The 55,903-nt window shown below is 57.4% G+C and carries 52 protein-coding genes; 26 read left to right on the top strand and 26 right to left on the bottom strand.

The window, feature by feature from the left end:
- Positions 1-100: 100 nt before the first annotated feature.
- Positions 101-2,122, bottom strand: a complete 2,022-nt coding sequence (gene fusA, locus Q0796_RS11185; RefSeq protein WP_298443047.1) for an elongation factor G — start codon at positions 2,120-2,122, stop codon at positions 101-103.
- Between the two features lie 290 nt (positions 2,123-2,412).
- Here fusA and Q0796_RS11180 point away from each other — a divergent pair, with 290 nt between their 5' ends.
- From Q0796_RS11180 to Q0796_RS11170, 3 genes are all read left to right on the top strand, one after another.
- On the top strand, positions 2,413-2,862 hold the full coding sequence (locus tag Q0796_RS11180; protein ID WP_298443044.1) for a hypothetical protein: 450 nt from the start codon (positions 2,413-2,415) through the stop codon (positions 2,860-2,862).
- A gap of 73 nt (positions 2,863-2,935) precedes the next feature.
- Positions 2,936-3,907, top strand: a complete 972-nt coding sequence (locus Q0796_RS11175; RefSeq protein ID WP_298443041.1) for a S41 family peptidase — start codon at positions 2,936-2,938, stop codon at positions 3,905-3,907.
- Positions 3,908-3,984: 77 nt separating this feature from the next.
- Positions 3,985-4,353, top strand: a complete 369-nt coding sequence (locus Q0796_RS11170; RefSeq protein WP_298443038.1) for a YbaY family lipoprotein — start codon at positions 3,985-3,987, stop codon at positions 4,351-4,353.
- 54 nt (positions 4,354-4,407) lie between these two features.
- On the opposite strand, the gene Q0796_RS11165 is transcribed toward Q0796_RS11170, so the two are convergent.
- Positions 4,408-4,974, bottom strand: a complete 567-nt coding sequence (locus Q0796_RS11165) for a hypothetical protein (RefSeq protein WP_298443036.1) — start codon at positions 4,972-4,974, stop codon at positions 4,408-4,410.
- A gap of 145 nt (positions 4,975-5,119) precedes the next feature.
- A complete protein-coding gene (locus Q0796_RS11160; RefSeq protein ID WP_298443033.1) occupies positions 5,120-5,647 on the bottom strand; it encodes a DUF2058 domain-containing protein in 528 nt (175 codons plus the stop codon).
- A gap of 133 nt (positions 5,648-5,780) precedes the next feature.
- On the opposite strand from Q0796_RS11160, the gene Q0796_RS11155 reads away from it, so the two are divergent.
- Positions 5,781-6,245 (top strand): tRNA (cytidine(34)-2'-O)-methyltransferase, encoded by a 465-nt coding sequence (locus Q0796_RS11155; protein WP_298443030.1) that lies wholly within the window; start codon positions 5,781-5,783, stop codon positions 6,243-6,245.
- 214 nt (positions 6,246-6,459) lie between these two features.
- Positions 6,460-7,314 (top strand): rhodanese-like domain-containing protein, encoded by an 855-nt coding sequence (locus Q0796_RS11150; protein ID WP_298443028.1) that lies wholly within the window; start codon positions 6,460-6,462, stop codon positions 7,312-7,314.
- Positions 7,315-7,330: 16 nt separating this feature from the next.
- On the opposite strand, the gene Q0796_RS11145 is transcribed toward Q0796_RS11150, so the two are convergent.
- Together Q0796_RS11145 and Q0796_RS11140 are read right to left on the bottom strand one after the other, a co-directional pair.
- Positions 7,331-8,806 carry an ATP-binding protein gene (locus tag Q0796_RS11145; RefSeq protein WP_298443025.1) on the bottom strand — a complete coding sequence of 492 codons (1,476 nt, stop codon included), beginning with the start codon at positions 8,804-8,806 and terminating at the stop codon, positions 7,331-7,333.
- A complete protein-coding gene (locus Q0796_RS11140; protein WP_298443022.1) occupies positions 8,794-9,483 on the bottom strand; it encodes a response regulator in 690 nt (229 codons plus the stop codon). Before Q0796_RS11140 ends, Q0796_RS11145 begins: the two co-directional genes overlap by 13 nt.
- A gap of 148 nt (positions 9,484-9,631) precedes the next feature.
- On the opposite strand from Q0796_RS11140, the gene Q0796_RS11135 reads away from it, so the two are divergent.
- From Q0796_RS11135 to Q0796_RS11125, 3 genes are all read left to right on the top strand, one after another.
- The gene (locus Q0796_RS11135) at positions 9,632-10,111 is read left to right on the top strand and encodes a periplasmic heavy metal sensor (RefSeq protein ID WP_298443019.1); all 480 of its coding nucleotides are present in this window, start codon (positions 9,632-9,634) and stop codon (positions 10,109-10,111) included.
- Positions 10,112-10,157: 46 nt separating this feature from the next.
- Positions 10,158-11,033, top strand: coding sequence for a cation diffusion facilitator family transporter (locus tag Q0796_RS11130; RefSeq protein WP_298443017.1), 876 nt, complete (start codon positions 10,158-10,160; stop codon positions 11,031-11,033).
- 161 nt (positions 11,034-11,194) lie between these two features.
- On the top strand, positions 11,195-11,686 hold the full coding sequence (locus Q0796_RS11125; protein WP_298443015.1) for a porin family protein: 492 nt from the start codon (positions 11,195-11,197) through the stop codon (positions 11,684-11,686).
- A gap of 309 nt (positions 11,687-11,995) precedes the next feature.
- On the opposite strand, the gene uvrD is transcribed toward Q0796_RS11125, so the two are convergent.
- On the bottom strand, positions 11,996-14,170 hold the full coding sequence (gene uvrD, locus Q0796_RS11120; RefSeq protein WP_298443013.1) for a DNA helicase II: 2,175 nt from the start codon (positions 14,168-14,170) through the stop codon (positions 11,996-11,998).
- A gap of 42 nt (positions 14,171-14,212) precedes the next feature.
- Positions 14,213-14,920: an HAD-IA family hydrolase gene (locus Q0796_RS11115; RefSeq protein WP_298443011.1), complete on the bottom strand. Its 708-nt coding sequence runs from the start codon at positions 14,918-14,920 to the stop codon at positions 14,213-14,215.
- A 544-nt stretch (positions 14,921-15,464) separates the two neighbouring features.
- On the opposite strand from Q0796_RS11115, the gene Q0796_RS11110 reads away from it, so the two are divergent.
- Positions 15,465-15,794, top strand: a complete 330-nt coding sequence (locus Q0796_RS11110) for a DUF2956 domain-containing protein (RefSeq protein ID WP_298443009.1) — start codon at positions 15,465-15,467, stop codon at positions 15,792-15,794.
- Positions 15,795-15,821: 27 nt separating this feature from the next.
- On the opposite strand, the gene xerC is transcribed toward Q0796_RS11110, so the two are convergent.
- From xerC to Q0796_RS11085, 5 genes are read right to left on the bottom strand one after another with little or no spacing between them, the layout of a single operon-like run.
- On the bottom strand, positions 15,822-16,718 hold the full coding sequence (gene xerC, locus Q0796_RS11105; protein ID WP_298443006.1) for a tyrosine recombinase XerC: 897 nt from the start codon (positions 16,716-16,718) through the stop codon (positions 15,822-15,824).
- The gene (locus Q0796_RS11100; protein ID WP_298443003.1) at positions 16,711-17,364 is read right to left on the bottom strand and encodes a DUF484 family protein; all 654 of its coding nucleotides are present in this window, start codon (positions 17,362-17,364) and stop codon (positions 16,711-16,713) included. The genes xerC and Q0796_RS11100 overlap by 8 nt, the downstream gene beginning before the upstream one ends.
- Positions 17,361-18,188 carry a diaminopimelate epimerase gene (gene dapF / locus Q0796_RS11095; RefSeq protein WP_363322314.1) on the bottom strand — a complete coding sequence of 276 codons (828 nt, stop codon included), beginning with the start codon at positions 18,186-18,188 and terminating at the stop codon, positions 17,361-17,363. The genes Q0796_RS11100 and dapF overlap by 4 nt, the downstream gene beginning before the upstream one ends.
- Positions 18,189-18,222: 34 nt before the next feature.
- Positions 18,223-19,467 (bottom strand): diaminopimelate decarboxylase, encoded by a 1,245-nt coding sequence (gene lysA / locus Q0796_RS11090; protein WP_298443000.1) that lies wholly within the window; start codon positions 19,465-19,467, stop codon positions 18,223-18,225.
- Between the two features lie 33 nt (positions 19,468-19,500).
- Positions 19,501-19,647: a lipoprotein gene (locus Q0796_RS11085; RefSeq protein WP_298442997.1), complete on the bottom strand. Its 147-nt coding sequence runs from the start codon at positions 19,645-19,647 to the stop codon at positions 19,501-19,503.
- Positions 19,648-19,778: 131 nt separating this feature from the next.
- On the opposite strand from Q0796_RS11085, the gene cyaY reads away from it, so the two are divergent.
- On the top strand, positions 19,779-20,099 hold the full coding sequence (gene cyaY / locus Q0796_RS11080) for an iron donor protein CyaY (protein ID WP_298442994.1): 321 nt from the start codon (positions 19,779-19,781) through the stop codon (positions 20,097-20,099).
- A gap of 23 nt (positions 20,100-20,122) precedes the next feature.
- Here the strand turns inward: cyaY and Q0796_RS11075 are convergent, their stop codons facing one another.
- Positions 20,123-22,438: a class I adenylate cyclase gene (locus Q0796_RS11075; RefSeq protein WP_298442992.1), complete on the bottom strand. Its 2,316-nt coding sequence runs from the start codon at positions 22,436-22,438 to the stop codon at positions 20,123-20,125.
- Between the two features lie 225 nt (positions 22,439-22,663).
- Here Q0796_RS11075 and hemC point away from each other — a divergent pair, with 225 nt between their 5' ends.
- From hemC to Q0796_RS11055, 4 genes are read left to right on the top strand one after another with little or no spacing between them, the layout of a single operon-like run.
- Positions 22,664-23,596 carry a hydroxymethylbilane synthase gene (hemC, locus tag Q0796_RS11070; RefSeq protein ID WP_298442989.1) on the top strand — a complete coding sequence of 311 codons (933 nt, stop codon included), beginning with the start codon at positions 22,664-22,666 and terminating at the stop codon, positions 23,594-23,596.
- Positions 23,596-24,357: a uroporphyrinogen-III synthase gene (locus Q0796_RS11065; RefSeq protein ID WP_298442987.1), complete on the top strand. Its 762-nt coding sequence runs from the start codon at positions 23,596-23,598 to the stop codon at positions 24,355-24,357. The genes hemC and Q0796_RS11065 overlap by 1 nt, the downstream gene beginning before the upstream one ends.
- Complete coding sequence (locus Q0796_RS11060; RefSeq protein WP_298442985.1) at positions 24,314-25,612, top strand: uroporphyrinogen-III C-methyltransferase; 1,299 nt, start codon at positions 24,314-24,316, stop codon at positions 25,610-25,612. Before Q0796_RS11065 ends, Q0796_RS11060 begins: the two co-directional genes overlap by 44 nt.
- A complete protein-coding gene (locus Q0796_RS11055; protein ID WP_298442983.1) occupies positions 25,609-26,778 on the top strand; it encodes a heme biosynthesis HemY N-terminal domain-containing protein in 1,170 nt (389 codons plus the stop codon). The genes Q0796_RS11060 and Q0796_RS11055 overlap by 4 nt, the downstream gene beginning before the upstream one ends.
- 59 nt (positions 26,779-26,837) lie before the next feature.
- On the opposite strand, the gene rarD is transcribed toward Q0796_RS11055, so the two are convergent.
- Both rarD and Q0796_RS11045 read right to left on the bottom strand, forming a co-directional pair.
- Complete coding sequence (gene rarD, locus Q0796_RS11050; protein WP_298442981.1) at positions 26,838-27,755, bottom strand: EamA family transporter RarD; 918 nt, start codon at positions 27,753-27,755, stop codon at positions 26,838-26,840.
- A gap of 73 nt (positions 27,756-27,828) precedes the next feature.
- Positions 27,829-28,290, bottom strand: a complete 462-nt coding sequence (locus Q0796_RS11045) for a thioesterase family protein (RefSeq protein ID WP_298442980.1) — start codon at positions 28,288-28,290, stop codon at positions 27,829-27,831.
- Positions 28,291-28,394: 104 nt separating this feature from the next.
- On the opposite strand from Q0796_RS11045, the gene recQ reads away from it, so the two are divergent.
- Positions 28,395-30,227: a DNA helicase RecQ gene (gene recQ / locus Q0796_RS11040; RefSeq protein WP_298442978.1), complete on the top strand. Its 1,833-nt coding sequence runs from the start codon at positions 28,395-28,397 to the stop codon at positions 30,225-30,227.
- Here recQ and Q0796_RS11035 read toward each other — a convergent pair.
- Positions 30,224-31,912 carry a hypothetical protein gene (locus Q0796_RS11035; RefSeq protein ID WP_298442976.1) on the bottom strand — a complete coding sequence of 563 codons (1,689 nt, stop codon included), beginning with the start codon at positions 31,910-31,912 and terminating at the stop codon, positions 30,224-30,226. The genes recQ and Q0796_RS11035 overlap by 4 nt on opposite strands.
- A gap of 379 nt (positions 31,913-32,291) precedes the next feature.
- Here Q0796_RS11035 and leuA point away from each other — a divergent pair, with 379 nt between their 5' ends.
- The 5 genes from leuA to Q0796_RS11010 all read left to right on the top strand — a co-directional run bounded on the left by leuA (position 32,292) and on the right by Q0796_RS11010 (position 38,714).
- Positions 32,292-33,839 (top strand): 2-isopropylmalate synthase, encoded by a 1,548-nt coding sequence (gene leuA / locus Q0796_RS11030; RefSeq protein ID WP_298442975.1) that lies wholly within the window; start codon positions 32,292-32,294, stop codon positions 33,837-33,839.
- Positions 33,836-34,912, top strand: coding sequence for a 3-isopropylmalate dehydrogenase (gene leuB, locus Q0796_RS11025; RefSeq protein WP_298442974.1), 1,077 nt, complete (start codon positions 33,836-33,838; stop codon positions 34,910-34,912). Before leuA ends, leuB begins: the two co-directional genes overlap by 4 nt.
- 16 nt (positions 34,913-34,928) lie before the next feature.
- The gene (gene leuC, locus Q0796_RS11020; protein ID WP_298442972.1) at positions 34,929-36,338 is read left to right on the top strand and encodes a 3-isopropylmalate dehydratase large subunit; all 1,410 of its coding nucleotides are present in this window, start codon (positions 34,929-34,931) and stop codon (positions 36,336-36,338) included.
- Between the two features lies 1 nt (position 36,339).
- Positions 36,340-36,927 (top strand): 3-isopropylmalate dehydratase small subunit, encoded by a 588-nt coding sequence (gene leuD / locus Q0796_RS11015; protein WP_298442970.1) that lies wholly within the window; start codon positions 36,340-36,342, stop codon positions 36,925-36,927.
- 470 nt (positions 36,928-37,397) lie between these two features.
- Positions 37,398-38,714, top strand: a complete 1,317-nt coding sequence (locus Q0796_RS11010) for an outer membrane protein transport protein (RefSeq protein WP_298442969.1) — start codon at positions 37,398-37,400, stop codon at positions 38,712-38,714.
- Between the two features lie 88 nt (positions 38,715-38,802).
- On the opposite strand, the gene Q0796_RS11005 is transcribed toward Q0796_RS11010, so the two are convergent.
- Positions 38,803-40,848, bottom strand: coding sequence for a S9 family peptidase (locus Q0796_RS11005; RefSeq protein ID WP_298442968.1), 2,046 nt, complete (start codon positions 40,846-40,848; stop codon positions 38,803-38,805).
- A 65-nt stretch (positions 40,849-40,913) separates the two neighbouring features.
- Positions 40,914-41,744 (bottom strand): hypothetical protein, encoded by an 831-nt coding sequence (locus tag Q0796_RS11000; RefSeq protein WP_298442966.1) that lies wholly within the window; start codon positions 41,742-41,744, stop codon positions 40,914-40,916.
- Between the two features lie 262 nt (positions 41,745-42,006).
- On the opposite strand from Q0796_RS11000, the gene Q0796_RS10995 reads away from it, so the two are divergent.
- The 5 genes from Q0796_RS10995 (at position 42,007) to Q0796_RS10975 (ending at position 45,690) form a co-directional block, all read left to right on the top strand.
- Positions 42,007-43,422, top strand: a complete 1,416-nt coding sequence (locus Q0796_RS10995; protein WP_298442965.1) for a protein adenylyltransferase SelO family protein — start codon at positions 42,007-42,009, stop codon at positions 43,420-43,422.
- Positions 43,386-43,691 carry a DUF3630 family protein gene (locus tag Q0796_RS10990; RefSeq protein ID WP_298442963.1) on the top strand — a complete coding sequence of 102 codons (306 nt, stop codon included), beginning with the start codon at positions 43,386-43,388 and terminating at the stop codon, positions 43,689-43,691. The genes Q0796_RS10995 and Q0796_RS10990 overlap by 37 nt, the downstream gene beginning before the upstream one ends.
- Positions 43,688-44,683, top strand: a complete 996-nt coding sequence (locus tag Q0796_RS10985) for a serine/threonine protein kinase (protein ID WP_298442962.1) — start codon at positions 43,688-43,690, stop codon at positions 44,681-44,683. Before Q0796_RS10990 ends, Q0796_RS10985 begins: the two co-directional genes overlap by 4 nt.
- 65 nt (positions 44,684-44,748) lie before the next feature.
- Positions 44,749-45,366 carry a thiol:disulfide interchange protein DsbA/DsbL gene (locus tag Q0796_RS10980; RefSeq protein ID WP_298443142.1) on the top strand — a complete coding sequence of 206 codons (618 nt, stop codon included), beginning with the start codon at positions 44,749-44,751 and terminating at the stop codon, positions 45,364-45,366.
- Positions 45,367-45,435: 69 nt separating this feature from the next.
- Positions 45,436-45,690 carry a DUF1107 family protein gene (locus Q0796_RS10975; protein ID WP_298442960.1) on the top strand — a complete coding sequence of 85 codons (255 nt, stop codon included), beginning with the start codon at positions 45,436-45,438 and terminating at the stop codon, positions 45,688-45,690.
- 66 nt (positions 45,691-45,756) lie between these two features.
- On the opposite strand, the gene Q0796_RS10970 is transcribed toward Q0796_RS10975, so the two are convergent.
- On the bottom strand, positions 45,757-45,981 hold the full coding sequence (locus Q0796_RS10970) for a cell division protein ZapB (RefSeq protein ID WP_298442959.1): 225 nt from the start codon (positions 45,979-45,981) through the stop codon (positions 45,757-45,759).
- A gap of 156 nt (positions 45,982-46,137) precedes the next feature.
- Positions 46,138-47,130 carry an MBL fold metallo-hydrolase gene (locus Q0796_RS10965; protein WP_298442956.1) on the bottom strand — a complete coding sequence of 331 codons (993 nt, stop codon included), beginning with the start codon at positions 47,128-47,130 and terminating at the stop codon, positions 46,138-46,140.
- Positions 47,131-47,307: 177 nt separating this feature from the next.
- Here Q0796_RS10965 and Q0796_RS10960 point away from each other — a divergent pair, with 177 nt between their 5' ends.
- A complete protein-coding gene (locus Q0796_RS10960; RefSeq protein ID WP_298442954.1) occupies positions 47,308-47,919 on the top strand; it encodes a TetR/AcrR family transcriptional regulator in 612 nt (203 codons plus the stop codon).
- Positions 47,920-47,928: 9 nt separating this feature from the next.
- Here the strand turns inward: Q0796_RS10960 and Q0796_RS10955 are convergent, their stop codons facing one another.
- The 6 genes from Q0796_RS10955 to Q0796_RS10930 all read right to left on the bottom strand — a co-directional run bounded on the left by Q0796_RS10955 (position 47,929) and on the right by Q0796_RS10930 (position 55,260).
- On the bottom strand, positions 47,929-48,435 hold the full coding sequence (locus Q0796_RS10955; protein WP_298442950.1) for a prepilin-type N-terminal cleavage/methylation domain-containing protein: 507 nt from the start codon (positions 48,433-48,435) through the stop codon (positions 47,929-47,931).
- A gap of 143 nt (positions 48,436-48,578) precedes the next feature.
- Positions 48,579-49,733 (bottom strand): 2-methylaconitate cis-trans isomerase PrpF, encoded by a 1,155-nt coding sequence (gene prpF / locus Q0796_RS10950; protein WP_298442947.1) that lies wholly within the window; start codon positions 49,731-49,733, stop codon positions 48,579-48,581.
- Positions 49,734-49,812: 79 nt separating this feature from the next.
- Positions 49,813-52,419 (bottom strand): Fe/S-dependent 2-methylisocitrate dehydratase AcnD, encoded by a 2,607-nt coding sequence (gene acnD / locus Q0796_RS10945; RefSeq protein WP_298442944.1) that lies wholly within the window; start codon positions 52,417-52,419, stop codon positions 49,813-49,815.
- 70 nt (positions 52,420-52,489) lie between these two features.
- Positions 52,490-53,611 carry a 2-methylcitrate synthase gene (gene prpC, locus Q0796_RS10940; protein WP_298442941.1) on the bottom strand — a complete coding sequence of 374 codons (1,122 nt, stop codon included), beginning with the start codon at positions 53,609-53,611 and terminating at the stop codon, positions 52,490-52,492.
- 90 nt (positions 53,612-53,701) lie between these two features.
- On the bottom strand, positions 53,702-54,583 hold the full coding sequence (prpB, locus tag Q0796_RS10935) for a methylisocitrate lyase (protein ID WP_298442939.1): 882 nt from the start codon (positions 54,581-54,583) through the stop codon (positions 53,702-53,704).
- A complete protein-coding gene (locus tag Q0796_RS10930) occupies positions 54,580-55,260 on the bottom strand; it encodes a GntR family transcriptional regulator (protein WP_298442937.1) in 681 nt (226 codons plus the stop codon). Before Q0796_RS10930 ends, prpB begins: the two co-directional genes overlap by 4 nt.
- Positions 55,261-55,903 lie beyond the last annotated feature (643 nt).

Genomic DNA, 55,903 nt, shown 5'->3' with positions numbered 1-55,903 from the left:
CTTAGGGGTGCAGACAAAAGCGTGAAGGTAGCACACTCTGCGAGAGCGGCGACGGGCGCCGCCGCTCATCATCACCGAATGGTGATCTTGGTAGGCATTATTAGTGAGGTAATAGCCGCTCCTTAACCTGATCCGGGGCCACGTCATAGCGCGCGAAGGCCATGCTCATCTCTCCTTCGCCGCCGGTCATGGCTTTCAGGCGAATGGCGTAGTCGGTCAATTCAGACAGCGGCGCTTCGGCGCTGATGTCGACCTGATTGTTGGCCAGTGCGGCGGTGCCACAGACCATGGCGCGATGCGCGGCCAGATCGCCGGTGATGTCGCCCACTTTGTCTTGGCTTACCCGCACCTGCAGGTTAACGATGGGTTCCAGCAGCGCCGGTTGCGCCTGTTCCACTGCGGCCAAAAAGGCTTTTTTACCGGCACTGAAAAAGGCGATCTCTTTGGAATCGACCGGATGGTGTTTGCCGTCGTGCACCACCACTTTCAGATCCTGCATGGCGAAGCCCGCCAGCACCCCTTCGGCCATCGCTTCTTTGACCCCTTTTTCAATCGCGGGCAGGTACTGGCTTGGGATCGCCCCGCCCACCACTTTCGATTCAAACTGGAAGCCGCTGCCCCGCGGCAAGGTGGTGACGCTCAGCTCCACTTCACCAAACTGGCCGGCGCCGCCGGTTTGTTTTTTATGGCGATAACGGGCTTGGCCGCTGCCGCAAATGGTTTCGCGGTAGGCCACCGCTGGGGTGTCGGTTTCCATATCGAGGTGGTAGATCTGCTCGGCTTTTTCCAGCGCAATTTGCACGTGGGTGTCGCCCAGCCCCTGCAATACGGTTTGGTTTTGGCTGCTGTCGTGGCGGATCTGCAAGCTGGGATCTTCGCTCACCAGTTTGCCCAACACTTCGGCCAGCTTCTGTTCGTCGCCGCGTTTTTTCGGTTTCACCGCCAAGCCAAACAGCGGTTGCGGCAGCTCGGGATCGAGCATGTGGAATTCATCTTCTTGGTGGTGATCGTGCAATACCGCGCCCACCTCCAGTTGCTCAATTTTGGCCAGCGCGCACAGATCCCCCGGCAACGCTTCGGTCACTTCCTGCTGTTGCTGTCCTTGCAGCTTCAACAGGTGGGTTACTTTAATGGGCTTGCGTCCGGCGCCGATGAAGATCTTCTGCCCTTGGTAGATGCGCCCTTGGTGCACGCGGAAGACCCCCATCTTGCCCACATAGGGATCGATGGCCATTTTGAACACGTGAGCCAGCAGGTGGGCGTCGGGCTCGGCGCTGATGGTTACGGGTTGCTGCTGGCCGTTAACGTATTCTGGGGCGCTGCCTTCCAGTGGGTTGGGCAACGCTTGGCACAATAGGTTAAGCAGGTGGCCAATGCCGATCTGATGCTCGGCGTCGCTGAAGCACACTGGCACCAGCTCCCCTTGGCGCAACGCCGCTTCTAATGGCGCATGCAGCTGAGTTGGGGTGAGCGATTGTTCCTGTTCGAGGTACAGCTCCATCAGGGCTTCGTCTTGTTCCACCACCACATCCACTAAGGCGCTGTGGCACTGCTGCACATCGCCAAAATAGGGCGTGCCATCGGTTTGTGGGGTGAAGTAACAATCTAAGACGCTGCTGCCATCGGCGCAGGGCAGGTTAAGTGGCAAACAGCCGTGGCCAAACTGCTGCTGGATCTCGGCCAAGAGCGGCTCAAGCTTATCAAGGTTGCCGTGGCAGTGGTTGATCACAATCGCCACCGCCTTGCCGTGGTGGCGAGCGTCGGCAAAGGCGCGGCGGCTGATCTGTTCAATGCCGCGTTCGGCGTTGATCAGCAGCAAGACCGATTCCACCGCGGGCAGCACCAGCTGGGCACGGCCAAATAAGTCGGCCAGTCCCGGGGTGTCGATAAGGTTGATGTGTTGGTCTTGGTAATCGAGGCTGAGTAACGCGGGTTCGAGGCTGTGGTGATGCTGGATCTCTTGCGGGCTGAAGTCGGCGTGGTTGGTGCCGTTACTGACTTTGCCTTTATGGCTGATCGCGTTGGCGCGGTAAAGCAGCGCCTCGACTAGGCTAGATTTGCCACTGCCGGCATGGCCGAGCAGGGCGACGTTCCTGATCTGTTCTGTGCGTTGGGCGGGCATAGTAACCTCCTTGGCAAACGATCCCGACCACTCGACTCTATGCCTGTAATTTTGTTCAAACTTTGACCCTGATCAGAGTTTGGGCGGGTGCGTCATCGCGGGGGCGGGGCTCTGCCGTGAACGGCGCGAAAGCGCAAGTCAGCTCTGCCAACTGGCGTGATTTCCCCAGCTGGTGGCTGCCAACAAATGTGGCCAGTTGGCGGCGAACGGGGGCGCTGGGATTGGCGTTGGCGCTTGCCTTTTTGCTGCGGTGGCTGCAGCTTAGAGCGCACACTGGAAAAGGATGATTGATGGTGATGACTGCGGCCAACGTAACCGGTAAGACGCCGTTACGCGACGGCGCTGGCTTGTTGTTCGGGCTGGTGTTGGCGCTGCTGTGCGCGTTGCCGCTGCCATTCACCGCGACACCAAGCGCCAACCTTAATGTCAGCCTTAATGCCAACCTCCATACCGAGCTCAGTGGCCAGTGGCACGGAAACGATGAGCCCACATCTGCGCCATCCATCACCCTAAGTGCTGGCCTGCACGGCGCGGCGGAACGCTTTAGTCACCCGCAGCAGCAACCGCGTTGGCTGGCCCCGCTGCTGTTGTGGCTGGTGCCGCCATTGGCGTGGTGTCTGCTGGCGCTGCCGCCGTTACCGCGGCCGTGGTACCACCGTTATCGTGGCGCGGGCTTTCGCCTTAGCGGCTGGAAAGAGAGCAACCTGCAATATCGGGCGCGACTAACCCACCAGATCTGATCGACCCAAACCCCAAGTTATTGCCGTTGGCGTAGGCCAGCGGTGCATTTTTTGCTGTTTTAGGGAGATCAACATGACCCAATTTACTCTGCTATCGTCGCTGCTGGCGGCACTGTGGTTGCTGGTTAGCAGCCCATCCGCGGCGCAAGCCATTACCTCCAATCAGATCCGCCCCCTGTTAACGCAAACCTTTACGGTGATGCGGCAACACTACATCGCCCCCGAGCGGATCGACGCCATCGAACAATGGGTGTTGGCGCGACAGCACGCGGGAGCGTACCAGTCGATCACCACGTTGGCGCAGTTTGCCAAAGTGGTGGGGGGAGACATCCGCCAGATCAGCGGCGACGCCCATTTGAGTTTGTATGTGCAAGCCAAGGGCGAGCCGATCAGCCACATCTTGCCTACCCCAACCGGTAAGCTCAGCCACAATTTTGCCTTTGAGCAGCTGCGCTATCTGCCGGGCAACATCGGCTATCTGAAATTCAATAAGTTTTCCCCCGACGACGGCGCAATGGCGGTGGCGGATCAGGCGATGCTGTGGCTGCAACAGGCGGACGCGCTGATCATCGATCTGCGCGACACCGTGGGCGGTTCGCCGCAACTGGCGCAGCACCTGCTGAGCTATTTCTTTGCCGCCGACACCCCGTTGTGGCGCGTTTATTGGCGCGGTGATGAGGTGGCCGAGCAGATCAAGGCGCTGGCGGTGGCCAAACACGATCGCTTTAAAACGGGGATCCCGCTGCTGCTGTTGACCAGCGACGACAGCGCCAGCGCGACCGAACTGTTTGCCTCGGTACTGCAAGCCAACGGCAAGGCACGCACCGTGGGCAGCGTTAGCGGTGGCGCCGGATATTATGTTGGGGTGGAAGCGATCACCGAGCAGCTGATCTTTCGCATCTCCAAAGCCAAGCCGGTGATCAGCATCAATAACCGCAATTGGGAAGGCGTTGGGGTGCTGCCGGATGTGGCGGTTCCAGCAATGGATGCGCTGGATCGCGCCCAGCATCTGTTGCGAACCGAGCAGCAATCGATATTGCGTTAAGCTCTGTTGTGGGGATCAGGATTGGGTATGATAGGGGCAACTGACGCCGCCGTGGGTGGCTGCTACAAGGAGATAGCATGAAACGATTGATGGTGGCCGCATTGGCCGCGTTTACTCTGGCCGGTTGTGGCAGCGATGAAGTCGCAACGGCAACCGCGGATAAGCAAGTCAGTGGCGAAGTGGTTTACTTTGCTCGCATTGCCACGCCACCGGGGTCGCAGCTGCTGGTGCAACTGCACGATGGCAACGGCACCCTGCTTGGCCAGCAACAGCAAGAGGTGCAAGGCGGCCCTCCGTTCCCCTATCAGGTGGATTACGTGGATGCGACAACCATCCATGTGAGCGCCAGCCTCACCTTTGGCGACAGCGATAAGGTGAAGTTTAAGCTGGAAAACAAGTTGCTGGATCTGGTCAAAACCGATTTGATCTTGCCGCTGGCGGAGTAGTTTTCGCAGCGGTTCGACCAGAAAAAACCGGCCAAGTGGCCGGTTTTTTGATGATTAGGACTTAATCCATGTTTTCTTGCTTTTCGATACCCGCTTTAATTTTTTAGTTTGGACGAGCGAGTTAAACGATCGAAGAAAATCGGCTTTGGGCTGGCTTAATTTTTTCCTAACGGATTCGGCAGTTTGTGCTGTGTGGAACTGGAGGCATATCCGCTGTTCTAATGACAATGGAGGTGAGCCTGTTGGTATCGATACGGTATCGATCGATGCAGACGATGTTTGCATAGTGCCTTTGATTTGATGTTTTAGCCGATGCAACTTGCACTGGAATTGAAACGCAGCAATTAAGGCATTATCGCGAGTGTGTAGGATAAATTCTGCCGTGAGTCGTTGAGCTTCGGATAGTGAGGCAATTAAGCCGACGAGATGACCAATAATGTAGAAGTCAGCTTGGTTGGAACCAGAGGGGTAGCAGCTTAAAGAGTGGAAGAAACGTCGTTCGCAGATCTGCTTGATGGCATCAAGTCTTGAGAAGATCAATACTCTGTCTTCGATGGTTACTGGGAGTTCTTCTACTTCTTTTAAACCAGTGTTTTCTGCATCCACAAAGATAAATCGCATAATGCCTTCCGTGCCTCTACGAATCCCTCAATGGGTCAATCTCGCATGGCGACAATTGATTTGAATGTAAGAAAATGCATTTTTTTGCGTCAGAAAAAACAAAAACCGGCCAAGTAGCCGGTTTTTTGATGTGCAGAAACCGTGGTTACCACATCAGATCATCGGGGATCTGGTAATCCGCGTACGGATCTTCTTCGTCCACTTCGGCTTCGGCGTTGCGATCATTCACTAGGATGATGTAGCTGTCGTCACGCTGCTTTACCTTGTCGGCAATGCCGGTTGGGATCAGGTGGTAGCTGTCGTCCAGCTTAGCGATGGCCAACTGGCCGTTCACCAAACCGTTTTGCAACGCCGTGGTGACAAACACCTTGGTGATGGTGCCGTTGTCCGAGAAGTTGTACGGGATCTCGCCGCGGCTGCGGTTTTGGCTGTTGGTGGTGATCAGCTGTTTGATCTGCGCCAGCAAGGCTTTTTTATCGGCTTCCGCTTTGTGCTGAGCGTTCAATTCGCGATCGCGCTTGGCTTGCTCTTCGCGCTTGTCGGCGGCGCTTTGCTTCGCTTCGTTGATCACTTTTTTGCCGGATTTCAGGGTGCGGTGCTTGGCTTTGTTGGCTTTTTTAGCGTCGTGCTTCGACACCAAGCCAACCTTCATTAGTTGATCTTGCAGTGACATGGGGTGGCCTTCTTAATCGGTATTGACCTCAGTCTATCAAATGCGGCTAAAACGGGGCAAAACTCCAACACGGTTTCACGGCGCTGATCGGGTACAATGGCGCCATTCGTTTTCAGTTTGAGCTTGATTGTCCATGTTCCATATCGCGTTGTATGAACCCGTGATGCCGCAAAATACCGGTGCCATTATCCGTCTTGCCGCCAACTGCGGCGCCCATTTGCACCTGATTGAGCCGCTGGGCTTCAGCATGGATGAAAAGAGCCTGCGCCGCGCGTCGTTGGATTACCGCGATCTGGCCAACGTGACCATCCACCCAAGTTACGACGCATTTTTAGCGGCGATGGCAGGCAAGCGCATTTTTGCCTTAACCACCAAAGGCAGCCGCCCGCACACCGAACCCAGCTACCAGCAAGACGATGTGCTGTTGTTTGGCCCTGAAACCCGTGGCCTGCCAGACGAGGTACGCAGCGTGTTCGCACCAGACTGCCGCATCCGCATTCCGATGAAGCCAGAAGCGCGCAGCCTGAACTTGGCCAACGCGGTATCCATTTGTGCCTACGAAACGTGGCGCCAGTTGGGGTTTGATGGGGCGTTGTAACGGTTAATCGTGCTTCGTCGATGCCACAAGCTCAACACCCAGGTGTTGAGCTTGTTTGGTTTTAGGGCTGCGGTTACCGCGATAATTGTCGAGCAGAGGATTGATAAAGGGTGAAGTTCGCCCAAGAGAAATGACCAAATTTTTGCCTTGGTCGCAGCCTTGGTCGGCGCGGCTGGCTATGCTAAAGCCACTTTAAAACAAAGGATTGCTGTCAATGAGTTCCCTCAAACTGAAAAACAACGTTGTCACCAGCCGCTGGTTGGCGGAGAAGCTGCATCACCCCGAGTTGGTGTTGCTGGATGCCAGCTGGCACATGCCCGGCAGTGGCCGCGATGGCTTAACCGAGTTTGTTGAGCAGCACATCGCCACGGCGCAGTTTTTTGATTTTGATGGGGACGTGGTGGCGGCGTCGAGCTTGCCGCACATGCTGCCGGATGAGGCGCAGTTTCAGCAGGCGGCGCGCCGTTTTGGCATCAATAACGACAGCGCCATTGTGGTGTACGACAGCCACGGTTTGTTCAGTGCTGCGCGGGTGTGGTGGATGTTTAAAGCGATGGGGCACAACAAAGTGGCGGTGCTTAATGGCGGCTTACCGGCGTGGTTGGCGCAGGAAGGCGAACTGGCGGCGGGCACCCCAAACGCCCGCCCGCAGGGGCAGTTTGTGGCCAAATTGCAGCCGACGCTGGTGGTGGATAAGCGCGAAGTGCAGTTGTCGCTGCACGCCCCTGAACGGGTGATTTTGGACGCTCGTGGCCCGCAGCGTTTCAGCGGTGCCGCCGCCGATCCGCGCCCAACCGTGGCAGCAGGGCACATGCCCGGTGCCATCAATCTGCCCTACGCCAGCTTAATTGACGACGGCAAGCTGCTGCCGCCGTTTCTGCTGCATCAGCGCTTTGTGGAGCGAGGGGTTGATGGCAATGCCCGTCAGATCTACAGCTGTGGTTCTGGGGTGACTGCCTGCATCTTAGCCTTGGCCGCCACCGAGATTGGGGTGCAAAACTGGGGGGTTTACGATGGCAGCTGGGTAGAGTGGGGCGCCGCCAGCGATACCGAAAAGGTGATCGACTGACGGCGGCGGTGCTGATTTAAGCTTGGGGTTTGGGCAGGCAGATCAACACGGCTAAGCCACCATTGTTGCGGTTGTAGGCGTGCAGTGTGCCTTGGTGGGCTTCTACGGCGCCAAGGCTGATGGCCAAGCCGAGCCCCCAGCCACCGCTGTCGCGATCCCGGGCGTCATCCACCCGATGAAACGGTTTAAAGATGGCGTCGAGCTGATCTGCTGGTACGCCTGGGCCATCGTCTTCAATCAGCAGTTCCAGCTGGTCTTGGCCATCGCGCAGGGTAATGTGCACCTGACTGCGTGCGTAACGCAGGGCGTTGCGTAATGGGTTTTCCAGCAGCCGTTGCAGCAGGGTGTCGATGCCCGTGAACGGCAGCTGCGCGGGGGCGGTGATCACCATCATTTTGCCCAGCTCGGCGGCTTCAAATTCGGCGCCATCCAGCACCGGCTGTAAGGTTTCGATCAGATCCAGTGGGCTTTTCCGCTCGGTGACCTGCAAGTTCAGCCGCGACAGCGCCAGCAGCTCTTGCAGCATCGATTCTAATTGTTCCGCTTCCAACGTGATCCGATCCAGCTCGGTGCTTTGCTGACCTTTACGCCGAGCCAGTGCCAAGCTCAGTTGCAGCCGCGTGAGTGGCGTTCGCAGCTCATGGGAGATGTCCGACAACAACCGCTGTTGGCCAGTAACCATCGTCGCCACCGAATCGGCCATGCGATTAAAGCTTTTCCCCAGTTGACCTATCTCATCGCCACGGTTGCTGATGCGAGGGCTGATGCGGGCGTCTAACTCGCCGCGGGCGATGGCGCTGCTGGTGGCGCGCAGTTGCCGCAACGGCTTGCTGAGGTTCCACGCTAACAAGCCAAAGACCAGCGTTGAGAAGAGGGTGGTGATCAGCAGCAGCAACCACGGCCGCTGCAGCAATTCCAGCAACCACAGTTTGCGAATGCTGCCCATTTTGCCGATCAGGTAGTTGCCGTTATCAAGCTGCTTGGGGCCAAACAGCAGGTGATCCCCCAGTTGTTGCTGGCGCATGGGTTCTTGGGGATCGAAATCCAGCAAAAACTCTCGCAACGCGCGGGGCAGGCGATGGGCTGGGCGGTTCAGCACGTTGCCGTTGGCGTCGACCAAATAAAGCTGCAGTCGCATTGGCGGGGTATTGGTTTTAAAGCGAGGTTGGTCGCGGGGGGGCGCTGGCCGATGTTGTTGGTGTGGCGGGCGCCCGAGCGCATCGAGCATGTCCTTCGGCAGCGGCCCCATCGACACCCCTCGGCGTTGTATCACGCGGTTGATGTGATCGATGGTCAGCGTTGGCTGCTGATTTAGGCGCTCGGCGATGCCTTCTAACAGCAGCTGTAACGGCGCGTCTACCGGTTGATTGCCAAGCTGCTTTTGCAACATCGGCAGGCCAATAACGGCCCCAAGGGTTAAGGTTGAAGTTAACCAAAACGCCAGCAGCAAACGCCCCAACAGGTGGTTGAAGGGGTTAATCAATCCAGCCATATGTAACCTTTGCCGCGCACGGTTTTTACTCGAGCCAAACCGTCAGCGCGTTCGGGTAACTTCTTCCGTAAGTTGGAGAGATGCATGTCTAAACTGCGATCGAAGGGCATCAGCCGTTTGTTCAGCACCTCGATCGACAGCATCTCTTTGCTGGCGATCTCGCCGCTGTATTTGATTAAGGTGTGCAGCAGTGAAAATTCGGTGCTGGTGAGCTCAATCAGGGCATCCCCAACGCGCACTTCTTGTCGGCGTGGCAGCAAGGTGATGTCGAGATGCATCACCTGTTCCAGTGCACTGGGGTTGGCGTTGGGATCTTGGCTGCGGCGTAAAATGGCGCGCATGCGCGCCACCAGTTCGCGATCATTAAACGGCTTGGGCAGGTAATCGTCGGCGCCCAGCTCTAAGCCGGTTACCCGATCCATGTCGTCGCCTTTGGCGGTAAGCATCAATACCGGCAGTTTGCTGCCGTGTTCCCGTAGGGTTCGCAGCAGATCAAAGCCGTTCATTCCCGGTAACATCACATCCAATAACAGCAAATCGTATTGGCCTTCACGCGCGGCTAATAACCCCGATGGCCCATCTTGGCGCACGGTAACGTCGAAATTTTCCAACTGCAGCAGCTGCGCTAACAGATCGCATAAACCGCGATCGTCTTCTACCAATAATACTCGGTTCATCTGTCCTACCTCTGATCCCACGCCGCCTAGAGTAGCTGAAGGCTGTGGTTAATTATGGCCAGCTTTACACAGCTTTACGCTGCTACAACGTGCACTTACGTTGCGGTTGCTATCGTAGACCCATCTACTGAGTAAGAGGAGTTCCACCATGAAACGTTCCACAAAGATTGGTTTGGCTGCACTGGTGTTGTTTAGCTCTGTTGGTGCCTACGCTGGCCACGGTCATGACGGCCACGATCGTCAACGCGGCGCTCAAGGGATCCATAAAATGCTGTTTGATTTGGATTTGAGCAGTGAACAACGGGCTGAAATTCGCACCATTTTAAAAACCGCCAAAACGGAACGGAAGCAGCATAAGTCGCAGCCAAGTGAAGCCGCGATGAGCCAGCACCGTGCCGCGATGCAAGCGTTGATGGACGCCAGTCAGTTTGATGCGGTGGCGGCGGCGGCGTTGGTCGAACAGCGCCAAACGAAGCAGCAACAGCGCGCCATTAAAGGCATGCAGTTGCGCCATCAGGTGATGCAGGTGCTAACCCAAGCGCAGCGGGATGAGCTGTACGCCAAGCAACAGCAACGGCAGCAACGTCACAGTGGCAAGTGTGCGGATAAGCATAGCAACCAAGACTAGTGCTAAACTGCGCGCATCATCAGCCAGTTAAGTAATAGGTAACCCGATGGCGCGCGCAACCCCCGAGCAATACCAATACTGGATCAAACTGGCGACCCGAGCCTCTATCGCAACTGCGGTGTTGTTGATCGTCACCAAGCTGGCGGCGTGGTTGTTGTCTGGCTCGGCCAGTTTGCTGGGCTCGCTGACGGATTCATTGATGGATGCCGCCGCTTCGCTGATCAACTTTTACGCGTTGCGAGTGGCGTTGATGCCCGCGGATGAACACCACCGTTGGGGCCACGGCAAAGCGGAGCCGTTAGCCACGTTGGTGCAAGCGGGCTTTATTTTGGGATCGGCGCTGTTGCTGCTGTTTGCGGGCATCGATCGCACCATTACCCCAATCCCGCCATCGGCTACCGGCTGGGGGGTGGGTGTGTCGGTGTTTGCCATTGCGGCCACGTTGGCGTTGCTGGCGGTGCAGAAACGGGCAGTGGCCGCGACAGGATCAACGGCCATTGCCGCAGACGCGCTGCATTACCGCAGCGATCTGCTGATGAACGTGGCGGTGATCGTGGCCTTGGTGATGTCGGCCTACGGTTTCTGGTGGGTGGACGGCGTGGCTGCCATCGGCATCGCCTTCTACATCGCACACGGGGCGTGGCAGCTGGGCAATGAAGCGGTGCAGCTGCTACTGGATCGCGAAGCCGAGCCCGAAGTACAGCAACAGGTGCGCGAGCTGGCGCTGGCAGACGCCCGGCTGCAGGGCGTACACGATCTGCGTACGCGCCTGTCTGGCAACATGTTGTTTGTGCAGATGCACCTCGACATCGACGGCCAACTGACCCTGCACGATGCCCACGCCATTGGCGATGGGGTAGAGCAGCGGATCAAAGAGGCCTTCCCCGGATCGGACGTGATTGTGCACCAAGATCCGGTGTAGCGCCGAGTGATCGGCTGTCAAAAACGGCTCACTTAGGTGGGCCGTTTTTTTGTGCGACATCGCTTACTGAAAAAAGGTTTATGTCGACTTTATCAGCAACGCAATTGCCTGTAGCTTCGCGGGGATGCCTGCAAGGCATAACAACGATAAAAGGATTTATGATGAAGAAGTTACTTATTGCTTTGGCGATGTTGCCCGCCTTAGCTTGTGCCGATAACGGTGCGTACGTTGGTGTTCAATACAGCAATGTGGATGCCGAAGAAGTCAGCCTGGGGGCACTGGGCCTGCAAGCGGGTTATCAGTTCTCTGAATACCTTTCTGCCGAAGGGCGCATGGGCGTTGGCATCAGCGACGACACTTACATGGGCGTGGATATTGAGCTGAATAACTACTTTGGTGCTTATTTAAAGGCGCAGTACCCAACCGCAAGCGGTTTCAGCCCTTACGCTTTGCTGGGTTACAGTAAAGGGGAACTTGAGGCCTCTTTTCAGGGCGAGAGCCTGTCAGAAGATGAAAGCGACATGAGCTACGGCGTTGGCGTTGAATACGACTTAGGCAATCGGTTCTTGTTGGGCGTTGAGTACCTGGTGCTGATTGATAAAGATGGCTACGAGATCAACAACTTGAGCTTTGGTGGCCGTTACCGTTTCTAAGCGCTACCGAGCCATAAAAAGGAGCCCAAGGGCTCCTTTTTTGATGCCCACAACACGGCAGATGCCCTCTTCAAAAAAATGAGGTTACCTTCGAAAAACAGCCCATTAACCAAGGAGGGTTAACGGATGGAAGACGCTGCACCGAAACGCATTTTGTTCGCTTGGTATTTGGATCTGTTGCTGATCCGCGCGGTCACAGAGAGGCGCTTGCCCTTATGCCAGAAGGCTCAGCGGTTGCACGCTTAGGCTTCATCACAACCGAAAACGGCTCACTGAAGTGAGCCGTTTATTGCTGTAAGCATTGAGCGTTTATCTTGCTTCCAAGCGGGCGTAAGCCACCACCAACCACTTCACCCCTTGGCCATCAAACGCCACCTGCACCCGCGATTGTGGGCCCGAGCCTTCGAAGTTTAAGATCACCCCATCGCCAAACTTAGGGTGGTGCACTCGCTGGCCTAAGGTAAAGCCAGTTTCATTGAAACGGGTCTCCGCTTGGTGGAAGCGGTTTTGCTTCTGCGGCGTGGACACTTGGGTGGTGAGCCGCACTTCATCCAGATATTCCGCTGGAATTTCGCGCACAAAACGGCTGACTTTGGCTAGGGTTTCGCGGCCGTAGATGCGGCGCGATTCGGCGTGGGTTAGGGTCAGCTTTTTCATCGCTCGGGTCATGCCGACGTAACACAGACGGCGTTCCTCTTCTAAGCGGTTGCCTTCATCCAGCGCCATTTGCGATGGGAACAAGCCCTCTTCCACACCACAGACAAACACCTGTGGGAACTCCAACCCTTTGGCGGTGTGCAGGGTCATCATCTGCACCGCGTCTTCCGATTCCCCCGCTTGGCGTTCGCCCGCTTCCAGCGCCGCGTTGGCCAAGAAGGCGTTCAGATCGTCCATCTCGTCGGCGTCATCGGGCTTGATGAAAGAACCCGCAGCGGTGACCAATTCTTTTAAGTTCTCGACCCGCGCTTCGGCTTTCTCGCCTTTTTCCGCTTGGTACATCGCCAGCAAACCGGAGTGCTGAATGACGTGATCGGCTTGGTTCTTCAAAGTGGCTTGCTCGGTTTCCGCTTCAAGGGTGCCGATCAAATCCATGAAGTTACGTACCGCACCGGCGGCGCGACCGGCTAAGCCACTGTCGGCCAACAAGCGCTGACACGCCTGCCACAACGTTACCCCTTCGCTGCGGGCAGTGCTGCGAATGATGTCGATGGTGCGAGTGCCAATGCCACGGGTTGGGGTGTTGATGATCCGTTCGAAGGCGGCGTCGTCGTCGCGGTTGGTCATCAGGCGCAGGTAGCCCAAGGCGTCTTTGATCTCTTGCCGTTCGAAGAAGCGCAGGCCGCCATAGATGCGGTAAGGCACGCTGCGGTGCAGCAGCGCTTCCTCCATCACCCGCGATTGGGCGTTAGAACGGTACAGGATGGCGCAATCGGCCAGATTGCCGCCTTCATCTTGGTATTTGCGAATCTGACCAACGATGTAACGCGCCTCTTCCAGTTCATTAAAGGCGGTGTAGAGGCTGATGGTGTCGCCGTCGGCGTCATCGGTCCACAGCTCTTTGCCCATCCGATCGGAGTTGTTGTCGATCAGGGCGTTGGCGGCTTTCAAAATGGTGCCGGTTGAGCGGTAGTTTTGCTCCAAACGCACGGTTTCGGCGCCGGGGAAATCCTTCAAAAACTGCGACAGATTTTCTACTTTGGCGCCACGCCAGCCGTAGATAGACTGATCGTCGTCGCCAACGATCATCACGTTGCTTTGGTTGCCCGCCAACATGCGGATCCAAGCGTACTGCACGGTGTTGGTGTCTTGAAACTCGTCCACCAAAATGTGGCGGAAGCGGTTTTGATAGTGGCGCAGCAGCACCGGATGGTTGAGCCACAGCTCGTGGGCGCGCAGCAGCAGTTCGGCAAAATCCACCAAACCGGCGCGATCGCAGGCTTCTTGATACGCAACGTAGATCTTCAGCCAGGTTTTTTCGACTGGATGGAAGCTGGCGTCGATGTGTTGTGGCCGCAGCCCTTCATCTTTTTTGCCGTTGATGTAGCCCATCGCTTGGCGTGGTGGCCACTTTTTATCGTCCAGTTCGAGGCTGCGGATGATCCGCTTCAGTAATCGCAGCTGATCGTCGCCATCGAGGATCTGAAACCCTTCGGGCAACTTGGCCTCTTTGTGGTGGGCGCGCAGCAAGCGGTGCGCTAAGCCGTGGAAGGTGCCGATCCACATCCGTCCCATCGGCGTATCGGCCAGTTGCTCGATCCGCTGGCGCATCTCTTTGGCGGCTTTGTTGGTAAAGGTAACCGCCAAGATGGCGTAGGGGCTTTCCCCCTGCTCTTGCAGCAACCAGCTGATGCGGTGAGTCAGCACTCGGGTTTTGCCGGAGCCAGCACCGGCCAATACCAACAGCGCCCCGGGGGCCGCTTCCACGGCGGCGCGCTGTTTGTCGTTAAGCTTGGCCAAAAGTGGCGACATGGAGGAGTCTGACATCGGGTTCCTGCTTGGCATGGAGTAAAAAGAGTAAGGGCGGGATTATAACAGCTGCCGCAGCGCCTCCAATGAGGAAATGGTTGCGGTGGGCAATACGCTGCCAGCGGGGCGCGGGGTGCCACCATATTGCGGCGATAGCCACACCGCTTGGCAGCCGGCGTTGATGGCGCCAGCAATGTCGCTGTCGGGGTGATCGCCAATGTGCAGCAGCTGCGCTGGGGCGATGTTGAGCTGTTTGCAACAGCGCTGAAACAGCGTGGGATCCGGTTTCATTGGCCCATCTTGGCCGGCGGCTAATACCGTGGCAAAGGGGATCTGCGGCAGAAACTGACGCACGTTGGCGTTGCCGTTGGTGATCACCGCCAGTGGGTACTGTGCCGCGAGGTCTTGCAGCAGCTCGATCACCGCTGGGGCGATGTGAATGTCGCTGCGCCAGTGCAGAAACTTGGCCATGGCGTCGGTGGCGAGTTGCTCGCTGTTGCTCAGCTGCAGGGCGGCCAGCCCCTGTTTCAAGGTGGCTAAGCGGCTGGCGGTGGTGCACTGCGCGAGCTGCGGTTGCTGTTGCAGCAGCTGCTGTTTTTGCTGCATCCACCAAAAGGGATCCCCTAGCTGCGATACGTTGCCAAGGCTGGATAAGTGGCGCAGTAATAGGGTTTCGGCGTGGATCAGCACCGGTTTGTTGTCGTACAGGGTGTCATCAAGATCAAAGCTGATGGCGGCAAAGGGCTGTAGTCGGCGGTTAAAACGCATATGAACTCCTGCGGCAGAGGGGAGAATAGTAGCACTGCGACCATAAAAAAACGGCACCGAGGGTGCCGTTGGATGCTGACTTGAGGCGATTACGCTGCTTTGGCAGGTTTGCTCTTCGCTGCTGCCTTGTTGCCCTCTAAGTCTTTCAGCATCTGCTTGATGCGTTTGTTGTTTCCTTTTCTCGCCATGGTGATCTCCTTGTCTTTAGTTTCAACACCATAATAGCCACAAGCAGAAAAAATCAGCAACTCTGTGTGCGTTGAGCAGCAGCCGAAGCCGTGCAACCTCTTGCCGTTAACGTCGGCTGACTGCGGCGACCATCCGCCGCGTTGGCATGTACCGTTGCGGGCGAATAGGGTGTTGCTCAGAGCGGCTGACGATCCTGACTGTGCAAGGCAAGCAGGCCGTAAACAGGAATTTTTATTGTTGCTCTTTCGCGGGTTAACATGAGCGTATTAACCTTGATGAGTTACCATTGGCGGCGTAAACGGGCACGCGCATTGATTGGCACCGCTTGCGCATTTTAGCCTGATAGGAGTTGGCGATGGCAGTAAAAGAGACAGTCTCAGAACGGGTGCAGCAAGACGCGCAAGCGATCGCCAAGGCGACGCAGAAGCCAGGGCAAACCAAAGAGCAAACTCGCTTGATTGCCAAGGGGATCGAGAAGGGCATTGCCGAGTACAAAAAGCAGCAGAAGCTGCGAGCCCGTGCTGCAGATAAAGCCAAGAAGCAACAGCAGCGAGCCAAGGCGCGCGGCAACGATGACAGCGAAGTGCCAGTGGCAGCGGAAACGAATCAGCCCGTGGCGTGGCTGCCTTGGGGCTTGTTGGTGCTGAGCTGGGCTGGCTTTGTGGCGTACTTGTTTGGGCGTTAGTGGGGGCGAGAGCGGCGTGAGTGCCGACTAATCTTTGCTTTTTTTGGCGCGCGGGTGGGCTTGATCGTACACCGCGGCCAGATGTTGAAAATCCAGATGGGTGTAGATCTGGGTGGTGGACAGATCGGCGTGGCCCAGCAGTTCTTGCACCGCGCGCAGATCGCCACTGGCTTCCAGCATGTGGGTAGCAAAGCTGTGGCGTAATTTGTGCGGATGCACGCGGGCGCTTAGCCCCTGTTGCTGCCCCCATTGGCTTAATCTGGCTTGCACATTGCGGTGGCTAATACGCCGTCCCCGCTGGGATAAAAACAGCGCCGTTTCGCTGGCGGCATTGGCAAACTGTGGCCGTAATTGCAGATAACGGCTAAGCCAGCGGCAGGCTTCGGTGCCGACGGGCAGCAGCCGTTCTTTGTTGCCTTTGCCCAACACCCGCACCTGCTTCGCGACCAGATCCAGCCGAGGTAGATCCAACCCCACCAGTTCATCTAAGCGTAAGCCGGAGGAGTAAAACAGCTCCATCATCGCCCGATCGCGCACGGCCAGTGGGTCGTCGCTGCTGAGTTCCAGTAGATGAGTGATCTGATCCGCATCGAGGTTCTTTGGCAACGGTCGCCCTTGTTTGGGGGCGCGCACGTCGTAGCAAGGATCGTGCTGCAGCAGGTTTTGACGTTGCAGATAGGCCACCAGTTGCCGCAGGGCGGACAAACTCAGTGCCAGCGAGCGCGGCGATTGCCCTTGGCGGTGCAACTGCGCCAGCGCCGTTTGGCAATGGTTGGGCTGCAGTTGCTGCCACCGATTGATGCCCTGCTGTTGCAGCAACGGCAACAGCCGCTGTAGCTCACGTTGGTAGTTGCGCAGGGTGTGTGGCGACAGTTGCCGTTCATGGCGCAGATAGGCCAGAAACGGCGTGATGGCGCTATCCATGCTGCAAACGGTGGCGCAGCAACTGCTGCAGATTGTCGATCAGCATGGTGCCCATTTCCGGGGAAAAATGGCTGGGATCCTGTGATGCGATGGCTAACACGCCGTGCCATTGCTTGGGATCGCCAAGGCCAATCAACGCCACCGAGCCGGTTTCTATGCCCACCAAGATGCTGGCCTCTTGCGCTGGCAGGCGCCCAAGGTAGTAGCCACGGCTGTCCAGCCGCTGCTTAAGGATGGTGTCGATGCTGCTGGGGGTGAACTGCGCCTCGGCTTGGCGCTGAAACAGCTGCACGCTGGCAAAGCGAAACTGCTGCTTGAGCTTAGCCGCCAAGGTGGTGATCATCTGCTCCATATTGTCGATGGCCAGCAGTTCAAACAGCAGATCGCTGAAGAAACGATGGATCTCTTCATTGCGACGAGCCATCGACAGCAAGGCGGTGATCTCCTCTTCCAGTTCACCCACGCGTTGGCGCAACAGCTGTTGTTGGCGTTCCACCAACGACACCGCGCCGCGTTCGTTATGGGGCAACCGCAGCGCCGTGAGGGTGTGCGGAAACTGGTTAAAAAAATCGGGATGATCGAGCAGATACTGCTGCACTTGCAGGGGATCGGTCATGCTTGGCTCGGCTGGGGATTGTTGGCTCATATCTGGATCTGACCGTCGTAAACGTGGGTGGCGGGGCCGGTCATGTGCACCGGTTGACCTTCGCCTTGCCAGCGGATCAGCAAGCTGCCGCCGGGCAGATCCACTTTAACGCGATCGCTCAACAACCCCTGATGTTGGCCAATAACGGCCGCGGCGCACGCGCCAGTGCCACAGGCGCGGGTTTCACCCACGCCCCGTTCAAATACGCGCAGCTTGATGTGATCGCGGCTGAGCACCTGCATAAAGCCCACGTTTACCCCTTTGCTAAAGCGTTCGTGTTTCTCGAGCAAGGGCCCCAAAGTGGCGACGGGGGCGGTGTCGATGTCGTCGACTTGGATCAGGCAGTGGGGGTTACCCACGGAAACGGCGCCGGCCAGCACCGCTTGTTTGTCGGCTTGCAGCAGGTAGGTTTTTTCAACCTTATTGGCGCGAAACGGCAGCGAGGCGGGTTCGAAATTCGGCACCCCCATGTTAACGGTGACGCGGTCGTTCTCTTCCAATTTGAGGGTGAGGTTGCCCCCTTGGGTGGAGACCTTAATGGTGTCGTGGTGGATCAGCCCTTTCTGTTTGACAAAGCGGGCGAAACAGCGGGCACCGTTACCGCACTGTTCTACTTCGCTGCCATCGGCGTTGTAGATGCGGTAATGAAAATCGAGTTCCGGATCGTAAGGCGGCTCGACCATCAGCAGCTGGTCGAAACCAATGCCGAGGTGACGATCGGCCAAACGACGGATTGCGCCAGGAGACAGATAGAGGTTCTGTGTGACCCCATCAATCACCATGAAGTCGTTGCCGAGCCCATGCATTTTTGAAAACTGTATCAAAATTATTGCCTTACTTTTCAGTGTTGACGCTAGTTTACGGCAGAAGCGCTTCGCCTTGCCACAGTTGTTCTAGCGTCTCACGTTGGCGAATTAAAAATGTCTGCTGACCGTCCACCATTACCTCAGCCACGCGCGGGCGGCTGTTGTAATTCGAGGCCATTGCAAAGCCGTATGCGCCGCTGCTGCGTACCGCCAATAGGTCGTTGGGTTGCAGCGTCAGTTGGCGATCTTTACCAATAAAATCACCGGTTTCGCATATCGGCCCAACCACATCGTAGGCTTTGCTGGCGCCGTCTCGCGGCTGCACCGGCACGATCTGTTGGTAGGCGCTGTACAGTGCTGGCCGCAGCAGATCGTTCATGGCGGCATCCACAATGGCGAAGTCGCGTTCGTCACCGTGCTTAAGGTATTCCACCTTGGTGAGCATCACGCCGGCGTTGGCCATAATGGCGCGGCCGGGCTCCATCACCAAGGTGAGCTGTCGCCCCTGCAGGCGCTGCTTGAGTGCCACGGCGTAATCGGCGGGCAGTGGCGGTTGTTCGCCGTGGTAGTTAACCCCCAGGCCACCACCCACGTCGATATGGCGTAGGGTGATGCCCATCTGCGCTAACTGATCGACCAAGGCCAACAGCCGATCTAAGGCATCAATAAAGGGCTCTAAGCTGGTGAGCTGGCTGCCGATGTGGCAATCGGCGCCGATGATGGTGAGGTGCGGCAGTTGCTGCGCGTGTTGATACACGGCGGCGGCGCGCGCCATTGGAATGCCAAACTTATTCTGTTTTAAGCCAGTGGAGATGTAGGGGTGAGTTTGGGCGTCCACATCGGGGTTCACCCGCAACGAAATGGGCGCCTGCAGTTGCAGCTCGGCGGCCACGGCGTTGATCCGCTCCAGCTCTGGTTCCGATTCAACGTTAAAACAGTGGATCCCCAATTGCAGCGCAGTACGGATCTCTTCGCGGGTTTTGCCTACGCCGGAAAACACCACTTTGCTGGGCTCGCCACCGGCTTGCAGCACCCGCGCCAGTTCACCGCCAGAGACAATGTCGAAGCCACTGCCAAGCCGTGCCAGTACATTCAGTACCGCTAAGTTGCTGTTGGCTTTAACGGCGTAGCAGATCAGATGGGGCTGACCGGCAAGGGCGTTGGTAAAGGCGCGATAGTGGCGTTCAATGGTGGCGCGCGAGTAGACGTAACAGGGGGTGCCAAAGTCAGCGGCGATCTGCGCTAACGGCACCTGCTCGGCGTGTAACTGCTGTTGCTGATAATTGAAGTGATCCAACGTATGTCCTTATTCGCAGGGGCGCAGCCGAGACTAATTGGTTTGCTCGGTCGCCGTAGGTGCGGGCGTTACTGCAGGCGCTTGGTTATCTGCCGCTGGCTCTGGCAGATACAGGGCTCCGGTTTGACCGCAGCCGCCTAACAGCAGGGCGGTCAGAAGTAACAGAGAAAATCGACGCATGGGTTTGGCTCTGAAGGTGAAGACTAATCGGACTATCATAGCAATGGTGGGGCGGTTGTCGCTATCGCCATCGTGCATTGGTTATACTTGCCTGACTTCGTTAGGAATGCACTGAAAAAGAGAGCGAATATATGTCGATGGACAGCAGCCGTTATCACCAACTGGCGGACGCGATTTTGACCCAAATCACCGAGCGCATTGACGACGGTGAGTTGGAGCTGGATTACGAGCAAGCGGGCAACGTAGTGGACTTGGAGTGTGTGGACGGCAGCCATATTGTGGTGAACAAGCAAGAAGCGCTGAGCGAGATCTGGGTGGCGACCAAGCAGAACGGTCACCACTTTGGTTTTGATGGTGAACGCTGGTTCGATAAGCGCAACGGCGTTGAACTGTACGCTCTGCTCAATGAAGCGGTACAGCAGCAAGGTGGCGAGATCATCGACTTCAGCTGATTGCTGTGGTTAAGCCGCGCGGCTTAACGCTCTAATGGCGTCACTTGCCAGTGGCGCTGTTCATCTTGGCGCAGCCGATAGAACTGCGGCAGATCAAAACCCGGTCGCCCCGGATTGTGTTCATTGGCCCGCATTGGGGTACTGAACTGCACACTGAGCGCATCAATGGCGCTGTTTAACTCCCCTTTGGCGATCGGTTTCGATTGCAGCTGATTGTCGCCATCCAGCAGATGCAGCAGCACCTGTTCGCTGTTCTCCTCTACAAACACCTGCAACAAGCCACTGCGAGCGTGGGCGCGAATGGCGCTGGGCACGGTCTGTTCGCTGATTTGGCGCCGCTGCAACGATTTAAGCAGTTGCGGTGCCTCATCAAAGCGGTGCCAGCGCAGTTGCCGTTTGGCCACCACAATGCCGTAGCGATCGGCGCCAATATCAATAAACCATGGGGACTCGGTTGGCAGTTGCCGCTGAATTTGGGCGGTGCGGATCAGCTCCGTAAGGGCGGTTTTGATGTTGCGGCACTGGTGCTTAGCGCAGCAGATCACCTCAACATTCAGGTTGTGGCTGATGCCACTGAACAGCTGGTTAAGCAGCTGCAGCGGCGCTTCGTCACCACGATAACTGAAGCAGTGGCGCTCGCCCCAGCTGTTGTAGGTGATCAGGTGCAGATCCCCCACCATCGATTTGGCCGGTTGCCCCAACGACAGCGGATTGCGATGACGATGGTGACGCCACTGACTGGCCTGTGGGTGCAGCTTGGTTGGATCCAGATCCAAGTTGGCCACCACCACGGCGCTGCGGTAATGCCACGGTTGGCCCAGATCGGTAAAGCGGGTTTCGACCGAGGGCTGCAGCTGCGCTAACCGCTGGCCGATGTCGCTTAAGCGTTTGCTGAACCAAAATTGGTTGTCTTTGTGGCAGCTGATCTGGCAATCGGGGCCGATCAGGCCATTGGCGGCGGCCCACAACACGCAGTTAAGGCGGCTGGGGTTTTGATACAACGGGCTTTCGCCGAACAGCTGTTGACCTTGGGGCGGTTGGCGATACAGATACCAGCCTGGGGCGAGTTCGGGGTTGGTTTGCACCGCCACCAACGTCAGCGACGGTTCGCGCAGATCGTCACTCCAAAGGCGATTCAGCTTAGGGATCTTATTGGGGTTGGATTCAAACTGCGCCGCTAACTTGCGGGTCAGTACGGTTAACTCTTCCAGCCGCAGTTGCTTGGGCAAGCTCAGGTGGTTGGCCATGTGTGCCAAGCGTTGATAGCTGGCCAGCATGGAGTGATCCAAGCGTTCGTTGAACCAATGCAATTGGCCCGCATGCCAGTGGCGGGCGTGATCCAAGTGCTGCAACAGTTGGCGGGTATAGCGCCATTGGCTGGTGCAGTCGCGCAGGTAAGCGTAACGCCAATCTTGCTGGCTTAGTGGATCGCTTAGGGCTAAGCCGCATTTAAGGTAAAAACAGCGCTGCACTAGTGTCAGCCGCCGTTTGTCGCCCAATCGCAGCAGGTAGGCTTCGATCCGCTGATACATCATGCGGTAATGATCAAGCTCGGGCAGCGCTTGGCCGGCTTTCAGCCGCACCCACATCTCGTCACGCAGAATGCGCAGATCCGGGTAGTCGGCCACGTAGCTTTCCAGCAGCAGGATTTTCAGCAGCGCCTTGTGGGGCCGATCCAAGCCTTTAAACAGATGCCACAACACCCCACCAAAGATCTCCGCCGCGGGCAGGTGGCGCAATTCACCTAGGCTCAGCAGTTCGGGGTGATCCTGCGGCGCGTGGGGCCACCAAGCTAACGGTTTACCGGCCAGGTGGATCTGGCTGCGGTAGCACTCTTCCAGCAACAACCACGATTGGGCGCTGCCGCTGTGTTCTTTGCTGAATTTGCCGCGCTGGCCACAACTGAGCCAATCGGGGCTGAGCAGGAACAGGTGCAGTTCGATGCCATGCTCTAGATAAAACTCACTGAGGCGTTGGCACTTGCGTTCGAGCGCTTGCAGGGTGGGTTCGTTAAAGCCATCGGGGTACACCAGCCAGCAATCAAAGTCGGATTCGGGGTTTTGCCCGACGCTGCCGCTGCTGCCCATGGTGTAGAGCCCCAATAATGGGCCGGTTTCGGCGCCGATGCAGGGCTGAGTGGCGGTGGTCAGCGGCGGCTTCACAAAGCCAAAGGGGGCGCCATAGACAAATCCGGGTTGGCCCGGTTGATTGCTGTGCAGCAACCACGGCAGCCAACTCAGCAGGGCTGCTTTTTCTGGGCCGAGCTGCGCCAGCGTACAACGCAGGCGGCTGGCGTTCAGTTTGGCGCTGAGGGCGATGTCGGTGGCGTGATCGGACAAAAACGGCAGATCTCAAAACAGCAAAAGTGTGATCAGCTTAACACTTTGGTCGCGATAGGGAAAAATGTGATCTGCCTCGACCTTTGGGCACCGAGGCATGAGTCCCTTTGTTATTGTGTTGTGTCTTCACCTTTTTCCGAATCCACATCGGTGGCAACATAAGCGGTCTCGACCTACTCATTATATCGCTAGACCGGTTCGGTCTTTAGCCAAGGAATTACCGCAATGGCGCGTACAGAAATTCGCATCGCAACTCGTAAAAGCCCACTGGCACTGTGGCAAGCTGAATTCGTAAAAGCCGAGCTGGAACAGGCTCACCCTGGTTTAACCGTAACGCTGCTGCCGATGTCCACCAAAGGCGACATCATTTTGGATACCCCACTGGCCAAAGTGGGTGGCAAAGGCTTGTTCGTGAAAGAGCTGGAAGTGGCCATGCTTGAAGGCCGTGCGGATATCGCCGTGCATTCCATGAAAGACGTTCCGGTCGAGTTCCCAGAAGGCTTGGGGCTGACCGTGATCTGCGAACGCGAAGATCCTCGTGATGCGTTTGTGTCTAACCACTACAGCACCATTGAATCGCTGCCACAGGGTGCGGTTGTGGGGTCTTCGTCGTTGCGCCGTCAGTGCCAGTTGCGTGCCATGCGTCCGGATCTGGAGATTCGCGATCTGCGCGGCAACGTGGGCACCCGCTTGGGCAAGCTGGATAACGGCGATTACGACGCCATCATCTTGGCTGCTGCAGGTCTGAAGCGACTGGAGCTGAGCGAGCGCATTGCGTCGTTCATTGAACCGGAGCAATCGCTGCCAGCCAATGGCCAAGGCGCGGTGGGCATTGAGTGTCGTTTAGACGATGCCGAGCTGGTTGAGCTGCTGAAGGTGATGGAACACACCCCAACCCGTAATCGCGTTGTCGCCGAACGTGCCATGAACACCGCGCTGGAAGGCGGCTGTCAGGTGCCAATCGGGGCTTACGCCGTGATTGAAGGCGACGACATGTGGCTGCGTGGCTTGGTGGGTGATCCAGATGGGTCGAAAGTGTTAACCGACGACGTTCGTGGCAAAGCCGACGACGCCGAAGCGCTGGGCTTGCAACTGGCCGACAAACTGCGCGGTCAAGGCGCTGCCGAGATCCTAGCAAAGGTATACGGTAGCCGTTAATGCAGCTGCTACTGACCCGACCCGCCGGCCGCAATGAAGCGCTGGCGAGTCGTTTGCAGCAGCTGGGCCATGGCACCACCATCGCACCGATGGTGGTGATTGAGCCTTTGCCCTGCGATCCCCCCACGCCGCTGCAGCACGCTGACGCGGCGTTTTTTGTGTCTAAAACCGCGGTGCAATTGGCGGATAAGCAGCTGCAAGGACGTTGGCCACCGATCCCCTGCTTTGCGGTTGGGGCGGCCACGGCGGCGGCATTAGCCGCTTGTGGTGCCACGGTTTATACTCCAGCGTCTGGGGCAGAAACCAGCGAAGGGGTATTAGCGCTGCCGCAATGGCAAGCCATAACCAACGGCAATGTCGTTATTGTACGTGGCGAGGGCGGGCGGACATTAGTCGCAGATTCTCTGCGCCAACAAGGACATAATGTCTGCTCATGGGTGCTATATCGTCGGTGTTATCCCGCTTTTACGGATCAGCAGTTGCAAGGCTGGCAACAAGATGGGGTTAACGCCATACTGGCAACCAGCGGCGAAATTCTAGAAAACTTCTTTCAACAGGTGCCGATCACTGCACATTCTTGGCTGCGTCAACAACACTGGCTGGTGCCGGTGCAACGGTTGGCGACATTGGCGCGACAACACGGTTGTCGGCGAGTCAGTGTGACAGAAGGTGCTGGAGATGACGCCATCATTGGCATGATAGGAACACTGGATTTATATGGAGCAGACCCCAAAGGACCCGAAGCGTCCGACTCAAACTAGCCCAACTTCTAAGGGCCGTTCTTCGCGGCAACGTAAGCGCAACCCACAACGCGCTGCAACCCCCGCCGAGCCGACCGCTTCGACAGAGACGGCCAGCGCCGCTTCTGCTGATGCAGCCACTTTAGCGTCTACCCCTAAAGCGACTGCAACCCCCTCTTCGACCCCACCCCCTGCAGCACCAAGTCAAGCCGCAAGCCCAGCCCCAGCTGAGCCCGCCCCTGCGCCGGTGCAAAAACAGGGTGGCGGTGCCGCCATGACCGTATCGCTCTTGGCGTTGATCATCGGCTTAGGCTCGCTGGGCTTCAGCGGCTGGATGTGGCAACAAGGCCAGCTGCAGCGCGAAGATAATGCGGCCTTAACCAGCACCGTAACCAACCTGGATTCGCAGCTGTCGAAGTTGGACGGTCGCGTGCAATCCGGTTTAGGCCAACTGCAGCAAACCCAGCAAAGCAACGCCACCAAAATGGGCCAAGTGGAAGCGAGTGTGCAGGAAGCCAAAGCGCAGGTGATTGCCGAGCAACAGCGGCTCCGCAACGCCAAACCACAGGATTGGTTGTTGGCGGAAGCCAGCTACATGGTGCAGATGGCCGAGCGTAAGCTGGTGCTAGAGCAAGACAGCAGCACCGCCCTTACCCTGCTGCAAGACGCCGACAGCCGTTTGGCGTTACTGGCCAGCCCCGAGCTAAAACCGGTACGCCAAGCGCTGCAAAACGACATGGCCAAGGTGCAAAGCTTGCCACGGGTGGATCGCGATGGCATTGGCATGGCGATGGAAGCCTTGGTGCAAGAGCTGGATGCCCTGCCGCTGAACCGGGTTGAGTTGCCAGAGGTCACCGCCGCGCCCCAAAGCAATGAAGTGTCCACCGAGCTCAGCGATTGGAAAGCCAACTTGGTGCACAGCTGGCATGCGTTAATGGAAGATTTCATCACCATTCGTCGTCGCCAAGATCAGGTGCAACCGCTGTTGGCTCCGGCGCAAGAGTGGTATCTGCGTGAACATCTGCGCGGCAAGTTACTGCAGGCGCAATTGGCGCTGTATCACGGCGATCAAGCGGCGATGGCGCAGGCGCTGAAAACCGCTCAAGGTTGGGTGCGAGACTACTTCAACTTAGAGTCTGCCCAAGTGGAATCGGCTTTAGCGCGCATGGCCAAATGGCAGCAAACCAAGATGCCGAAAGTGAAATCGATTCAGTTTGAATCGCTGCCAGGGCTGAAACAAGCCAGCGACAATAAGCTGCTGCAGGAGGCGCCATGATCCGTTTGCTGATCTATGCACTGCTGGTGATCATCGGCTTAATTGCTGGGCCGCAGTTGGTGGCCTACAAAGGCTACGTGATGATCTCCATCGCCGATTACACCGTGGAAACCTCGGTTGTGGCGTTAGCGATCATCGGCTTGGTGTTGTTTGGGGCGTTGCAAGTGGCGGAATGGCTGCTGATCAAAACCATCAACGTCACTGGCGCAACGTTGTTGCTGCCCAAGCGTTGGGGCCAGAAGCGCGCCAAGCAACACACCATGAACGGCTTTTTGGCTTTGGCCGAGCAAGATTGGGTTAAAGCGGAAAAAGCGATGGCCAAAGGCGCCAAAGCGGGCGAAGTGCCAATGATTAACTTCTTGGCCGCCGCCCGTGCTGCCCATCATCGTGGCGACCGCGATGCTTGGCAGAGCTACCTGACCCAAGCGGAGCAGCAAGCCGAAGCGGCGACCACAGCCCAAATCACTCGTGCCCGCTACTTGATGGACGATGGCGAGCTAAGCCAAGCTCGGGCCCAATACGATGCGCTAGACAGCAGCACCCAGGCGAAGCCCGCCGTGCGCCGTTTAGCGTTGGCGTTGTTCCGCAAGCAACAGGATTGGGATGCGCTGGCGCAATTGATCCCATCGGTGAGCAAAGACAAATCGCTGCCAGCCGATGTGTTGGTGCAGCTGCCGATTGAGGTCGAGCAAGCGCGCTTTGCGCTGTGCGACACCCTCGATGGCTTAACCAATCGCTGGGATGCGCTGCCGCGCAACCAGAAGAAACTGGCTGAGCTGCAAGCGGCTTACGGCAAAGGTTTGATCCGCTTAGGCGCAACGGAAAAAGCCCGCAGCCTCATGCTGGATAAGCTGTCCAAATCGCAACCGCAACCGCAGTTGCTGGCGGTGTTGTTGCTGGCGGCAACGGGGGCAGAGGAAGAGATCGCCAATATCCTTGGCCGTAAGTACAAAGACAGCCAAGATCCGGCGCTGCTGGATTGCTACGGCGCCTTAGCTGAGCAGCGCAAGAGCTTGGATACGGCGTTAGTGCATCGCCAACAAGCACTGGATGGCGAGGCCACGGTGGCGCGCTTACAAAGCTTAATTAACTTGCAAGAGCAGTTAGGTAAGCAAGAAGCGGCACTGGGTAACTACCGCCGTATGTTGGCGCTGATGCAGAGCTAAGCGACTGCAGCGTAACGAGTTAAAAAGGGGCCGAAGGGCCCCTTTTTTGATGACGCCTGTTAAGGCGTTAACCCGCGCCCAGAGCGGTTGGCTTTGCGTTTAGTGTGTGCTTTTTGTAGCCCTTCGATGCTCATTAACACCAAGGCGGCCCAGATGCAGCCAAAGGTGACGATCTGTTCTGGCTTAAAGGATTCATTAAACAGCGTCAGTGCCATGATCAGCATTAAGCTTGGGCCGATGTATTGCAGCATCCCCAGCAGGTAAAACGGAATGCGAATGGCGGCGGCGCTAAAGGCCAGCAGCGGCAAGGTGGTGACGATCCCGGCGGCCAGCAACAGCGCATTGATCGTAAGGCTGTTGTGGGCCAGATTGGCACTGGGGCTGTCGAGCAGCAGCCAGTACAGCAGCGCAAAGGGCAACAGAAGCGCCGTTTCAACCAGCAAACCGGTGGTGGCTTGCAGCTTGATCTGCTTGCGGATCAAGCCGTAGATCCCAAAAGTTGAGGCCAAGAACAGCGACAGATAAGGCACAGATCCGTATTGAAACAGCTGATATAAAACGCCAATGGCCGCCAGTGCTACGGCGATCAGGCTAAAGCGCCCCGGCCGTTCTTTTAACAGCAACATGCCCAGCGCCACGTTAAACAACGGGTTGATGTAGTAACCCAAGCTGGCGTCGATCACGTGGTTGTTGGTGACCGCCCAGATAAACACCAGCCAATTACTGGCGATTAAGGTGGCGGTGATGAACAACAACCCCAGTTTTTTAGGCTGGCGCAGCAGTGCCTGCACTTGACCCCACTGACGCTGCGCTAACACCAGCCCCAGCACCAACAAAAACGACCAGATCACCCGATGCATTAGGATTTCATCTGCGGGCACCGTTTTAACGGCGGCAAAATAGATGGGGGCAATGCCCCACATAACGTACGCGGCGATGGCGTACAGGGTGCCGCGTTGCAGCTGTTGCTCTGGCATGATGACCACTCAAAAACAAAATGGGCTGCATTATGCCATTGCGTCGGGGCTAGCGGCTGAATATTTTTTAGGCTTAGCCGACCAAATAGGTGCAGGTGCCAAAGGCGATGTGCTCGCCATCTTCGTTGTGCAGTTCACTGCGGATCACCGCCACTTTATTGCCGGTACGGATCACTTGGCCGGTGGCGATAAATCGGTTCCCCCGACCGGGGCGGAGGTAATCGACCCGCATGTCGATGGTGCCAAGGTTGCTTAAGCGGGTGGCCAGCTCGGCGGCGGACAGTTCGGGGTGATTGTTGATGATGCCAGCGAGGGCGGTCATGCCAGCGGCACCATCCAGCAATGTCGCGGTAACGCCGCCGTGGAGGATCTGATGATGGGGGTTACCCATCAATTCGGGGCGCATATCGATGGCCAGCTCGACCCGATCCAGACTGTAATGTTGCAGCTGCAATTGCAGCATTTTATGAAAGGCGATCTTCTCTAAGAAGATGTTGGCTGCCATTGCCAAGATCTGCTCTGATTGTGCGGCCATGATTCCTATCCTTTTGAATTTAAGCGCCAATTTTACAAGGCAGACAAGTAACGACTGCTCCAGTAAAATAGCGCCCTTATTGCCCAACGCCAACTGAATAATCGATGACCGCTGCTTGCCTTGATGCTCAAACTGAATCCAGCTCTGCCGACCGTGCTGCCACCTTGCTGCAGCAGATCTACGGTTACCGTGATTTTCGCCCTGGCCAGCGAGACGTTATCGAGCGGGCTCTGGCGGGGCAAGACAGTTTGGTGATCATGCCCACCGGTGGCGGCAAGAGTTTGTGTTACCAGTTGCCCGCGCTGATGCTGCCGGGATTGACCATTGTGATCTCGCCGTTGATCTCGTTGATGAAGGATCAGGTGGATGCGCTGCGGCAAAGTGGGGTCGCGGCAGCGGCGCTGAACTCTAGCCTTGATCGGGAGCAGGTAAGTCAACTGTTTGCCGCCATTCACCAAGGTGAGATCAAGCTGCTGTATGTCTCGCCAGAGCGATTGATGGGGCTGCGGCAGAGTCTGAGCCAGTGGCCACTGTCGATGGTGGCGGTGGATGAAGCGCACTGCATCAGTCAGTGGGGCCATGATTTTCGGCCTGAGTACGCGCAGATGGGCTGGATCAAGCAGCAGTTCCCTGCGGTCCCAGTGATGGCGTTAACCGCCACGGCTGACGAGGCCACCCGCCACGACATCGTCGAGCGACTGAGCTTAGTGACTCCGCATCGGCACCTGTCCAGTTTTGACCGCCCCAATATTCGCTACACCGTGGTGGAGAAGCTGCGACCGTTGGCGCAGCTGCAAGAGTACCTGCGTCAGCAAAAAGGCAACGCCGGGATCATCTACTGTGGCAGCCGCCGCAGAGTGGATGAAGTGGCGGAGAAGCTGCGCAAAAATGGCCATGCAGCGGCCGCCTATCACGCGGGCATGAGTGCCGATGAGCGCGCGCACACCCAAGAGTCATTCTTACGTGAACGTGTTGACATTGTGGTGGCAACGGTGGCGTTTGGGATGGGTATTAACAAATCAAACGTACGTTTTGTGGTGCACTGGGATCTGCCTAAATCGATTGAAAGCTACTATCAGGAAACCGGCCGTGCGGGCCGTGATGGCTTAGAGTCGGAAGCGTTAATGCTGTTCGATCCCGGCGACATTGCGCGAGTGCGGCACCTGCTGGATCAGGCGGAAAATGGCGCCAATCCGGTCGACGTGCACAAGCTGAATGCGATGGCGGCCTTTGCCGAGGCGCAGATCTGTCGCCGCCAAGTGCTGCTGAACTACTTTAATGAACCCAGCCACGAACCTTGCGGCAACTGCGATATCTGTACCGATCCACCGCAGCAATACGACGGCAGCCAAGACGCGCAAAAAGCGCTGTCTTGCGTGTATCGAGTGGGTCAGCGCTTTGGGGTTGGCCACGTGATTGAGGTATTGCGCGGCAGCAATTCGCAGCCGGTGCAGGATCGCGGCCACCACAAACTGTCGACCTGGGGCATTGGGAAAGACAAAAGCCACGAACATTGGCTGTCGGTGATCCGTCAGTTGATCCATCACGGCTTACTGACCCAAGACATTACCCGTCATTCGGTGCTGCTGCTGACGGCGGCGGCGCGTTCGGTGCTGAAGGGCGAGCGTGCGCTGCAACTGGCGCAACCGCGCTTGGCGTTGACCAAGAGCAGTGGCCGTAAGAGCCGCGCGTTGCCACAGCAGTACGATCGCAAGCTGTTTGCCAAGCTGAAGAATTTACGTCGCACCCTGGCGGATGAAGCGGGGGTGCCACCTTACGTGGTGTTTAACGACGCGACCTTAGCTGAGATGGCAGCAGAGATGCCGACCCAGCCGTTTGAGTTGCTGGGGATCAATGGCGTTGGCGAGCGGAAGTTAGAGCGTTTTGGCGCGCCGTTCTTACAGTTGATCAGCGATTACGCCGACAGCGCGGACTAAGCCGATAAAGGCTGCGGGCGGTTCCGCGCGATGTGGCTGGTAAGGTTGCACTCCAGCCGCAGCAAGATGCTGCTGACGTCGTCAAAGTTATGCAGACGCGCTTTGCCAATCTGGTAGCGATCCACGTGTACCGCCCCCAGTTGTTTCGGCAAGCTATCAAAACGCCAATTGAGCTCGGCATCACTGGCCCAGGGCAACAGTAAGAGGAAATCCTGAGGGTTCAGTTGCAAGCAACTGTCTTGGGGGCGCAGATCTTTGCTGAGCTGGCGACTGATCTGATCCACATCAAGCTGTTCGCCTTGTAACCGCAGCAACACCATCGGCATCGAATCACCGGCATCCTTGGCTTGCTGGATCGCCTCGGCCATCAACGCTTCTGGCTGGCGAACTGGCACCGGTTGCAGCTGCTCTGAACGACGGACAATCTGCCGCCACAGGATGAAAAACAGCAATAATATCGTTAATGCAATGCCATAACTTTGCCACAGCAGCAGCGACTGCTGCCCTTGATAGTGGGCTTCGGCGGTAATCGCCAAACGCTGCCGATGTTTATCCATCTGCTCACCCAACTCTTGTTGTTGTTTCAGTAGGGCGGTGCGTTGTTCGCCAGACATCAGTTCGTCATTCAGTTCGGTGTACCGTTTTAAGGCCTGATACGCCTGCTGATATTGTTGCTGATCCGCGAGGTACTTTGCGTTCCAAAGCTCAACATTAGCGACGCGATCCATCCTGTTCAGCTTTTGGTAAATATCTTGCCCGCGCTGCACATCAAGCCAACCGCCTTGATCGCCTTGATTGACTCGGATCCGGCCTCGTTGGATATAGGAGTTGCCTAAACCAAACTCATTGGGGCTGTTGGCAAAGGCGGCGATCGCGAGCTCAATATGCTCTAGGGCTTTATCTCGATTGCCGTTACTGCGCGCGAAGCGGGTGAAAAACATCTGTACGTAGCCTTCATCGGCTGCGGCAAATTGCGGCCGCGTTTCTGGCAATTTATCGAGTTGCTCGCCCGCCTCTTCGATCATGTCTAAATTATTCAAAAAGTTGGCGTAATTAAAGCGCAGAAACCATTCCATGGCCGAGCCTGGGCGGACTAAATCAAGCGCGAGTTGGTATGACTCTAATGTGCGAGCGCTATTGCCCAGTTTGTAAAATAAGCGAGCCATACCGTAGTGCATCAGTGGCGCATTAAAGGTAATAAGCGTCGAGTTGGGGTGGCGCTCATACACCTTCATGGCGTTGGAAAAGCTCTTTAAGCTTCGACTGTCGTCGCTGATATTGGTTTGCGCTAAGCCAAGGCGCAACCAGATCAGGGCTTCTAGGTTGGGATCTGGCCAAGCTGGGGTGTCGCTGAGCAGCGAACTTAGGGTTTCGGCCTCTGAGGTGAACTCATGTGCGGCGGAGTAGTGAGCGGCCTGACAGATGCCGATGGCAATGCGGCTAAGAGGCGAGCTGTTCTCTAAGGCGATAAGCTCTTGCAGCTGCAGTTCCGTATTTTGACTGTCACTTTGGATGCCGGCGATATCGCAGCGCAGCATGTGCCAACGCCGTTGCCACTGTGGGCTGGCACTGGGGTAGTGGCTCTGCTTTAACCGTTCTAGAGGGGGAAGGGCACTGCTATCAAACTCACTGCTGAGTAACGCGATCTCATCAAGGGGATCGGTTGCACTTGCCGCTGCCGACACAGTGAAAAGTAAGCCCAAAAGTAGAGCAAGCAGCCAGTGATGCACAGTTACAATCCTTGTAAACCGAGGGGATTCACGCTGAGGCTATCGACACTGTTAAAGCTTAGCAAGTTTCAATGCGGGAATTGCTATTTCGTTGGTAAAGCGAACAAAAACTGATTGACAAAGCAGCAGTTGCTCGTAACTATAAATTCACAAAATGCAGTTTCATTTTAACCGGACCCGATCGTAATGATGTTGAACACCCGCACTCTACTAAGCCTACTACCGCCAGGACGCTGCGTGGGGTGAGGCTGTGGGTTGACGACAACGACTCGAGCAAACACAAAACCCGCGCACTGCGCGGGTTTTTTTATGGCTTTAAAAGATGGAGAGAGACATGACGGATCAAGTGATATTGCTAGACACCACCTTGCGCGATGGCGAGCAGGCACTTGCGGCCAGTCTGTCTGCCAGTGCCAAGCTGCAAATCGCGGTGGCGTTAGAGCGACTGGGGATCGACATCATTGAGGCGGGATTTCCGGTGTCGTCGCCGGGGGATTTTGAATCGGTGCGGCAAATCGCCGCCGCGGTTAAGCACAGCCGCATCTGCGCCTTAGCTCGGGCGGTGCCCGGCGACATTGATGCCGCTGCCCAGGCGCTCAATATTGCTGAACAGTTTCGTATCCATACTTTTATCTCCACCTCGAGCATCCATGTAGAGAGCAAGCTTAAGCGCAGCTTCGAGCAGGTGTTGCAGATGGCCACCGGAGCCATTAAGCACGCGCGTAACTACACCGATGATGTGGAGTTCTCCTGTGAAGATGCGGGTCGCACGCCGATCGATAACTTGTGCCGAATGGTGGAAGCGGCGATCCACGCGGGCGCCTCCACCATCAACATTCCCGACACCGTTGGCTACACCACCCCCACCGAGTTTGGTGGCATCATCACCAGCCTGTATCAGCGGGTGCCCAATATTGATAAGGCGGTGATCTCGGTCCATTGCCACGACGATTTAGGGCTGTCCGTGGCGAATTCGATGGCGGCCATTGAAGCGGGGGCGCGGCAGATTGAGGGCACCATTAACGGCATCGGCGAACGGGCCGGCAACGCCGCGCTGGAAGAGATCATCATGATCCTCAAAACCCGCGCCGATCACTTTGGGGTTCGCTGCCGGGCTGATGCCACCGAGTTGTATCGCACCTCAACCCAAGTGAGCCAGCTGTGCAACATGCCGGTGCCAGCCAATAAAGCGATTGTTGGCGGCAACGCCTTTAGCCACAGCTCTGGCATTCACCAAGATGGGGTCCTGAAGTCGCAAAACACCTACGAGATCATGACCCCAGAATCCGTTGGTGTGCCGCGCACCACCTTAAACATGACCTCGCGCTCGGGCCGGCATGTGATCAAGCATCGGATGGCAGAGCTGGGCTATCAAACCGCAGACTTTGATCTGGACACGCTCTATCAGCGCTTCTTGCAGCTGGCGGACAAAAAGGGGCAGGTGTTTGATTACGATCTGGAAGCGTTGCTGTTTATGCAAAATCAGCAAACTGAAAACCACTACCAGCTGCGACAGTTGAACGTGCAGGCGGGCAGCAACCACTTTGCCACCGGCTCGGTGGAGTTGAAAATTGGTGAGCAGATCGTCACCGAAGCCGCCACGGGCAATGGCCCTGTTGATTCGGTTTATCGTGCCATTGAACGCGCCACTGGCCAGCAGTTGCAGATCAACAGCTTTGATATTGGTGCCAAAGGCGGGGGGCACGATGCCCTTGGCCAAGTGGACATCACCGCCCAGTTTAACGGCCGCACCTTTCATGGCATGGGGCTGTCGACCGACATCATTGAAGCGTCAGCAGAGGCTCTGTTGTACGTCCATAACTTGATCTGGCGGCAACAACGGATCGACCAACACAAGCAGCAAAGTAAGGAAGCAGTATGAAGCAACGGATAGCGGTACTGGCTGGCGACGGCATCGGCCCAGAAGTGATGGCCGAAGCCATTAAGGTGGTCAACGCCATCGCTGATAAGCAGCACATTGGATTGGAATGGCAATCATATTTGGTCGGCGGCGCCGCCATTGATGCCTGTGGTGAACCGCTGCCGGCGGCCACCTTAGCCGGCTGTGAACAGGCCGATGCGATCCTCTTTGGTTCGGTTGGTGGGCCGAAATGGGAAGGCTTACCCGCCGATCAGCAGCCAGAGCGAGGCTCGCTGCTGCCGCTGCGCCGCCACTTCGAACTGTTCTGTAATTTGCGCCCAGCTAAGATCCACGCGGGGCTAGAGCCGCTGTCGCCGCTGCGAGCCGACATTGCCGCGAAAGGCATGGATCTGTTGGTGGTGCGCGAGCTAACCGGGGATGTGTATTTCGGCCAACCTCGCGGCCGCGATGGCACAGGGGCAGAGCAGGTGGGGTTTGACACCATGCGCTACAGCCGCGCTGAGATCCGCCGCATTGCCCGTTTGGCGTTTGAAGCTGCCCGCGGTCGGCGGGGTAAGTTGTGCTCGGTGGATAAAGCCAATGTGCTGCAAACCTCGATGCTGTGGCGGGAAGAGGTTAATGCCATCGCCGCAGATTACCCGCAGGTTGAGTTAGAACACATTTACGTGGATAACGCCGCCATGCAGCTGCTGCGCCGGGCCAGCGAATTTGATGTGCTGCTGTGCCCCAACCTGTTTGGCGACATCCTGTCGGACGAAGCGGCGATGATCACCGGCTCGATGGGGTTATTGCCTTCGGCCAGCATCAACGCCGCGGGCTTTGGCATGTACGAACCGGCCGGCGGCAGCGCCCCGGACATTGCCGGCCAAGGGATCGCCAACCCCGTGGCGCAGATCCTCTCCGCCAGCTTGATGTTGCGCCACAGCCTTGGCCACAGCGCCGCTGCAGATGCGATTGATCACGCCGTCAGCCAAGCCCTCAACGATGGCTGTTTAACCCAAGAATTGATGCCAGCGGATCAAGCTGGCTTGTCTACGGCGGCGATGGGCGATGCCATCGTGGCGCGCTTGTAAATTAAGGAAGATCACCATGGCATTTACTCTGTACGACAAAATTTGGGCCAGTCATCAAATCGAAGTGGCAGCGGCGCAAACGCCGCTGCTGTATATCGACAGGCACTTGGTGCATGAAGTCACCTCGCCGCAAGCCTTTGCTGGTTTGCGCCACGCGGGGCGAACTGTGGCGCGACCAGAGCGCACCACGGCCACCATGGATCACAACACCTCCACCACCACCGCGTCGATTGAGGCGCTGCCAGCGCTGGCACGAACTCAGGTGGAAACCCTGCAACGTAACTGCGCTGAATTTGGGATAGAGCTGTTTGATATCCACCACCAAAACCAAGGCATTGTGCATGTGATTGGGCCAGAGCTGGGGTTAACACTGCCCGGCAGCACCATTGTGTGTGGCGATTCCCATACCGCCACCCACGGTGCTTTTGGTGCGCTTGCGTTTGGTATTGGCACCAGCGAAGTGGAACACGTGTTGGCCACTCAAACCCTGCGCCAACGCAAAGCCAAAACCATGAAGATAGAAGTGAATGGCCAGCTGGGCTTTGGGGTGAGTGCCAAGGATATGGTGCTGGCGATCATTGGGGCGGTTGGCCACGGTGGTGGCACCGGCTATGTGGTTGAGTTCTGCGGCAGCGCCATCCGTGCGCTGAGCATGGAAGGGCGGATGACGGTGTGCAACATGGCCATCGAATTAGGCGCCAAAGCGGGGCTTATCGCCCCAGATCAAACCACCATCGATTACCTGCAGGGCAAACCATACGCGCCGAGCGGCGCAGCGTGGCAGCAGGCTTGCCATGATTGGGCACAGTTACACAGCGATGCCAACGCCCAATTTGATGCCACGGTGCAGTTAGACGCCAGTAGCATCGCCCCGCAGATCAGCTGGGGCACCAACCCTGGGCAAGTGGTGGCGGTGGATCAGCCCTTGCCGGATCCGGCCAAGATCAGCGATTTAATCAGCCAAAGTGCGGCGACCAAAGCACTGACCTATATGGATCTGCAGCCGCAGCAGCGGATGGCCGACGTGGCCGTAGATGTGGTGTTCATTGGTTCGTGCACCAATTCCCGCATTGAAGATCTGCGCGCCGCCGCCGCCATCGCAAAAGGGCGCAGTGTGGCCCCCCAGGTGCAGGCCATTGTGGTGCCGGGATCGCAACGGGTGAAGCGGCAAGCGGAACAAGAGGGGCTGGATAAGGTGTTTACCGCCGCCGGTTTTGAGTGGCGCTTGCCGGGGTGCTCCATGTGCTTAGGCATGAATGAAGATCGCTTGGGCGCCACACAGCGCAGCGCATCCACCTCCAATCGTAATTTTGAAGGGCGACAGGGGCGGGGCAGCCGCACCCACTTGGTCAGCCCAGCAATGGCAGCCGCGGCCGCGGTAACCGGCCACTTTGTTGATGTTCGTACTTTGCAGGAGTGCCATTAAGATGCAGCCTTTTACTTGCCATCGCGGCATTGCCGCGCCGTTGTTGCACGCCAACATCGATACCGATCAGCTGATCCCGAAACAGTTCTTAGCCAAAGTGAGCCGCGATGGTTTCGGTGTGCACCTGTTTCACGATTGGCGCTACCTTGATGAGGCTGGGCAGCAGCCCGATCCTAACTTTGTGTTGAACCAAGCGCCGTACCAGCAAGCCAGCATCTTGCTGGCCGGGGTTAATTTTGGCTGTGGCTCCAGCCGTGAGCATGCGCCGTGGGCGTTGGCGGATTTTGGCTTTAAGGTGGTGATCGCCGCCAGCTTTGCCGACATCTTCTACCAAAACGCGCTGAATAATGGCTTGTTGCCGGTGGTGTTGCCTTCGGCCGACATCGACGCGCTGGTGGCAACGGCCGCTCCGATTCTTGTTGATCTGCAGCAACGGGTGGTGGTGGATGATCAAGATCGGCGTTACCCCTTTGAGCTGGATGCGGCGGCGCGGCATAACCTGCTTCATGGCTTGGACCCCATCGGCGAAACCCTGGCGTTACAGGCGCAGATCCGCGCCTTTGAAGCGCAGCAGCCGATCTGGCGTTGAACTGGCCCCGTTGAGGTGATCTGAGGTGCCGCACGGGGCCGCTGACTGACGTCATCGCGGCCGATTTGCTGTTACCTAGTCGGCAGCACCCCATTACCGTTCGCTGCAGCCGTTACCGTCGCTGCAGCGTGATCCCGCCATCCAACGACAACAATCGCAGCGTCAATAAGTTCAGTCACTCGCGGTTGTTGTCGGCTTTTCGCCGCAAGATATTGCAGTTTTGCCGATAATAAGCCCAATCTTCTCTGTAAAAAGCCCAAATTAGAGTATTTGCTCTTATTTTCGGCGTACTGCTGTGCGGCCAATTGTGAAGTTTTTACTCTATTCCCATCGGCAAAACGGGGGGAACCGGCTAGAGAAAGTGTGATCTAAGGCAGATTTGGGTGAACTGAGTTAGGGGGATTGTAACTGGATGGCAACCTTCTAAGATCGTCGGCAATAATAACAACGCCAAATGGATGTGGAGAAGTATGCAGTTCCGTAAATTATCTTTGGTGGTTGCCGCGCTATTAAGCGGGCAGGCCAGTGCCGCTGGGTTCCAGCTGGCGGAAACCTCTGCGACTGGATTGGGTCGCGCTTATGCTGGTGCTGCTGCACTGGCGGATAACGCCGCCAGCCAAGGCCGCAACGCCGCGATGTTGCTGGCCTTGGATGGGATGCAGATCTCTACTGGGGCGATTTACATCGATCCCAACGTGGAAGCCGATGGCAACGTCACCGTTTACAGCCCAGTGGATGGATCGCCTATCTACCAAGAAGCGGCCAACGTGTCTGAGCTGGTGCCAAGCGCCGTGGTGCCAAACTTCTTCTTTAGCCACAAGTTGAATGATACCTGGGCCTACGGCATTGGCTTGATCTCCAACTACGGCTTGGCCAGTGAATTGCCAAGCGACGATCACGGCGCGGCCTTCTTGGGCACCAAAACGGAAGTCACCACCGTTGAGCTGAACCCGAACGTGGCTTACGCCATCAACGACCACTACAGCATCGGTTTTGGCTTGCGGGTGCTGTACGCCGAAGGCGAGATTGTCGGCAACATGCCGGGCTGGGCCGATCCGATCAACGCCGCCTTAATTGGTGCCGGTCAAGCGCCGGCCTACCCACCCGGTGGCACCGTGCTGCGTAGCGTTGTCGGCGACGACAGCATCAGCTATGGCTACAACCTTGGCTTCCACTGGCGCTCTAACGAAGGCCACTCGCTGGGTTTGGCTTACCACAGCGCCATCGATCTGGGCTTGGAAGGGGATTACAAAGTGTTTAATCCCGCCAGTCAGAGCCACCTGACCTTGCCCGCGTCGATGGACGTTACCCTGCCGGGGTTTGCTGAATTGGCCGCGGCGCACCAATTAACCCCAAACCTGCGCATGTCAGCGTCGGTTAAGTGGACCGATTGGAGCGAGTTTACCGACTTGGAAGTGAAGTTGGAGAACGGCGTGATGCAGACCATCAAAGAAGAGACGTTCAAAGACAACTGGCGCTTTGCCGTGGGCGCGGATCTGCGTACCAGCGATAAGTGGTTGTGGCGCGGCGGGATCGCGTACGACCAAACCGCCGTAGACGATGAGCACCGCTCGCTCAGCATCCCAGACTCGTCTCGGTTGTGGCTAAGCACTGGCATGGCGTATGAAGCCAGCGAGCAGCTGACCTTAGACTTCTCATTAACCTACCTGACCTCGGTTGGGGATTCTCCGGTTGTGGAAAGCTCGCCAGAGCTGGGAGCCACCTTCGACGGTGAAGTAACCGGCGATGCCATTCTGGCTGGGGTGCAGGCAACTTACCGCTTCTAATGTTGCGCTTTGTGGTTCGATAAAAAACGGCCTCGCATGCGCGAGGCCGTTTTGTTTGTGGTCGGCTCAATGGGGTTGAACCTTAGGGCTACTTGCTCGGCGCTTGCCCTAACACGTAGTGATTAAACCACGCCAGATCCCACGCCATCTTGGCCTGCTTATGCTGGTAAGTAGAGAGACCGTGGCCTTCACCGGGGTAGATCAGCAGTTCGGTTGGCACGTTTAGGTACTGCTTTAAGGCGCGGTACAGCCCTTTGGCGTGCGGTGCCGGGACGCGGGCGTCGTTCTCGCCCATGTGGATCAGGGTTGGGGTGGTGATGTTTGCGGCGTGACTCAAACTTGAGCCATGCTCGTACGCTTTAGGTTGCTCCCACGGCAGCCCCTGCATGTAGTTGATCACGTGCCCAGGGGTGTCTTCCAGCAACCACTGCAAGCGTTGATCCCACACCCCAGCGCCAGAGCTGGCGGCCTTAAAGCGTTGACTGGTGCTGATCAGCGCATTGGTGAGGTAACCACCGTTGCTCCAACCCATCACCGCCAACTTGTCGGCGGCGACGATGCCATCGGCGATCAGTTTATCTACCCCCGCTTGAATGTCGGCCACTTCGATGTCGTGCTCGTTGCCAATCAAGTCCACCAAGAACTTATCGCCATAGCCGGTGGAGCCCCGGTAGTTGGGCGACAGCAGCGCCCAGCCATTAGCTGGAAAGACACTGCGGCCATAGCTGCGGTGTTGCAGTGCGTAAGGGGTCGCGGCAGTTGGGCCACCGTGGATCTGTACTACCAGCGGCAACGGCCCATCGGCCTTGGTGTAACCATGCGGCAGTTCTAAAATCCCCTCAACGGTGCTGCCATCGGCGGCTTGCCACTGCACCACGCTTAATTGCGGCAACTGCCAACGATCCACCTGCGGATTGATGTTGGTGCGGCGGCTCAGGCTTTTGCCAGCCTTACCGGAATACAGATCGTAAAAGTGTTCTAGGCCGTTATGGGTCAACGCCAGTTGTTTGCCGTTGTGGCTGAACTGGAAGTTGCCCACCACGTAGTCGCCCTGAGTCAGGGTGCGGGTTTTGCCTTGCTTGGCGTTACCCACATCGGTGCAGCGCAGTGGCACGCGGCCATGGTTGGCAACCCGATAACAGATCTCGTCGCTGCTGCCGCGCCAAGCGATTTGACTGCCGGCTAAGGTATCGTCGCCTTGGCGGCGGAGATCCAACGGCTTGCTGACGCTGCCATCAGGCTTGAACTGGCTAACAAACAGTTGGCCGGGGTAGCCATCGTAATCGATGCGAAACGCCAGCTGATCCCCCGCTTGGTTCCAGCGCGGTTGCATCAACCAGCCGTAAGGCGATGGCGCCTGTGCCCGCCAAGCGGTGTCGTTCAGCACGGTGTTGCGGTCGTTGCCAATGTCGTACACCTCAACGTTGCTCCAGCCTTCAAGGTGCACCAGTTCATTGTCTAAGGTGGTAACGCGGGCCACGCGCTTGCCGTCTGGACTGACATCAAAATCCCACACCACTTTGTTGTCATCAAGCACCAGCTCGGTGCGGTAGTTGTGCAGATCCAGCTTATACAGTGGGTTTACGCTGACGGTGCCGTGGCCATAATTGGGCTTGGAATGGCTGGCGCGCAGGCTGGCAAAGGCGTCTTCGCTGTTGTGATCCCGCTTGCTCAGGTACCAGATGTGATCCTGTTGCAGCTGGAATTGGCTGATCCCAGCCGGTACCGCGGTGATCGGCACGGTTTCGCCGTTGGCAACGGTTAGGCGGAAGATCTGCGCTTTGCCATTGTAGGGCGCCGTTTTGCCTTCGTTGCGCTGTTCCGCTTTTAAGAAATAGAGGTAGCGGCCATCGGCGCTGAGGGTGGGCGAGCGTTCGTTTTCGTCGCTGAACGTTAACCGCTGTGGTTGGCCTTGCGGCAGGGTCATGGTCCACAGATCTTTCAGGCTCTTGTCGGCCTCTTTGCTCCAGTGGGATTGCACCCATGCGGCACGTTTGCCATCGCCACTGAGGCTCAGTTGGCTCATGCCCTGAATGCTGAAATAGTCGTCGATGCTGATGTTGTGATCGCGCTCGGCGGCAGCGCCGCTGCTGGCCAGTGCCAATAGCGATAACGTGAAAATCCGGTTTCTCATAAGTTAGCTCCTTGTAAACACAGGCAGATTACAAGAAAGCCGCAGGGCAAAGAAGGGCAGGCGAATTATCGCTGATTCAGATCCTGCAAAAAATTCAGTTCTTCGTCTGACAACAGCGGGTGGCTGTTGTTTGTTGGCGTGGTGGCACTGGGGCGATCGCCGTGCCGTGGCTTGGGGCTGAGAGGATCCCGATGTTGAGGTGCAGTGTGGGGCGATTCGGAGTGGGGCGATTCAAACCGGCGCAGCTGACTTTGCTGGAACAACGCCACCGCACAGCAACCCAGCAGCAACAAGAGCACCAGCAGTGGCAGCACCACCGGCAGCCAGCGGTTGTTGGGCAGTTGCAGCAGTGGCCAGCCAAGCTGCAGCAGCCATAAGAGGTAGATCTGCCCACTGCCCGCGCTGAACAACAGCAGCCAGCGGCGTTGCGGTTGGGGCCAAGTCCGCCGCTGCAGCAAGCGATAACACAGCGAGACGTACCCCAGCAGATGCAGCAACAAGGCCAGATAAAACAGCGCGAACAGGCCGGGCAGCAGCAGGGTGAGCAACCACAACAGCAGCATCGGCATGGCCGCCAAGCCTTGTTGTGGCAGTGCTTGCATGGTGGCTTCTGGTTTACCGTGGTGGTGTTTGGCCAGTAAGTACAGATAGAGGCTCGGCAGCGCCAGCAGCAACAGCGGGGTGAGATAATGCGCGGCGATCGCCTGGGGCCACAATGGCAGCAGCCCTTGGCTAAAGTAGCCGCAAAGGGCAGCAAACCAGCCGATCAGGTAGCGTCGGGATCGATGCCCATCCAATAACGCCGCGCACAGCACCACACAGTTAATCAGCCCCAACGCGTTGAGGCACAAACTTAAGATGGTGGTCAGCTCAATCAGGGCTGCGGTTTGGTTCACCGTGCCCCCTTACTGCTTGGCCGTTGCCCACAAGCAGGGGCTGCAAAACAATCCATGGTTTCACACTCTAATAGTTGGCTGCTGGTTTTTTATGCAACGGCGGTGCCAATAGCCTTAGGTGGCATTCGCGTCGGCGCCGTATCAACGCTAGGCTAGGGACGCCATTGGCGCCAGCAATGGCCGCATTAACGGCGCGACATTGGTGACTGAATTTAGAAAAATAGAACGGCAAAACAACAACTCATAGAGCTAAGGACAACGCATGGGATCGGTAAATCGCCAAGGTTGGCAGCAAAGTATCGGCGCACGATTGCCGTGGCTGGGCAGTGAAGTAGATGCGCTGCCTTTGCAGCAGCCCCGTTGGCTGGGGTGGAGTGATTCGCTGGCGCAGCAGCTGGATCTGCACGCCGATGACGAATTATTGGCGCTGTTTGCGGGCCAGCGGTCGTTGCCGTGGTCGGGCTTTGCGCAGGTGTACAGTGGCCATCAGTTTGGTGGCTACACCCCACGTTTGGGGGATGGCCGCGGCATGTTGTTAGGGATGCGCAACGGCTTCGAACTGTTTGCCAAAGGCAGTGGCCCGACCCCATACAGCCGCGGTGGCGATGGGCGGGCGGTACTGCGCAGTGCGGTGCGAGAGTTTTTGGCCAGTGAAGCGTTGCATCATCTGGGCATTCGCACCACGCGGGCGTTGGCGGTGCTGGGTTCAACCACGCCAGTGCAGCGGGAAACGCGAGAAACCGCCGCCATCACCGTGCGGGTAACCCGATCTCACCTGCGGTTTGGCCACTTCGAATATTTTCATTACAGCGGTCAGCCACAGCAGCTGCACGCGTTGCTGGATGACAGCATTGCCGAGCACTTTCCCCACCTATTGGATGGCGATAATCCACGGGCGCAGTGGCTGACGGAGGTGGTGCAACGCAGCGCCGAAACCGTGGCGGATTGGCAGGCGTTTGGCTTCTGCCACGGCGTGCTCAACAGCGACAACATGTCGGTGCTGGGGGAAACGTTCGATTACGGCCCCTTTGCCTTTTTAAATCAGTTTGATAGCCGTTATGTGTGCAACCACAGTGATCACCATGGCCGCTACGCCTTTGAACAGCAGCCTGGGGTAGTGATGTGGAATCTCACCAAGTTAGCCACGGCGCTGTCGAGCCTGCTGACGGAAGCGCAGATCAGCGCGGCACTGGCCAGCTATGAGCCGGTGCTGGTGGCGCGCTATGTCGAGCGGATGGGGGCGCGGTTAGGTATAGTGCAGCCGCAGCCAGAGGATCTGGCGTTGATCAGCGAACTGCTGAGTGCGATGCAGCAGCAACAGGCAGACTACCACCTTACTTTGCGTCAGCTGGCCGAGGTCGATCCCAACCGTAAGGCGTGTCCGCTGCTGGCGGGCGAGGAGATGCAGCAGTGGTGGCAGCGTTATCAGCAGCGGCTTGGCCCCATCGACGATGTGGCGCAGTGGCAACAGCAACGACGCCAAGCCAATCCGGCCATCATCTTACGCACCCATTTGGCGCAAGAGGCGATTGCCGCCGCAGAACAAGGGGATAATGGCCCACTGCAACGCTTGCATGATGCCTTAACCCGCCCCTATGATCCGCAGCCTCAGGATCACCCCTATTGTCAGGAAGCACCGCCATGGAGCCAGTCGCTCACCCTCTCTTGCAGCAGTTAACGTTGCAGCCCGCGGCCGACGATCAGCTGTTGTGGCATTGCCCACTAAGCCAAGAACACGTCATGCAACTGGTGCCGTCTTTACTGGCGCAGCTGGATTGCCAGCTGGGCGCCTTGCAGCAAGGGGCGGATCGTTTGTTTTGGTCGGTCACCTTTGAAGAGGTGGCTCTGCAGCTGCACTTCGAAGGACTGTGCGACAGCCTGTGGCTGCAAGGCCCCAGCGCCGAGATCCATTTTTTACGCGGCTTAGCCGCCAAGGTGACCCAATGAGCCGTGGCCAGTTTGATTTTCAATCCCTAGGGCCCGATCTGATGCTGGACGCCATCGAAGCGCTGGGCGTTTATCCCGACAGTGGCTTGTTGGCGCTCAACAGTTATGAAAATCGGGTTTATCAGTTTCGCGCCGACGACGGTCAACGTTACGTCACCAAGTTTTATCGGCCCCAGCGCTGGAGCGCCGCCCAAATCTGCGAAGAACACCAATACGCGTTAGAGCTGGCCGACGCCGAAGTGCCGGTGGCCGCGCCGATGGCGTTTGGTGGCGACACCCTGTTTGAACACCAAGGCTACTATTACGCGCTGTGGCGCAGTGTGGGTGGGCGTCAGTTTGAAGTGGATAATCTGGATCAACTTGAGCAGGTGGGGCGCTTCTTAGGGCGTTTGCATCAGCAGGGGCAGAAACGCGATTTTGCTCATCGGCCTACGTTGAGCATCACCGAATTTGGTCATGACGCGAAAACGGTGTTGCAGCAGCAAGCGCAGATCGGCGGTTATTTGGAAACCGCCTTTTACACCGTGCTGGATCAATTGTTACAGCGTATTGCCGAACCCTTGGCCCAAAAACAGCCCTTTTTGCGTCTGCATGGGGACATGCATCCGGGCAATATTTTGTATCTGGACGATGGCCCAAGTTTTGTCGATCTGGACGATGCCCGCATGGGGCCAGCGATACAAGACCTATGGATGATGCTTAATGGCGACCGCAGCCAACGCTTAGTGCAGTTGGATGTGTTGCTGGAAGGCTACGACACCTTTGCCACTTTACCCAGTTCGCAACTGGCCTTAATTGAGCCACTGCGGGCACTGCGTATGATCAATTATCTAGCGTGGCTCACTAAACGCTGGCAAGATCCGGCATTCCCACGGAACTTTCCATGGTTTGGTACGGACAAATTCTGGGAAGAGCAGGTTTTGGCGATGAAAGAGCAACTGGCGGCGCTCGATGAAATGCCGCTGAGTCTAAGCCCTGGCCAAGGCTACTGACCGTAATTTTTACCAACGCTGTGGCAATGGCGCCCAGTGAATTTTTATTTGGACGAGACATAATGATGAAAAAATTGATGGGCATGGTATTCGCATTGATGCTAACGCCACTGGCGTGGGCAGCAGATTTCCAAGAAGGCACACATTACCAAATCGTCAGTTCGGCACCGGTTAATGGCGCACCAACGGTCACCGAGTACTTCTCGTTCTACTGCCCGCATTGCTACAACTTTGCCAAAACCTACGTGCAGCCGATCAAAAGCGGCTTAGGCGAAGGGGTTAAGTTTGAGCAAGCCCACGTGGATTTCATTAACCGCGATGGCGCCAACAGCGGTGCCCAGTTAAGCCGTGCCCTGGCGATCGCCAAGGTACTGAAAGTGGAAGACACCATCGAGATGGCACTGTTTGGCGCCATTCACGATGCCAAGCGTAAGTTCGCGACGGAATCCGCCATTAAACAGCTGTTCATTGATAACGGCGTTAGCGGCGACGATTACGACAAGGCAGCGAAAAGCTTCCCTGTGAACGCCATGGTTAAGAAGTGGAAAAAAGACCAGGTAAGTTCTGGGATCCGCGGTGTACCAGCGTTGATCGTGAACAACAAATATCAGGTAGAGATGAGCAGCATCAAGTCGTTGGACGAGCTGCATCAGCTACTGAATTACTTAGCGACTAAGCAGTAAGCGCATTCATGAGTGGGGCAGCATTTGCGCTGCCCCAACTTGGTTACTCTGAACCTCGAGGACTGCCCAGTGTCAGACTTCATGGAAGAAGCGGAGATAGATAAGGATCTGCCAGTGAGAATATTTCCACTCTATGCCCCTCGACTGATCGCCAAACACGCGAAGATTTTTCGTGATGGGGTGGTGGTGGTAAGGGAAGATGAACTTGGTCAAATGGAATTCAAAGACGGTCGCTTTGTGATGCCCCAGCGTTGCAGTGCGCGCATGCGACAAGTGATCCAAGAGCTGAATGCGATGCTAAAAGTGCCGCAGCCAGCCTGCTAACCCTAATTCAGAGCAACAAAAAGCGCCGCTATTTCTAGCGGCGCTTTTTTGTGGTTAGCGTAACAGTTACGCTTCGCCGCTGGGTAATTTACCCAGCAACCCTTCCACTTTCTGATGCCAAGAATTCAGCTCCGCTTGCAGACGCTCGTTGTCCGCTTGCAGGTTGTCTCGGCTCTGCTCTAGCTCAACGCCGCGCAGCTTCTCTTCTTCCAGCTCCAGCTGGGTGATCTCCAGAGTTTCTAGGGCGTTGTTTACCCGAGACTCCAATTTTTCCAGTAGCTCTAAGCTCATGAGGTCAGTCCTTACTTCGTTGATGGCGTCGATTCTATCAACCCTTGCTGCCAGCGGGTATCGCTGCTGTCAGTTATTCCATCGGTTTGTACAAAGATTGTACTGGCGCTTGTCGTTGTGGCTAAAAAACAACCTTGGAACATGGTTTTAGCACGGCTATGGTTGCCATTGTGGTGCCAACAGCGGTTGCTGCAACGGCACCGCTTGGCCAAATTGCGGTGACAGCAGCGTTACCCCTTGTTGCTGTGCCGCGGCACGGGCACGTCGCAGCGGTTCGTGCCAAGGGTGTAACGCCAGATCGAAGGTGCTGTTGTGGATGGGCAGCATCACTTGGCCACCCACATCAAGGTGCGCTTGCACGCTCTGCTCCGGCAGCATGTGGATCTGTGACCACAGTTCGTTGTAAGCGCCGGTTTCCATTAGGGTGAGATCAAAGGGGCCATAGCGGCGACCAATCTCTTTAAAGCCATTGAAGTAGCCGGAATCCCCGCTGAAAAACAGTTTATGGTTGGCGCTGTTAATCACAAAGCTGGCCCACAAGCTGCGATCCCGCACTAGGCCACGACCCGAGAAATGCTGAGCCGGGGTGGCCACCAGTTCAATGCCATCAATGCGGGTGCTTTGCCACCAAGCCAGTTCCGTGATCTTGCTGGCGGGCACGCCCCACTGGCGTAAGTAGTGGCCCACGTTACTCGGCACCACAAAGTGGCCTGCTTTATCGGCCAGATATTCGATGCTGGTTTGATCGAGGTGGTCGTAGTGATCGTGGCTGATCACGACGATGTCCAGTGGTGGTAACTGGGCCAGCGTTAACGCCGCCGCTTGAAAGCGTTTCGGCCCCGCCCATTGCACCGGCGAAGCGCGATCGCTGAAAACCGGATCGGTGATCAGCCAGCGGTTATCCAGCTGCATCAACACCGTCGAGTGGCCTAAGCGGTACAGCCTATCTTGCTGCCGAGATAGCTCAGCCGAAGTGATGATTTTACTGGGCAGAGGCGCAGCAGGGCTGATGTCTACCCGCTTGGTGGTGAAGTAATTTTTGGCCATCTTCCAGACGTCCGACAGCGGCGTTTGGTAGTGAATTTCGCTGTTTTCAAACTTGGGCTGTTGCGCCCATTGCCATTGCTGGCGAATACCGATACTGGCCATGATGATGCCTCCAACAGCAACCGCTGCGAACCCTTTTTTCACAAGGATGAACCCCGCACATATAAACTACACCGTGCAGTTTACTTGGTGGTTTCCAAAAGTAAACTGCACGGTGTAAAATGGCGGGCAATATCGGCTGGATTACACTGGCCAAGCTTTGATCTATTGGTGGTTTTGATGCAAAACAAACTTTCGCGCAGTGAACAGAAACGACAGGCGATCATCGCCGCCGCGAAGACGCTGTTCATCGCATCGGGGATCCACGCCACCAGCATGGATCAGCTGGCCGCCGAGGCGCAGGTGTCTAAGCGCACCGTGTATAACCACTTTGCCAGCAAAGAGTTGTTGGTGGCGCAGTTACTTACCGAAATGTGGCAGCAGTCGTTGCTGGAGATCAACCAGCCCTTTGTGGCGGATGCCCCGTTGGCACCGCAGCTGCAACGGTTGTTGTTGGCGGAAGTTGCGCTGTTTCAACGGCCGGAATACATGGATCTGGTGCGGGTGGCGATGGCGCATTTTATGTTCCACCCAGAGCAACTGCAGCAAGCGATGGTGCAGTTGGGGAAAGGCGATACGGCGTTGCATCACTGGCTGATTGCGGCGATGGACAGCGGCCAATTGCAGTGCACCAGCGTCGAGCTGGCGGTAACGCAGCTGCACAGTTTGATCAAAGGGCTGTATTTCTGGCCGACGTTAATTCATCTGCCCAGCTGCGACGAAGCCAATGACAGCGAATTCGTTGTGGCCGAATCGGTGGCGATGTTCTTGGGGCGTTATCAGCGCGGCTAACGGAGCGGCTTAACAGCCGCTGGTAACCAATTGGTAGCTGGCTTGCGCCCCGGCCGGGCAGCTGGTGGTGGTGCCGTTGGCTTGGCGATACAAGAAGTAGCAGTTACTGGCTTTAATGGCCGCGCCGGTTTCATAGCCAAAGTAGGTGTTGGCCGCTCCTTCGTAATAGAAGTTGAGCTGTTCGTCGCTGTAATCCAACCGTTTGGCAACATCGGTATTATCCAAGTTGCTGCACTTGAGGCGGGTTTCAAAGGTGCCGTCGCCATCCACGTCAACGTCGGTCAGGTCATCGCGGCCAGAGACCGCTTGGGCGCGATAACTGTTCATCTTAGAGAGCACCAACATCTGCTTGTTGGCGCCTTTTACGCTGGCTTGGAACTGCGTCAGTACGGCGCCTTTGGCGTCGGCGCTGAGATCGATAAACTTCGGCACGGCCACGGCGGCCAAGATCCCCAAAAGCACGATCACAATGACCAGCTCAATTAAGGTAAAACCAGCTTGTGGCTGTTGCCGCATAAATCACCGAACCCGCTAATTCTGTAATCTACGGATTCTATTTGCTGTTCAGCTTTGGTCAACCGAAACTGCGTGGGCATGAGTCAGGTTGTGCAGCGACGCAACCTGCTACAGAGGCCGCGTCGCTGCCGATCACGCAAGCGTTATGCGAATGGCGGTACCCGCACCCAGCCTTCCATCAAGACCCGCGCGCTGCGACTCATGATGGCTTGGCGCACTTGCCATTGGCCGTCGCACTGTGCTGCCACGGCGCCCACCTTTAAGGTGCCGGATGGGTGACCAAAGCGTACCGCTTGGCGTTCGCCCCCGCCCGCCGCTAAGTTAACCAAGGTGCCGGGAATGGCCGCCGCGGTGCCGATGGCCACAGCGGCGGTGCCCATCATCGCGTGGTGCAGTTTGCCCATCGACAACGCCCGCACGTTCAGATCGATCTCAGCGTGGCTGACCGCCTTGCCGCTGGAGCTGGTGTAATCCTGCGCCGGAGCGACAAAGGCAATTTTGGGGGTATGTTGTCGCGCAACGGCCTCATCCAAGTGGCTGATCAGCCCCATTTGCAGCGCCCCGTGGGCACGGATGGTTTCAAACTTGGCCAGCGCTTCGGCATCGCCATTGATCGCGTCTTGCAGCTCGGTGCCGTGGTAGCCTAGCTCGGCGGCGTTTAAGAAGATGGTGGGAATGCCGGCGTTGATGAAGGTGGCGTTGAAGCGGCCGATGCCGGGCACGTCCAGATCGTCCACTAGGTTTCCGCTTGGGAACAACACCCCATCGCTGGGATCAGCAAAGGCCACCTGCACTTCGGCGGCGGGAAAGGTCACCCCGTCCAGTTCGAAGTCGCCCAGCTCTTGCACCTCGCCGTGACAGATGGGCACTTCCGCGGTGATGGTTTTGCCAATGTTCTGCTGCCAAATACGCACGGTTTTGATGCCGTTTTCTGGCACATCCGCCACCATGCCTTGGCTGATGGCGAAGGCGCCAACCGCGGCGGTAAGGTTGCCGCAGTTGCCGCTCCAATCAATAAAGGGCTTATCGATGGCCACTTGGCCAAACAGGTAGTTAACGTCGTGATCGGCGCTGTCGCTGGGGCTGATGATCACCGTTTTGCTGGTGCTGGAGGTTGCCCCGCCCATGCCGTCGGTGTGTTTGCCGTAGGGATCGGGGCTGCCAATCACGCGCAGCAAGAGCGCATCACGCGCACGGCCGGGTTGCTGCGCCGCGGCCGGCAGATCCGCTAAATTGAAAAACACCCCTTTGGAGGTGCCGCCGCGCATGTAGGTGGCGGCGATTTTAAGTTGAGCCATGTTGTGCTCCCTTAAGGTGCTGCGGCGGGTGGCCGCAGCAAAAATAACATTGGGCTGGTGCGCGCCAGCCCAGCGGTGATCACTCGGCGCTGGCAGCCAAGAAATCTTTGGCGAAGCGTTGCAGTACCCCACCGGCATCGTAAACGCCGATCTCTTCGGCGGTGTCTAAGCGGCAGATCACTGGCACATCAACGGTGTCGCCATTGGCGCGGTGGATCAGCAAGGTCAGCGTGGCACCGGGGGTGCGGTCGCCAATCACGTCGTAGCATTCGCTGCCATCCAGCCCCAACGTGGTGCGGGTGGTGCCGGGCTTAAACTGCAACGGCAACACGCCCATGCCGACCAAGTTGGTGCGGTGAATGCGCTCGAAGCCTTCGGCCACAATCACTTCAACCCCAGCGAGGCGCACGCCCTTAGCGGCCCAATCGCGGGAGGAGCCTTGGCCGTAATCGGCACCGGCCACGATGATCAGCGGTTGCTTGCGCGCCATGTAGGTTTCAATCGCTTCCCACATTCGCACCACTTGCCCTTCTGGTTCGACTCGGGCCAACGAACCCTGCACCACTTGGCCGTTGTCCTTAACCATTTCGTTCAACAGTTTCGGGTTAGCGAAGGTGGCGCGCTGGGCGGTCAGGTGATCGCCACGGTGGGTGGCGTAGGAGTTAAAGTCCTCCTCCGGCAGCCCCATCTTGGCCAGGTATTCACCGGCGGCGCTGCTGGCCAAAATGGCATTGGAAGGGGAGAGGTGATCGGTGGTGATGTTGTCGCCTAACAGCGCCAATGGTCGCATCCCTTTGAGGCTGCGTTCACCGGCCAATGCGCCTTCCCAGTAAGGTGGACGGCGGATGTAGGTGGACATTTCACGCCAGTCGTACAGCGGATCAATCTGTTCGCCGTAATCGACTTTCAGATCAAACATCGGTTCATAGATCTGGCGGAACTGCTCTGGCTTCACCGCGCTGGCCACGATGGCGTCGATCTCTTCGTCGCTGGGCCAGATGTCTTTCAAGGTGATGGCGTTGCCGTTGGCATCCACGCCCAGTGCGTCCTGTTCGATATCAAAGCGCATGGTGCCGGCGATGGCGTAGGCCACCACTAATGGTGGCGAGGCCAAAAACGCCTGCTTGGCGTAGGGGTGGATGCGGCCATCGAAGTTACGGTTGCCGGACAACACTGCGGTGGCGTACAGATCGCGGTCGATGATCTCTTGCTGGATCAGCGGATCCAGCGCGCCGGACATGCCGTTACAGGTGGTACAGGCAAAGCCAACGATGCCAAAACCCAGTTGCTCCAACTCCGTCAGCAGTCCCGACTCTTGCAAGTACAGCTCGGCGACCTTTGAGCCCGGCGCAAACGAGGTTTTGACCCAGGGTTTGCGCACCAGCCCCAGTGCGTTGGCTTTTTTGGCCACTAACGCCGCGGCCACCACGTTGCGCGGGTTAGAGGTATTGGTACAGCTGGTGATGGCGGCGATGATCACCGCGCCATCGGGGATCTGGCCATCGGCTTCTTGTGCCTTAGTGGCAGCCAGATCGTGGGCGATGCCGCGCTCGGCCAGATCGCTGGTGGGCAGGCGGCGGTGGGGGTTGGACGGCCCCGCCATGTTGCGGCCGACGCTGGACAGATCAAAGCGCAGCACGCGTTCGTACTTGGCTTGGCTCATCTCATCAGCCCACAAACCGGTGGTTTTGGCGTAGTGCTCAACCAGCGCCACTTGCTCGGGCTCGCGGCCGGTCAGCTTAAGGTAATCGATGGTTTGCTCGTCGATGTAAAACAAGCCCGCCGACGCGCCGTACTCTGGGGTCATGTTGGCGATGGTGGCACGATCGCCAATGGTGAGGCTGCGTGCGCCAGCACCAAAGAACTCCAGATAGGTGGAGACCACTTTTTCAGCGCGCAAAAATTCAGTCAGCGCCAATACGATGTCGGTGGCGGTGATGCCCGGCTGGCGTAGGCCGGTAAGCTCGACCCCAACGATGTCGGGCAGGCGCATCATCGATGGCCGCCCCAGCATCACGGTTTCCGCTTCTAGGCCACCCACGCCCAAGGCGATCACCCCCAGGGCATCCACGTGAGGGGTGTGGGAATCGGTGCCAACGCAGGTATCTGGGTAGGCCACGCCGTCGCGTGCTTGGATCACCGGCGACATCTTCTCTAGGTTGATCTGGTGCATGATGCCGTTGCCTGCGGGGATCACATCAACGTTATCAAAGGCGGTTTTACACCAGTCGATAAAGTGGAAGCGATCCTCGTTGCGACGCTCTTCCACCGCGCGGTTTTTCTCAAAGGCATCGGCATCGAAACCGGCGTGTTCCACCGCCAAGGAGTGATCGACGATCAGCTGGGTCGGCACCACCGGATTCACGCGGCTGGGATCGCCGCCTTGATCGGCAATGGCGTCGCGCAAACCGGCTAAATCCACCAGCGCGGTTTGGCCAAGAATGTCGTGACACACCACCCGGGCTGGGTACCAAGGGAAGTCGAGATCTTGCTTGCGTTCAATCAGTTGGCGCAGGCTGGCGCTGAGGGCGCTGGGTTCACAGCGGCGCACCAGCTGCTCGGCCAAAATTTTGGAGGTGTAGGGCAAACCGGCGTAACTGCCGGGCTGGATCGCTTCGATGGCGGCACGGGTGTCAAAGTAATCCAGTGCGGTGCCGTCGAGGGTTTTGCGGTATTCGGTATTCATGGGAAACCCCTAAATCGGTGAACGCCCAAGGGGGAAACCGCTTGGGCGTAAAGGGCAATGCTGCTGGCGCTTAGCGCTCGGACAGCGCCGGTACTGGCCGTGGCTCAGGGCCGGTGTAATCCGCACTTGGGCGGATAATGCGGTTGTTGGCGCGCTGTTCAAACACGTGCGCGGCCCAACCGGTTAAGCGGCTGCAAACGAAGATTGGGGTAAACAGCTTGGTGGGAATGGCCATGTAGTGGTACGCCGAAGCATGGAAGAAATCGGCGTTACAGAACAGCTTTTTCTGTTCCCACATGAAGCTTTCACAGGCTACCGAGACCCGATACAAGCGATTGTCGCCGTGCTCTTGCGCCAGTTTTTCTGACCAGCCTTTGATGATGCCGTTACGGGGATCGGACTCACGGTAGATGGCGTGGCCAAAGCCCATGATCTTATCTTTGTTGGCCAGTTTTTCGGTCAGTACACCAACCGCGTGGGCTTCGTCGCGCAGATCTTCAATCAGCTCCATCGCCGCTTCGTTGGCGCCGCCGTGCAGTGGCCCTCGCAGTGAGCCAATGGCGCCGGTGACGCAGCTGTGCAGATCACTCAAGGTGGAAGCACAAACGCGGGCGGTAAAGGTGGAGGCGTTAAATTCGTGCTCGGCGTACAGGATCAGCGATACGTCCATCACCTTGGCGTGCAGCTCTGAGGGCACTTTATCGTGCAGCAGATGCAGGAAGTGGGCGCCGATCTGCTCATCGTCGGTTTCGGTGTGGATGCGCACGCCGTCGTGGCTGAAGCGGTACCAGTAACAGATGATCGACGGGAAGGCGGCCAACAGGCGGTCGGTGCGTTCGCTTTGCTCAGCAAATTCCAGCTCTGGCTCTAGGTTGCCCAACATCGAACAACCGGTGCGCATTACGTCCATTGGGTGGGCGTCGGCTGGGATCTGTTCCAGTACGGTTTTCAATGCTTGTGGCAGGCCGCGCAAGCCTTTCAGTTTGGCGCGGTATTCGTGCAGCTGCGCTGGGTTGGGCAGGTCGCCTTTCAGCAGCAGATAAGCCACCTCTTCAAAGGTGACTTTGTCGGCCAGTTCGGCGATGTCGTAGCCGCGGTAGGTTAGGCCGGTGCCCGATTGGCCAACGGTACACAGGGCGGTTGCTCCGGCGCTTTGGCCGCGTAAACCGGCGCCACCAATAGGGTTAGTCATGTTGTTCTCCTTATCCTTGGAATCGTTGCTGTGGCTGTATTGGCCACTGGGGCGAGCCGAGGCTCGGCCGTCGTGGCCTGTTACAGCGGGCTATTGGTCCTGCTTGAACAGGGTATCCAGCTTGTCTTCATAGGCGTGATAGTTCAGGAAGTCGTACAGCTCGGCACGGGTCTGCATCACCTCAACTTGGCTGCGCTGGTGGCCGTCGTTCTTCATCGCTTCAAACACTTTTAAGGCGGCGGCGTTGGCGGCACGGAAGGCACCTAATGGGTACAGCACCATGTCGGCACCGGCCTCGAACAGCTCATCTTTGTGGAACAGTTCGGTTTTGCCGAACTCGGTCATGTTGGCCAAGATGGGCGCGTTAACGGCGGCCTTAAATTGGCGGTAGTGATCCAGCTCGGTCAGGGCTTCGGCGAAGATCATGTCGGCACCGGCTTCTAAGTAGGCTTGGGCGCGTTTGATGCCCGCCTCTAACCCTTCAACCGCCACGGCGTCGGTACGGGCCATGATCACAAAGCTGGGATCGGTACGGGCATCCACGGCGGCTTTAATGCGGTCGCACATCTCTTCAATGCTGACCACGGCTTTATTGGGACGGTGGCCACAACGCTTCTGCGCGACCTGATCTTCCATGTGCACTGCCGCCACACCGGCTTTTTCAAACTCTTTGATGGTGCGAGCGATGTTGAACGCGCCGCCCCAGCCGGTATCGATATCAACCAGCAGCGGCAGATCCGTGGCTGAGGTGATGCGGCTGGCGTCGATGATGACGTCGTTCATGCTGGTCATGCCCAGATCAGGCAAGCCGTAAGAGGCGTTGGCGACACCAGCGCCAGAGAGGTACAGCGCTTGGTGGCCAGTGCGCTCTGCCATCAGGGCAAAATAGGCGTTAATGGTGCCGACAATTTGCAGTGGCTTGGCGTTGGCGACGGCGTCGCGAAAACGCTGGCCTGGGGTTGGGTGGGTCATGCGGGTAGCTCCTTAGTGGTTTTAAACTCCGCCAAGCGGGCGCTCAATACCTTGGCGGTATTGGCGGCGCCGGCTTCGATATGACGTCGCATCAGCAGGGCGGCCAGTTCTCCATCGCGGCTGGCGAGGGCGGCCAAAATCTGTCGATGTTGCGCCAGGGCGCGCAGCGGCCGACGGCTGCTGATGCACTGGTGGCGGTATATTTGCAGTTGGTGGTACAGATCGCCGGTTAAGGTGGTGATCAGGGTTTGGTTGCCGCTGGCGCGGATCACGCCAACGTGGAAGTCGATGTCGTCTTGCAAGCTGGTGAGCTCTTCTGAGCGGAACACTTGCTCTTGTCGATCCAGCAGGGTTTCTAGCTGATTCAGTTCGCTGCTGGTGATGCGGCTGGCGGCAAGGCGGCACGCCATCGCTTCCAGTTCGGCGCGGACTTGGTACAGATCGGTTAGCTGTTGCGGCGTTAGGGTGATAACTCGGGCGCCAACGTGGGGAATGCGTTCAATCAAGCGGCGCTGCTCTAAGCGTTGTAACGCTTCGCGCAGGGGGCCACGGCTGATGCCGTAACGGGCGGCGATCTCTTGCTCGTTGATCTTGCTGCCTGGCGCTAATTGACCCTGAATGATCGCTTGCTGCAGCTGTTCAAAGGTCTGATCGGCGAGGGTATGACGCGCTTCCATTGCTGCATCCGTAACCAAGTGATGGCTAAAACTTGCGCCAGATCACAGTTATTGTCAACAATAATCACCTGTAGACTAAAGTCGCAATCGCATCACAATGTGGCCAATAGTTAGCCCCAATGGGGGTTGTGTCGGTTAATCTGCCAGCAAAAGTTAATGGGTGGTTATCGACTATTGTTGACAACTTTGAGGGAAAAGCGTGCATTGTCGACAATTATGATGCTAGGGCGAGAGGCGCTAGGGGGCAACGCATCGGGGGGCGCTTGCAACGCTCTGCGCTGCAAGGTGGCCACAGCCGACGTGATGTCGGCGGCACTGTTAGGGGGTTAGCTGGGGCGTTCGATGTGCTGGTTTGTTGCCGTTTCGCTGGCTTGGCGGCGCGGTAGCTACTGTCGCCTGCGGCGAGCTTCGATGGCACTGCTTTCAAGTGGTTATGCCGCAGTGGCGACGGCACCCTAACTCGTAGCAAAGAGGGGGGACTCTCCCTTTGGGATCCCATTGCCTTAGTGCAGCGTCAACTTTCGCTCTTGCACTGCGCCATTCGGCACGGCATCGATGCGCCATCTATGGCTTAGCGATGCACTCGCAACATCCTGTTGCTCAACCTCATTTTGCAGTACACCGCTCAACGCTGTGATGCGGC

Origin of the sequence: uncultured Ferrimonas sp., from assembly GCF_947489035.1 — a bacterium.
Lineage (GTDB): Bacteria > Pseudomonadota > Gammaproteobacteria > Enterobacterales > Shewanellaceae > Ferrimonas.
This window is presented reverse-complemented; position numbering and strand designations above follow the sequence as displayed.

What these genes read in the sequence shown, in the direction of transcription:
- Q0796_RS11100 (WP_298443003.1), bottom strand. Translation starts at nt 17,364, where the DNA reads ATGAGCCAACAATCCCCAGCCGAGCCAAGCATGACCGATCCCCTGCAA.
- Q0796_RS11060 (WP_298442985.1), top strand. Translation starts at nt 24,314, where the DNA reads ATGGAGCAGACCCCAAAGGACCCGAAGCGTCCGACTCAAACTAGCCCA.
- Q0796_RS10990 (WP_298442963.1), top strand. Translation starts at nt 43,386, where the DNA reads ATGGAGCCAGTCGCTCACCCTCTCTTGCAGCAGTTAACGTTGCAGCCC.
- Q0796_RS11065 (WP_298442987.1), top strand. Translation starts at nt 23,596, where the DNA reads ATGCAGCTGCTACTGACCCGACCCGCCGGCCGCAATGAAGCGCTGGCG.
- cyaY (WP_298442994.1), top strand. Translation starts at nt 19,779, where the DNA reads ATGTCGATGGACAGCAGCCGTTATCACCAACTGGCGGACGCGATTTTG.
- Q0796_RS10955 (WP_298442950.1), bottom strand. Translation starts at nt 48,435, where the DNA reads ATGCGGCAACAGCCACAAGCTGGTTTTACCTTAATTGAGCTGGTCATT.
- Q0796_RS11010 (WP_298442969.1), top strand. Translation starts at nt 37,398, where the DNA reads ATGCAGTTCCGTAAATTATCTTTGGTGGTTGCCGCGCTATTAAGCGGG.
- Q0796_RS11125 (WP_298443015.1), top strand. Translation starts at nt 11,195, where the DNA reads ATGAAGAAGTTACTTATTGCTTTGGCGATGTTGCCCGCCTTAGCTTGT.
- Q0796_RS11055 (WP_298442983.1), top strand. Translation starts at nt 25,609, where the DNA reads ATGATCCGTTTGCTGATCTATGCACTGCTGGTGATCATCGGCTTAATT.
- uvrD (WP_298443013.1), bottom strand. Translation starts at nt 14,170, where the DNA reads ATGTCAGACTCCTCCATGTCGCCACTTTTGGCCAAGCTTAACGACAAA.
- Q0796_RS11140 (WP_298443022.1), bottom strand. Translation starts at nt 9,483, where the DNA reads ATGAACCGAGTATTATTGGTAGAAGACGATCGCGGTTTATGCGATCTG.
- Q0796_RS11130 (WP_298443017.1), top strand. Translation starts at nt 10,158, where the DNA reads ATGGCGCGCGCAACCCCCGAGCAATACCAATACTGGATCAAACTGGCG.
- Q0796_RS11150 (WP_298443028.1), top strand. Translation starts at nt 6,460, where the DNA reads ATGAGTTCCCTCAAACTGAAAAACAACGTTGTCACCAGCCGCTGGTTG.
- Q0796_RS10960 (WP_298442954.1), top strand. Translation starts at nt 47,308, where the DNA reads ATGCAAAACAAACTTTCGCGCAGTGAACAGAAACGACAGGCGATCATC.
- leuA (WP_298442975.1), top strand. Translation starts at nt 32,292, where the DNA reads ATGACGGATCAAGTGATATTGCTAGACACCACCTTGCGCGATGGCGAG.
- Q0796_RS11155 (WP_298443030.1), top strand. Translation starts at nt 5,781, where the DNA reads ATGTTCCATATCGCGTTGTATGAACCCGTGATGCCGCAAAATACCGGT.
- xerC (WP_298443006.1), bottom strand. Translation starts at nt 16,718, where the DNA reads ATGGATAGCGCCATCACGCCGTTTCTGGCCTATCTGCGCCATGAACGG.
- Q0796_RS11170 (WP_298443038.1), top strand. Translation starts at nt 3,985, where the DNA reads ATGAAACGATTGATGGTGGCCGCATTGGCCGCGTTTACTCTGGCCGGT.
- Q0796_RS11145 (WP_298443025.1), bottom strand. Translation starts at nt 8,806, where the DNA reads ATGGCTGGATTGATTAACCCCTTCAACCACCTGTTGGGGCGTTTGCTG.
- leuC (WP_298442972.1), top strand. Translation starts at nt 34,929, where the DNA reads ATGGCATTTACTCTGTACGACAAAATTTGGGCCAGTCATCAAATCGAA.
- Q0796_RS10965 (WP_298442956.1), bottom strand. Translation starts at nt 47,130, where the DNA reads ATGGCCAGTATCGGTATTCGCCAGCAATGGCAATGGGCGCAACAGCCC.
- Q0796_RS11160 (WP_298443033.1), bottom strand. Translation starts at nt 5,647, where the DNA reads ATGTCACTGCAAGATCAACTAATGAAGGTTGGCTTGGTGTCGAAGCAC.
- Q0796_RS11180 (WP_298443044.1), top strand. Translation starts at nt 2,413, where the DNA reads ATGGTGATGACTGCGGCCAACGTAACCGGTAAGACGCCGTTACGCGAC.
- acnD (WP_298442944.1), bottom strand. Translation starts at nt 52,419, where the DNA reads ATGAATACCGAATACCGCAAAACCCTCGACGGCACCGCACTGGATTAC.
- fusA (WP_298443047.1), bottom strand. Translation starts at nt 2,122, where the DNA reads ATGCCCGCCCAACGCACAGAACAGATCAGGAACGTCGCCCTGCTCGGC.
- Q0796_RS11175 (WP_298443041.1), top strand. Translation starts at nt 2,936, where the DNA reads ATGACCCAATTTACTCTGCTATCGTCGCTGCTGGCGGCACTGTGGTTG.
- hemC (WP_298442989.1), top strand. Translation starts at nt 22,664, where the DNA reads ATGGCGCGTACAGAAATTCGCATCGCAACTCGTAAAAGCCCACTGGCA.
- Q0796_RS10980 (WP_298443142.1), top strand. Translation starts at nt 44,749, where the DNA reads ATGAAAAAATTGATGGGCATGGTATTCGCATTGATGCTAACGCCACTG.
- Q0796_RS11045 (WP_298442980.1), bottom strand. Translation starts at nt 28,290, where the DNA reads ATGGCCGCACAATCAGAGCAGATCTTGGCAATGGCAGCCAACATCTTC.
- prpC (WP_298442941.1), bottom strand. Translation starts at nt 53,611, where the DNA reads ATGACTAACCCTATTGGTGGCGCCGGTTTACGCGGCCAAAGCGCCGGA.
- prpF (WP_298442947.1), bottom strand. Translation starts at nt 49,733, where the DNA reads ATGGCTCAACTTAAAATCGCCGCCACCTACATGCGCGGCGGCACCTCC.
- leuD (WP_298442970.1), top strand. Translation starts at nt 36,340, where the DNA reads ATGCAGCCTTTTACTTGCCATCGCGGCATTGCCGCGCCGTTGTTGCAC.
- prpB (WP_298442939.1), bottom strand. Translation starts at nt 54,583, where the DNA reads ATGACCCACCCAACCCCAGGCCAGCGTTTTCGCGACGCCGTCGCCAAC.
- Q0796_RS10970 (WP_298442959.1), bottom strand. Translation starts at nt 45,981, where the DNA reads ATGAGCTTAGAGCTACTGGAAAAATTGGAGTCTCGGGTAAACAACGCC.
- Q0796_RS11005 (WP_298442968.1), bottom strand. Translation starts at nt 40,848, where the DNA reads ATGAGAAACCGGATTTTCACGTTATCGCTATTGGCACTGGCCAGCAGC.
- Q0796_RS11110 (WP_298443009.1), top strand. Translation starts at nt 15,465, where the DNA reads ATGGCAGTAAAAGAGACAGTCTCAGAACGGGTGCAGCAAGACGCGCAA.
- rarD (WP_298442981.1), bottom strand. Translation starts at nt 27,755, where the DNA reads ATGCCAGAGCAACAGCTGCAACGCGGCACCCTGTACGCCATCGCCGCG.
- Q0796_RS11085 (WP_298442997.1), bottom strand. Translation starts at nt 19,647, where the DNA reads ATGCGTCGATTTTCTCTGTTACTTCTGACCGCCCTGCTGTTAGGCGGC.
- Q0796_RS11165 (WP_298443036.1), bottom strand. Translation starts at nt 4,974, where the DNA reads ATGCGATTTATCTTTGTGGATGCAGAAAACACTGGTTTAAAAGAAGTA.
- Q0796_RS10985 (WP_298442962.1), top strand. Translation starts at nt 43,688, where the DNA reads ATGAGCCGTGGCCAGTTTGATTTTCAATCCCTAGGGCCCGATCTGATG.
- Q0796_RS10930 (WP_298442937.1), bottom strand. Translation starts at nt 55,260, where the DNA reads ATGGAAGCGCGTCATACCCTCGCCGATCAGACCTTTGAACAGCTGCAG.
- recQ (WP_298442978.1), top strand. Translation starts at nt 28,395, where the DNA reads ATGACCGCTGCTTGCCTTGATGCTCAAACTGAATCCAGCTCTGCCGAC.
- Q0796_RS11135 (WP_298443019.1), top strand. Translation starts at nt 9,632, where the DNA reads ATGAAACGTTCCACAAAGATTGGTTTGGCTGCACTGGTGTTGTTTAGC.
- Q0796_RS11115 (WP_298443011.1), bottom strand. Translation starts at nt 14,920, where the DNA reads ATGCGTTTTAACCGCCGACTACAGCCCTTTGCCGCCATCAGCTTTGAT.
- Q0796_RS10995 (WP_298442965.1), top strand. Translation starts at nt 42,007, where the DNA reads ATGGGATCGGTAAATCGCCAAGGTTGGCAGCAAAGTATCGGCGCACGA.
- leuB (WP_298442974.1), top strand. Translation starts at nt 33,836, where the DNA reads ATGAAGCAACGGATAGCGGTACTGGCTGGCGACGGCATCGGCCCAGAA.